This window comes from Micromonospora sp. PTRAS2 (genome assembly GCF_054052245.1).
This window is the reverse complement of sequence record NZ_JBSWBU010000003.1, coordinates 56,473-112,416: the sequence shown is the minus strand read 5'-3', so window position 1 is coordinate 112,416 and position 55,944 is coordinate 56,473. Positions and strand designations below refer to the sequence as shown.

50 protein-coding genes (2 of these 50 cut by a window edge) are annotated in these 55,944 nt (G+C 75.1%); 27 read left to right on the top strand and 23 right to left on the bottom strand.

The annotated features are described in order from the left end of the window. From ACVMYR_RS11270 to ACVMYR_RS11240, 7 genes are all read right to left on the bottom strand, one after another. Positions 1-647, bottom strand: partial view of an acetate kinase gene (locus tag ACVMYR_RS11270; RefSeq protein ID WP_457121791.1) — the 5' portion only. Its footprint begins 481 nt before the window's first position; the window shows 647 of its 1,128 coding nt (coding positions 1-647); its start codon is at positions 645-647; its stop codon lies off the left edge, out of view. Beyond that, the gene (pta, locus tag ACVMYR_RS11265) at positions 644-2,713 is read right to left on the bottom strand and encodes a phosphate acetyltransferase (RefSeq protein ID WP_457121790.1); all 2,070 of its coding nucleotides are present in this window, start codon (positions 2,711-2,713) and stop codon (positions 644-646) included. The genes ACVMYR_RS11270 and pta overlap by 4 nt, the downstream gene beginning before the upstream one ends. Before the next feature lie 82 nt (positions 2,714-2,795). After that, positions 2,796-2,975, bottom strand: a complete 180-nt coding sequence (locus ACVMYR_RS11260) for a DUF6104 family protein (RefSeq protein WP_007072780.1) — start codon at positions 2,973-2,975, stop codon at positions 2,796-2,798. A gap of 116 nt (positions 2,976-3,091) precedes the next feature. Beyond that, on the bottom strand, positions 3,092-6,853 hold the full coding sequence (locus ACVMYR_RS11255) for a multifunctional oxoglutarate decarboxylase/oxoglutarate dehydrogenase thiamine pyrophosphate-binding subunit/dihydrolipoyllysine-residue succinyltransferase subunit (protein ID WP_457121789.1): 3,762 nt from the start codon (positions 6,851-6,853) through the stop codon (positions 3,092-3,094). 267 nt (positions 6,854-7,120) lie between these two features. Further along, positions 7,121-7,945, bottom strand: coding sequence for an ABC transporter permease (locus ACVMYR_RS11250; protein WP_077938478.1), 825 nt, complete (start codon positions 7,943-7,945; stop codon positions 7,121-7,123). Beyond that, entirely contained in the window at positions 7,942-8,883 is a 942-nt protein-coding gene (locus ACVMYR_RS11245) for an ABC transporter ATP-binding protein (protein ID WP_043965934.1), read from the bottom strand. Before ACVMYR_RS11245 ends, ACVMYR_RS11250 begins: the two co-directional genes overlap by 4 nt. 199 nt (positions 8,884-9,082) lie before the next feature. Next, a complete protein-coding gene (locus ACVMYR_RS11240) occupies positions 9,083-9,739 on the bottom strand; it encodes a hypothetical protein (protein ID WP_457121788.1) in 657 nt (218 codons plus the stop codon). Between the two features lie 237 nt (positions 9,740-9,976). Between ACVMYR_RS11240 and ACVMYR_RS11235 the strand changes: the two genes are divergently transcribed. The 8 genes from ACVMYR_RS11235 (at position 9,977) to ACVMYR_RS11200 (ending at position 18,737) form a co-directional block, all read left to right on the top strand. Next, positions 9,977-10,798: a GNAT family N-acetyltransferase gene (locus tag ACVMYR_RS11235; protein WP_457121787.1), complete on the top strand. Its 822-nt coding sequence runs from the start codon at positions 9,977-9,979 to the stop codon at positions 10,796-10,798. Continuing rightward, positions 10,795-11,808, top strand: coding sequence for a lysophospholipid acyltransferase family protein (locus ACVMYR_RS11230; RefSeq protein ID WP_457121786.1), 1,014 nt, complete (start codon positions 10,795-10,797; stop codon positions 11,806-11,808). The genes ACVMYR_RS11235 and ACVMYR_RS11230 overlap by 4 nt, the downstream gene beginning before the upstream one ends. 113 nt (positions 11,809-11,921) lie before the next feature. Further along, the gene (locus ACVMYR_RS11225) at positions 11,922-12,752 is read left to right on the top strand and encodes a DUF4097 family beta strand repeat-containing protein (RefSeq protein WP_457121785.1); all 831 of its coding nucleotides are present in this window, start codon (positions 11,922-11,924) and stop codon (positions 12,750-12,752) included. After that, positions 12,749-13,372, top strand: coding sequence for a PadR family transcriptional regulator (locus tag ACVMYR_RS11220; protein WP_077938482.1), 624 nt, complete (start codon positions 12,749-12,751; stop codon positions 13,370-13,372). The genes ACVMYR_RS11225 and ACVMYR_RS11220 overlap by 4 nt, the downstream gene beginning before the upstream one ends. 85 nt (positions 13,373-13,457) lie before the next feature. Next, the gene (locus ACVMYR_RS11215; protein WP_043966583.1) at positions 13,458-14,159 is read left to right on the top strand and encodes a response regulator transcription factor; all 702 of its coding nucleotides are present in this window, start codon (positions 13,458-13,460) and stop codon (positions 14,157-14,159) included. Beyond that, positions 14,156-15,718: a sensor histidine kinase gene (locus ACVMYR_RS11210; RefSeq protein WP_077938483.1), complete on the top strand. Its 1,563-nt coding sequence runs from the start codon at positions 14,156-14,158 to the stop codon at positions 15,716-15,718. Before ACVMYR_RS11215 ends, ACVMYR_RS11210 begins: the two co-directional genes overlap by 4 nt. Before the next feature lie 62 nt (positions 15,719-15,780). Then, entirely contained in the window at positions 15,781-17,370 is a 1,590-nt protein-coding gene (locus ACVMYR_RS11205; RefSeq protein WP_457121784.1) for a trypsin-like peptidase domain-containing protein, read from the top strand. A gap of 308 nt (positions 17,371-17,678) precedes the next feature. Beyond that, a complete protein-coding gene (locus tag ACVMYR_RS11200; RefSeq protein WP_457122041.1) occupies positions 17,679-18,737 on the top strand; it encodes a glycosyltransferase family 4 protein in 1,059 nt (352 codons plus the stop codon). 24 nt (positions 18,738-18,761) lie between these two features. Here the strand turns inward: ACVMYR_RS11200 and ACVMYR_RS11195 are convergent, their stop codons facing one another. Then, entirely contained in the window at positions 18,762-20,312 is a 1,551-nt protein-coding gene (locus ACVMYR_RS11195; RefSeq protein WP_457121783.1) for a serine/threonine-protein kinase, read from the bottom strand. A 153-nt stretch (positions 20,313-20,465) separates the two neighbouring features. On the opposite strand from ACVMYR_RS11195, the gene ACVMYR_RS11190 reads away from it, so the two are divergent. From ACVMYR_RS11190 to ACVMYR_RS11170, 5 genes are all read left to right on the top strand, one after another. Next, on the top strand, positions 20,466-21,299 hold the full coding sequence (locus ACVMYR_RS11190) for a patatin-like phospholipase family protein (RefSeq protein WP_077938487.1): 834 nt from the start codon (positions 20,466-20,468) through the stop codon (positions 21,297-21,299). After that, entirely contained in the window at positions 21,299-22,324 is a 1,026-nt protein-coding gene (locus tag ACVMYR_RS11185) for a 1-acyl-sn-glycerol-3-phosphate acyltransferase (protein ID WP_077938488.1), read from the top strand. The genes ACVMYR_RS11190 and ACVMYR_RS11185 overlap by 1 nt, the downstream gene beginning before the upstream one ends. A 9-nt stretch (positions 22,325-22,333) precedes the next feature. Beyond that, on the top strand, positions 22,334-22,654 hold the full coding sequence (gene cutA, locus ACVMYR_RS11180) for a divalent-cation tolerance protein CutA (protein ID WP_074472721.1): 321 nt from the start codon (positions 22,334-22,336) through the stop codon (positions 22,652-22,654). 47 nt (positions 22,655-22,701) lie between these two features. Next, complete coding sequence (locus ACVMYR_RS11175) at positions 22,702-26,451, top strand: SCO7613 C-terminal domain-containing membrane protein (protein ID WP_457121782.1); 3,750 nt, start codon at positions 22,702-22,704, stop codon at positions 26,449-26,451. 186 nt (positions 26,452-26,637) lie between these two features. Continuing rightward, positions 26,638-27,684 (top strand): fatty acid desaturase family protein, encoded by a 1,047-nt coding sequence (locus ACVMYR_RS11170; protein WP_077938490.1) that lies wholly within the window; start codon positions 26,638-26,640, stop codon positions 27,682-27,684. 65 nt (positions 27,685-27,749) lie between these two features. Here ACVMYR_RS11170 and ACVMYR_RS11165 read toward each other — a convergent pair whose 3' ends face one another. Next, positions 27,750-28,535, bottom strand: a complete 786-nt coding sequence (locus tag ACVMYR_RS11165) for a hypothetical protein (RefSeq protein ID WP_457121781.1) — start codon at positions 28,533-28,535, stop codon at positions 27,750-27,752. A 156-nt stretch (positions 28,536-28,691) separates the two neighbouring features. Here ACVMYR_RS11165 and ACVMYR_RS11160 point away from each other — a divergent pair, with 156 nt between their 5' ends. After that, on the top strand, positions 28,692-28,985 hold the full coding sequence (locus ACVMYR_RS11160; protein WP_043965956.1) for a 4a-hydroxytetrahydrobiopterin dehydratase: 294 nt from the start codon (positions 28,692-28,694) through the stop codon (positions 28,983-28,985). Further along, positions 28,982-30,133 (top strand): FHA domain-containing protein, encoded by a 1,152-nt coding sequence (locus ACVMYR_RS11155; protein ID WP_043965959.1) that lies wholly within the window; start codon positions 28,982-28,984, stop codon positions 30,131-30,133. Before ACVMYR_RS11160 ends, ACVMYR_RS11155 begins: the two co-directional genes overlap by 4 nt. A gap of 56 nt (positions 30,134-30,189) precedes the next feature. Here ACVMYR_RS11155 and rocD read toward each other — a convergent pair whose 3' ends face one another. The 3 genes from rocD to ACVMYR_RS11140 form a co-directional block, all read right to left on the bottom strand. Beyond that, positions 30,190-31,404, bottom strand: a complete 1,215-nt coding sequence (rocD, locus tag ACVMYR_RS11150) for an ornithine--oxo-acid transaminase (RefSeq protein WP_457122040.1) — start codon at positions 31,402-31,404, stop codon at positions 30,190-30,192. Further along, positions 31,404-32,219, bottom strand: a complete 816-nt coding sequence (gene ddaH, locus ACVMYR_RS11145; RefSeq protein ID WP_457121780.1) for a dimethylargininase — start codon at positions 32,217-32,219, stop codon at positions 31,404-31,406. The genes rocD and ddaH overlap by 1 nt, the downstream gene beginning before the upstream one ends. Before the next feature lie 223 nt (positions 32,220-32,442). Next, positions 32,443-33,093: an NAD(P)-dependent oxidoreductase gene (locus tag ACVMYR_RS11140; protein ID WP_396789095.1), complete on the bottom strand. Its 651-nt coding sequence runs from the start codon at positions 33,091-33,093 to the stop codon at positions 32,443-32,445. 97 nt (positions 33,094-33,190) lie between these two features. On the opposite strand from ACVMYR_RS11140, the gene ACVMYR_RS11135 reads away from it, so the two are divergent. Then, positions 33,191-33,559 (top strand): winged helix-turn-helix transcriptional regulator, encoded by a 369-nt coding sequence (locus ACVMYR_RS11135; RefSeq protein WP_457121779.1) that lies wholly within the window; start codon positions 33,191-33,193, stop codon positions 33,557-33,559. Between the two features lie 297 nt (positions 33,560-33,856). Here the strand turns inward: ACVMYR_RS11135 and ACVMYR_RS11130 are convergent, their stop codons facing one another. Next, a complete protein-coding gene (locus ACVMYR_RS11130; protein WP_457121778.1) occupies positions 33,857-34,720 on the bottom strand; it encodes a thrombospondin in 864 nt (287 codons plus the stop codon). A gap of 347 nt (positions 34,721-35,067) precedes the next feature. Between ACVMYR_RS11130 and ACVMYR_RS11125 the strand changes: the two genes are divergently transcribed. Beyond that, positions 35,068-35,223 carry a GntR family transcriptional regulator gene (locus tag ACVMYR_RS11125; protein WP_457121777.1) on the top strand — a complete coding sequence of 52 codons (156 nt, stop codon included), beginning with the start codon at positions 35,068-35,070 and terminating at the stop codon, positions 35,221-35,223. A 26-nt stretch (positions 35,224-35,249) separates the two neighbouring features. Beyond that, positions 35,250-36,104 carry an Fpg/Nei family DNA glycosylase gene (locus ACVMYR_RS11120; protein ID WP_077938496.1) on the top strand — a complete coding sequence of 285 codons (855 nt, stop codon included), beginning with the start codon at positions 35,250-35,252 and terminating at the stop codon, positions 36,102-36,104. 11 nt (positions 36,105-36,115) lie between these two features. On the opposite strand, the gene ACVMYR_RS11115 is transcribed toward ACVMYR_RS11120, so the two are convergent. The 4 genes from ACVMYR_RS11115 to ACVMYR_RS11100 all read right to left on the bottom strand — a co-directional run bounded on the left by ACVMYR_RS11115 (position 36,116) and on the right by ACVMYR_RS11100 (position 41,178). Next, on the bottom strand, positions 36,116-37,021 hold the full coding sequence (locus ACVMYR_RS11115) for an aminoglycoside phosphotransferase family protein (protein WP_457121776.1): 906 nt from the start codon (positions 37,019-37,021) through the stop codon (positions 36,116-36,118). A 41-nt stretch (positions 37,022-37,062) separates the two neighbouring features. Next, positions 37,063-38,484, bottom strand: coding sequence for a WGR domain-containing protein (locus tag ACVMYR_RS11110; protein WP_457121775.1), 1,422 nt, complete (start codon positions 38,482-38,484; stop codon positions 37,063-37,065). Positions 38,485-38,562: 78 nt separating this feature from the next. Next, the gene (locus ACVMYR_RS11105; protein WP_077938501.1) at positions 38,563-39,936 is read right to left on the bottom strand and encodes an FAD-dependent oxidoreductase; all 1,374 of its coding nucleotides are present in this window, start codon (positions 39,934-39,936) and stop codon (positions 38,563-38,565) included. A 93-nt stretch (positions 39,937-40,029) separates the two neighbouring features. Beyond that, the gene (locus ACVMYR_RS11100; RefSeq protein WP_431894112.1) at positions 40,030-41,178 is read right to left on the bottom strand and encodes a carboxylate-amine ligase; all 1,149 of its coding nucleotides are present in this window, start codon (positions 41,176-41,178) and stop codon (positions 40,030-40,032) included. Positions 41,179-41,370: 192 nt separating this feature from the next. Between ACVMYR_RS11100 and ACVMYR_RS11095 the strand changes: the two genes are divergently transcribed. From ACVMYR_RS11095 to ACVMYR_RS11080, 4 genes are all read left to right on the top strand, one after another. Then, a complete protein-coding gene (locus ACVMYR_RS11095) occupies positions 41,371-41,670 on the top strand; it encodes a DUF6412 domain-containing protein (RefSeq protein WP_431894110.1) in 300 nt (99 codons plus the stop codon). A 209-nt stretch (positions 41,671-41,879) separates the two neighbouring features. Further along, positions 41,880-42,794 (top strand): YidC/Oxa1 family membrane protein insertase, encoded by a 915-nt coding sequence (locus ACVMYR_RS11090; protein ID WP_457121774.1) that lies wholly within the window; start codon positions 41,880-41,882, stop codon positions 42,792-42,794. Positions 42,795-42,856: 62 nt separating this feature from the next. Continuing rightward, on the top strand, positions 42,857-44,275 hold the full coding sequence (locus ACVMYR_RS11085) for a chitinase (RefSeq protein ID WP_457121773.1): 1,419 nt from the start codon (positions 42,857-42,859) through the stop codon (positions 44,273-44,275). A 41-nt stretch (positions 44,276-44,316) separates the two neighbouring features. Continuing rightward, positions 44,317-45,885, top strand: a complete 1,569-nt coding sequence (locus ACVMYR_RS11080; RefSeq protein WP_457121772.1) for a cellulose binding domain-containing protein — start codon at positions 44,317-44,319, stop codon at positions 45,883-45,885. A gap of 46 nt (positions 45,886-45,931) precedes the next feature. Here ACVMYR_RS11080 and ACVMYR_RS11075 read toward each other — a convergent pair whose 3' ends face one another. Further along, the gene (locus tag ACVMYR_RS11075; protein ID WP_457121771.1) at positions 45,932-46,603 is read right to left on the bottom strand and encodes a DedA family protein; all 672 of its coding nucleotides are present in this window, start codon (positions 46,601-46,603) and stop codon (positions 45,932-45,934) included. Between the two features lie 118 nt (positions 46,604-46,721). Next, positions 46,722-47,327 carry a DUF1349 domain-containing protein gene (locus ACVMYR_RS11070; protein ID WP_077938505.1) on the bottom strand — a complete coding sequence of 202 codons (606 nt, stop codon included), beginning with the start codon at positions 47,325-47,327 and terminating at the stop codon, positions 46,722-46,724. A 78-nt stretch (positions 47,328-47,405) separates the two neighbouring features. Between ACVMYR_RS11070 and ACVMYR_RS11065 the strand changes: the two genes are divergently transcribed. Then, the gene (locus ACVMYR_RS11065; RefSeq protein ID WP_457121770.1) at positions 47,406-49,058 is read left to right on the top strand and encodes an alpha-amylase family protein; all 1,653 of its coding nucleotides are present in this window, start codon (positions 47,406-47,408) and stop codon (positions 49,056-49,058) included. Positions 49,059-49,114: 56 nt separating this feature from the next. Next, entirely contained in the window at positions 49,115-49,873 is a 759-nt protein-coding gene (fabG, locus tag ACVMYR_RS11060) for a 3-oxoacyl-ACP reductase FabG (RefSeq protein ID WP_457121769.1), read from the top strand. 79 nt (positions 49,874-49,952) lie between these two features. Here fabG and ACVMYR_RS11055 read toward each other — a convergent pair whose 3' ends face one another. Continuing rightward, positions 49,953-50,363, bottom strand: coding sequence for a hypothetical protein (locus ACVMYR_RS11055; RefSeq protein WP_431894101.1), 411 nt, complete (start codon positions 50,361-50,363; stop codon positions 49,953-49,955). Beyond that, entirely contained in the window at positions 50,356-50,748 is a 393-nt protein-coding gene (locus ACVMYR_RS11050) for a hypothetical protein (protein ID WP_043965988.1), read from the bottom strand. Before ACVMYR_RS11050 ends, ACVMYR_RS11055 begins: the two co-directional genes overlap by 8 nt. 228 nt (positions 50,749-50,976) lie before the next feature. Here ACVMYR_RS11050 and ACVMYR_RS11045 point away from each other — a divergent pair, with 228 nt between their 5' ends. Then, positions 50,977-51,882, top strand: coding sequence for a Gfo/Idh/MocA family protein (locus ACVMYR_RS11045; RefSeq protein WP_457122039.1), 906 nt, complete (start codon positions 50,977-50,979; stop codon positions 51,880-51,882). Positions 51,883-52,272: 390 nt separating this feature from the next. Then, entirely contained in the window at positions 52,273-53,064 is a 792-nt protein-coding gene (gene erm / locus ACVMYR_RS11040) for an ErmE/ErmH/ErmO/ErmR family 23S rRNA (adenine(2058)-N(6))-methyltransferase (RefSeq protein ID WP_077938509.1), read from the top strand. Positions 53,065-53,067: 3 nt separating this feature from the next. Here erm and ACVMYR_RS11035 read toward each other — a convergent pair whose 3' ends face one another. Then, positions 53,068-54,324, bottom strand: a complete 1,257-nt coding sequence (locus ACVMYR_RS11035) for an erythromycin esterase family protein (protein ID WP_457121768.1) — start codon at positions 54,322-54,324, stop codon at positions 53,068-53,070. Positions 54,325-54,427: 103 nt separating this feature from the next. Between ACVMYR_RS11035 and ACVMYR_RS11030 the strand changes: the two genes are divergently transcribed. Further along, complete coding sequence (locus ACVMYR_RS11030; RefSeq protein WP_077938511.1) at positions 54,428-54,619, top strand: DUF2795 domain-containing protein; 192 nt, start codon at positions 54,428-54,430, stop codon at positions 54,617-54,619. A gap of 73 nt (positions 54,620-54,692) precedes the next feature. Here the strand turns inward: ACVMYR_RS11030 and ACVMYR_RS11025 are convergent, their stop codons facing one another. Further along, a protein-coding gene (locus ACVMYR_RS11025) for an MMPL family transporter (protein WP_457121767.1) crosses the window boundary here: on the bottom strand, positions 54,693-55,944 show its 3' portion. The gene runs 971 nt beyond the window's last position; 1,252 of the gene's 2,223 nt are visible here — the last part of the coding sequence; its start codon lies off the right edge, out of view — the gene reads right to left on this strand; its stop codon occupies positions 54,693-54,695.

The following is a 55,944-nucleotide window of genomic DNA, read 5'->3' as shown; positions in this document are numbered from 1 at the left end:
CCCATCACGAGGCCCTCCAGCGGGGACATCCCCATCGAGGTGGCCACGCTGCGCCCGCCCTGCACCGCGCAGGCGCTCGCCCCGTTGCCCAGGTGCAGGGTGATCGTGTTCAGCTCGTCGTACGGCCGGCCCAGCAGCTCGGCGGTGCGCCGGGAGACGTACGCGTGGGAGGTGCCGTGGAAGCCGTACCGGCGGATGTCGTGCCGCCGGGCGGTGTCCCGGTCGATCGCGTAGGTGGCGGCGGCCTCGGGCAGGGTGTGGTGGAACGCGGTGTCGAAGACGGCGACCTGCGGCACCCCGGGCAGCGCCTCGCGGGCGACCCGGATGCCGGCCAGGTTGGCGGGGTTGTGCAGCGGGGCGAGCGGCACGAGTTCCTCGATCGCCGCGAACACGGCGTCGTCGATGAGCACCGGCTCGGTGAAGCGCCGCCCGCCGTGCACCACCCGGTGCCCCACGGCGGTCAGCCCGGCGAGCCCGTCCGGGCCGAGGCGGTCGAGGATCTCCCGGACGGCCGTCTCGTGGTCGGCCGGCCCGCCGCCGGGCTCGCCGACCCGCTCGACGGTGCCCTTCGCCAGGACCTCGTCGCCGGCGTAGAGCCGGTATTTCACCGACGACGAGCCGCAGTTGAGGACGAGCACCCGACTCATGACGACTCCCCGGCGGCGGCCTGGATGGCGGTGATGGCGACGGTGTTGACGATGTCGGGGACGGTCGCGCCCCGGGACAGGTCGTTGACGGGGCGGCGCAGGCCCTGCATGACCGGGCCGACGGCCACCGCACCGGCGGAGCGCTGCACCGCCTTGTACGTGTTGTTGCCCGTGTTGAGGTCGGGGAAGATGAACACGGTGGCCCGCCCGGCGACGGCGCTGTCGGGCAGCTTGGTGGCCGCGACGTGCGGGTCGATCGCGGCGTCGTACTGGATGGGGCCCTCGACCAGCAGCTCCGGCCGCCGCTCGCGCACGAGCCGGGTGGCGGCGGCGACCTTCTCCACGTCGGCCCCGGCCCCGGAGTCCCCGGTGGAGTAGGACAGCATTGCCACCCGGGGTTCGATGCCGAACCGGGCGGCGGTGTCGGCCGAGGAGATGGCGATGTCGGCGAGCTGGGCGGCGTCCGGGTCGGGGTTGACGGCGCAGTCGCCGTAGACGAGCACCCGGTCGGCGAGCAGCATGAAGAACACGCTGGAGGCCACCGACACCCCCGGCACCGTGCGGATGATCTCGAACGCGGGGCGGATGGTCGCGGCGGTGGTGTGGGTGGCCCCGGAGACCATCCCGTCGGCGTGCCCGGTGTGCACCATCATCGTGCCGAAGTAGTTGGGCTGCGCCACGATGTCGTGGGCCAGCTCGGCGGTCATGCCCCGGTGGGCGCGCAGCTTCGCGTACGCCTCGGCGAACTCGTCGCGCCAGGGGCTGGTCGCCGGGTCGACGACGGCCGCCCCGGAGATGTCGACGCCCAGCTCCCGGGTGCGCCGGGCGATGTCGTCGGGGCGGCCGAGCAGGGTCAGGTCGGCCACGCCCCGGCGCAGCAGGATCTCCGCCGCGCGCAGGATCCGCTCCTCCGCGCCCTCGGGCAGCACGAGGCGGCGGCGGTTGGAACGGGCGCGGTCGATCAGGTCGTACTCGAACATCAGCGGGGTGACCCGCGCGGAGCGGCTGACCCGCAGCCGGCGGGCGAGGTCGACGGTGTCGACGCAGTCCTCGAACGCGCCGAGCGCGGCCTCGACCTTGCGCGGGTGGGCCATGCTGGGCCGGCCCTCGATCCGGCTGGACGCGGCGACCGTGTCGTAGCTGTCGCTGCGCACCGAGAGCACCGCGAGCCCGGTGTTGAGCCCCTCGACCAGGCGCATCGCCCTCGGGTCGGGCCGCTCGCCGAGGGTGAGCACCAGCCCGGCCACGGAGACCTGGCCGGCGACGTGCGCGGCGCTGGCCGCCACCAGCAGGTCCGCCCGGTCGGCCGGGGTGATCACCAGCGCGCCCTCGGTGAGGTGGTCCAGCAGCGTCGGCACGTGCGCCGCGCCGACGACGTAGTCGAGCACGTCGCGGCCGAGCGCGGCGTCGTCGCCGGCCAGCAGGGTCGCGCCGAGCGCCGCCGCCACCTCGGCCACCGTCGGCGCCGACACGGCCGGCACCTCCGGGATCGCGTACGCGGGGACGGGCAGCTCGGGCAGCGTCATCGGCCCCGGCACCCGGTTGGCGATCACCGCCAGCACCGTCGCGCCGAGGTCCACCAGATCGTGGTACGCCCCGCGCGCCGCCGCCGCGATCGCCTCCGGCTGCTGCCCGAAGCCGTCGACGACGGGCACCACGACGCTGCCGAACTCGGTGGCCAGCCGGGCGTTGAACGCCAGCTCGCGGGGGCCCGCGCCGTCGCCGCCGTCAGCGAAGTCGCTGCCCACCACGACCACCGCGGGGCAGCGCCGTTCGACGTCGCGGTACCGCTCGACGATCCGGGAGATCAGCTCCTCCCGGCGGCCGTCGGCGACCAGCGCGCCCGCCTCGGCGTAGCTGCAGCCGTGCAGCTCGCCGACCGGGATCTCGATGCGGTAGCGCTCGCCGAGCAGGGCGAGGATCTGGTCGGGCCCCCGCCCGGGGACCAGCGGCCGGAATGCGCCGATCCGTTCGACCTGCCGGGAGAGCAGCTCGGCGAGGCCGAGCGCGATGGTCGACTTGCCCCCGCCGGAACCGACGCTGGTCAGATACACGCTCCGGGCCACGCCCCCACGCTACAAGATCGCGCCCAGGGCCGCCCGGGTCCTTGGACCCGGGCCGGCGGGGGCTGGCCGCCCGTCGCCGAGGTCAGTCGTCGTCGGGGTCGTCCAACCGGGCCAGCCAGGTGGCGAAGCGCTCGATCGGCGTCTCGAACTCGGGGTTCAGGTCCACGAAGTCGCGCAGGCGCTCGCCCAGCCACTCCACGCTCACCTGCTCCTCGCCCCGCCGCTCGACCAGTTCCTCGATGCCACGGTCGGTGAAGTACATCGTGCGTCCTCATCGGTTGTGCCGGCCCGGGGCCGGGTCGTGCGGTCAGGGATGCGAGCGGGGCAGCGCCCGTCGTGGTGACGGACGCTGCCCCGGCGCGCGGCGGTGCGGTCAGGTCACGGGCGGGGCAGTGCCGCCTCGATCAGCGCGTTCTGCTCGACCTCGTGCATCTTCGCCGAGCCGACGGCCGGCGCGGCGGCGGCGGGGCGGGAGATGCGGCGCAGCCGGACCTCGCTGAGGTGCTCCAGCAGGTTGAGCGCGACGAAGCTCCACGCGCCCTGGTTGGCCGGCTCCTCCTGCACCCAGGCGAAGTCCTCGGCGTTCGGGTACTGCGCCAGGGCGGCCCGGATCTCCTCGACGGGCAGCGGGTAGAGCTGCTCCATCCGGACGATCGCGGTGTCGGTGACGCCGCGCTCGGCGCGAGCCTGGAACAGGTCGTAGTAGACCTTGCCCGAGCAGAGCAGCACCCGCTTCACCTGCTCGGCGGGCGGGGCGGCGGTGTCGGCCAGCACCGGGGCGAAGGTGCCCGTGGTGAAGTCCTCCACGCCCGACACGCAGAGCTTGTGCCGCAGCAGCGACTTCGGCGTGAACACCACCAGCGGCTTGCGCTTCGGCGACAGGGCCTGGCGGCGCAGCAGGTGGAAGTAGTTCGCCGGGGTGGTCGGGATGGCCACCCGCATGTTGTCCTCGGCGCAGAGCTGGAGGAACCGCTCCGGGCGGCCGGACGTGTGGTCCGGGCCCTGGCCCTCGTGGCCGTGCGGCAGCAGCAGGGTGACGGCGGAGCGCTGGCCCCACTTCACCTCGCCGGAGGAGATGAACTCGTCGATCACCGACTGCGCGCCGTTGACGAAGTCGCCGAACTGGGCCTCCCAGCAGACCAGCGCGTTGACGTTCTCCACCGAGTAGCCGTACTCGAAGCCCATCGCCGCGTACTCCGACAGCAGGGAGTCGTGCACGAAGAACCGGGACCGCTCGCCGTCGGCGGTGAGCGACTTCAGCGGCAGGTAGTCGTCGCCGGTGCGGGCGTCCACCACCGAGGCGTGCCGCTGCACGAACGTGCCCCGGCGGGAGTCCTGCCCGGCGAGCCGGACGGTGACCCCGTCGTGCAGCAGCGCGCCGAACGCGATGATCTCGCCGTACCCCCAGTCGATGTTGCCCTCGACGGACATCTTCGCCCGCCGGTCGAGCAACTGCTGGATCCGCTTGTGCGGGGTGAAGCCCTCCGGCAGGTGGGTGTGCGCCTCGCCGACGGCCTTGACGACCTCGGCCGTGGTGGCGGTCGCCACCTGCGGCTCCGGCTCCTCCTCGCGGCGCGGCCGGGCCGCCTGCTTCGGCGCGGAGGCGGCGTCGCGGGTGGCCTTGAAGACCCGCTCCAGCTGCGCCTGGTAGTCGCGCAGCAGCTCCTCCGCGTCCTCCACGGTGATGTCGCCCCGGCCGATCAGCTCCTCGGTGTAGAGCTTGCGGACCGACCGCTTCGAGTCGATGATCTTGTACATCTGCGGGTTGGACATCGACGGGTCGTCGCCCTCGTTGTGCCCGCGCCGGCGGTAGCAGACCATGTCGATCACGACGTCCTTGTTGAACGCCTGCCGGTACTCGAACGCGAGCCGGGCGACCCGGACCACGGCCTCGGGGTCGTCGCCGTTGACGTGCAGGATCGGGGCCTCGATCATCCGGGCCACGTCGGTGCTGTAGAGGCTGGACCGGGAGTGCTCGGGGGCGGTGGTGAAGCCCACCTGGTTGTTGACCACCACGTGCACCGTGCCGCCGGTGCGGTAGCCGCGCAGCTGCGACAGGTTGAGCGTCTCGGCGACCACGCCCTGGCCGGCGAAGGCGGCGTCACCGTGCACCGCCAGCGGCAGCACCGTGTAGCCCTCCAGCTTGAGGTCGATCCGGTCCTGCTTGGCCCGGACGATGCCCTCCAGCACCGGGTCGACGGCCTCCAGGTGCGACGGGTTGGCCACCACCGACACCTTGACGGCGTGCTCGCCGTCGGGGGTGGTGAACTTGCCGTTCTGGCCGAGGTGGTATTTCACGTCGCCCGAGCCCTGCGTCGAGCGCGGGTCGAGGTGCCCCTCGAACTCCGAGAAGATCTTCTCGTACGGCTTGCCGACGATGTTGGCCAGCACGTTGAGCCGGCCCCGGTGGGCCATGCCGATGACGACCTCGTCGAGCCCCGCCTCGGCGGAGGACTCCAGCACCTCGCCGAGCAGCGGGATCAGCGACTCGCCGCCCTCCAGCGAGAAGCGCTTCTGGCCCACGTACTTCGTCTGGAGGAAGGTCTCGAACGCCTCGGCGGCGTTGAGCCGGTTGAGCACGTGCTTCTGCTCGTCGGAGCTGGGCTTCTCGTACTTGCGCTCGATCCGTTCCTGGATCCAGCGCCGCTCCTCCGGGTCCTGGATGTGCATGTACTCCACGCCGACCCGGCGGCAGTAGGAGTCGCGCAGCACGCCGAGGATGTCGCGCAGCTTCATCCGCTGCTTGCCGGCGAAGCCGTTGACCGGGAAGACGCGGTCCAGGTCCCACAGGGTCAGCCCGTGCTGGAGGACGTCCAGGTCCGGGTGCTTGCGGATCTTGAACTCCAGCGGGTCGGTGTCGGCCATCAGGTGGCCGCGCACCCGGTACGCGTGGATCAGCTCGTGCACCCGCGCGGTCTTGTTGATCTGGCCCTCGGAGTTGACGGCCACGTCCTGCATCCAGCGCACCGGCTCGTACGGGATGCGCAGCGAGGTGAAGATCTGGTCGTAGAAGCCGTGCTCGCCGAGCAGCAGCTCGTGCATGACCTTGAGGAACTCGCCGGACTGCGCGCCCTGGATGATCCGGTGGTCGTACGTGCTGGTCAGCGTGATGATCTTGCTGACGGCCAGCTCGGCGAGGGTGGCCTCGCTCATCCCCTGGTAGGGCGCCGGGTACTCCATCGCGCCGACGCCGATGATGGCGCTCTGCCCCGTCATCAGGCGCGGGATCGAGTGCACCGTGCCGATGCCGCCCGGGTTGGTCAGCGAGATCGTGGTGCCCGAGTAGTCCTCCATGGTCAGCTCGTTGCGGCGGGCGCGCCGGACCACGTCCTCGTACGCCTGCCAGAACTGCCGGAAGTCCATCGTCTCGCAGCCCTTGATGGACGGCACCACCAGGTTGCGGCTGCCGTCGGGCTTGGCCAGGTCGATCGCGATGCCCAGGTTGACGTGCTCGGGGCGGACCATCGCCGGCTTGCCGTCGACCTCGGCGAAGGAGTTGTTCATCTCCGGGTGCTCGACGAGCGCCCGGACCATCGCGTACCCGATCAGGTGGGTGAAGCTGACCTTGCCGCCGCGCCCCCGGGCGAGGTGGTTGTTGATCACGATGCGGTTGTCCACCAGCAGCTTGGCCGGGACGGCGCGCACGCTCGTCGCGGTCGGCACGCTCAGCGAGGCGTCCATGTTCTGGACGATCTTCGCGGCGACGCCGCGCAGCGGGGTGGTCTGCGGGCCGGACACCGTCGGCTTCGCCGCCGCCTTCGCGGCCGGCTCGGCCTTCGCGGCCTTGGCGGGCGCCGGCTTCGTGGCGGGCTTCGCCGCCGGCTGCGCACCGGACGCGGACGCCTTCGGCGCGGGGGCCTTCGCGGCGGCCGGCTCGGCCTGCGTCGCCGGCTGGGCGACGGTGGCGGCCTCCTGCTGCCCGGCCGGCTCCGGCGCGGCCTTGGCGGCCTTGGCCGCCTGGCCGTCCGGGCGCGCCGTGGCGGCGCCCGGCGCGGGGCGGTAGTCGGCGAAGAAGTCGTGCCAGGCCGAATCGACGCTGCTCGGGTCGGCGAGGTAGCGCTGGTACATCTCCTCGACGAGCCACTCGTTAGGGCCGAAACCCGCCAGTGGGTTCTCCTGCGAAGTCTGCTGGGTCGACACGGCCGGTAATCGCCTCTTTCACGCGGGTTTGTGTGTCACGCGGTGTCCTCCGACGCCCCGATTGCGAGGGGCGGACGGGGGACGGCTCCCAGGCTACGCCGTACGAATACGCTAGGCATTTCCGGCTCGGGCGCGTGGTCGGTTTCACAGAAGATGACACAAGTTCGGTCAGCGCCGCGTGTCCCGTTGACTCCGGCCCGGAACCGTGCCGGCCCCGGGCGCGATCCGTGATCACGCTCCGGGGCCGGTCGCCGACTCCGCGAGGGGTCAGGAGATGTCCCGCCGCCGCATGGTGAGGGTGCCGATCACGCCGGTCACCACGGCGTACCCGATCAGCACCGCCGCACCTGCCCAGCGCGGCGGGTTGCCCGGGATCTGGGTGCCGCTGACCATCAACGACGAGGCCAGCGAGGGCACCAGCACCTGGAGGTTGTTGATCCACTCGCCCCAGCGGGCGGCCAGGATGCTGATCGCGATGGCCGCGCCGATCGAGCCGCCCAGGTAGAGCAGGATGCCGGTGACCGTCGCGCCGATCTGGCTGCGGATCAGCACGCCGATGCCGACGCCCAGCACCGACCAGAGCAGGTACGCCAGCGCGTTGAGCGCCGTCGCCGTCCAGACCGCGCCGTTGCCGAGCTGGGATCCGAGGTCGACGCTGTTGAGCACCAGCACGCCGAGCACCAGGTTGAGCCCGGTGGTGACCAGCCAGAACAGCATCGCCAGCACGGCCGCCGCCACCAGCTTCGCGGTCATCACCGCCGTGCGGTGCGGCACGGTGAGGAACGTGGTGGTCACCGTCTGGTGGAAGAACTCGCTGGTCACCACGATGATGCCGAGCAGCATCACGATGAGCAGCCCGAAGAACTGCCCGTTGGTGTAGATGTTGGCCGCGAGGCTGTCCACGGACTGCGCGGCCGTCACCTGGTCGGCCTGCTCGGCCGGCACGTCGCCGAAGTTGCCGCTGGCCAGCGCGTCGGTCTGCAGCCAGTTGATCAGCGCGGTGAGGGCCCACAGCGGCAGCGAGATGAGGCCGAAGATCCACCACGTGTTGGTGGTGCGGATCTTGAGCAGCTCGGATCGGACGAGGTTCATCGGATGCCCGCCTTTCCGGCCGTCAGCTCCAGGAAGACCCGTTCCAGGTCGGGCCGCTCCGGGGTCAGTTCGTGCAGCTCCACACCGGCGGCCAGCGCGGCCTTGCCGATGGCCGGGGCGTCCGCCCCGGTGACCAGCAGCACGCCGTGCTCGCCGGTCTCCACCGTCGCCGACTGCGCGCGCAGCGCCGCGACCAGCTCGTCGGCCTGCGGGGTGCGCACCCGCACCCGGCCGCCGCCCTGCGCCATCGAGCCGAGCACCTGCTCGACCGGCCCCTGCCGGACCAGCTTGCCGGCCGCGATGATCACGACGTCGTCGGCGAGCAGCTGCATCTCCGACAGCAGGTGGCTGGAGACCAGCACCGTGCGGCCCTCGTGGGCCAGCCCCTTGAGGAAGCCGCGCATCCACCGGATGCCCTCGGGGTCGAGCCCGTTCGCCGGCTCGTCGAGGATCAGCACCCGGGGGTCGCCGAGCATCGCGGCGGCGATGCCGAGGCGCTGCTTCATGCCCAGCGAGTAGCCCTTGAACTTGCGCTTCGCCGCCGGGGTGAGCCCGACCAGGGCGAGCGCCTCGTCGGCGCGCGACTTCGGCAGGCCGGCCGCCGCGCAGATCACCCGCAGGTGGTTGATCCCGGTGCGGCCCTTGTGCGCGCTGGACGCCTCCAGCACCGCGCCGACGTGGCGCAGCGGGTCGGTCAGGTCCGCGTACCGCTGGCCGCCGATGGTCGCCGTGCCTCCCGTCGGGGTGACCAGGTTCAGCAGCATGCGCAGCGTGGTGGTCTTACCGGCGCCGTTCGGGCCGAGGAAGCCGGTGACCCGCCCCGGTTCGACCGTGAACGACAGATTGTCGACCGCCCGGACGTTCTTGTACTGCTTCGTCAGGCCGGACACCACGATCTGACCGCTGCCGGTTGTGGGGCTTCGCTGCCCGTCAGACATCTTTCTCCTCCCGTGCACGGCGCGCGGAGCGCGCCGAGGTGTGCGGCGCTGTTGCGGACGCGCCGTGGCACAGCCTGGCAAGGCCGCGCAACCAGGTCAATCAGGCGCGACACCTACCTCCGCCTCCACCTCAGGCAGGAGCCGGTCCTCCCCAGGAACGAGATCGTCCCGCCCGGGGTCCCGCCCCTCGACCCGCCGGTCACGCCTCCGACAGGGCGATCCAGGCGGCCAGGGCCCGGCCCAGCAGCCGGCCGTCCGGGGCGTACAGGCTGGTCCGGACCACCACCTTGCGCCCCCACACGCCGTCGGCCACGCCCGTCACCACGCACTCGTCGCCCGGCGCCGGCAGCCCGTCCAGCACGGCGGTCATCCGGCCCAGCACGTACGGCCGGCCCGGGCCGATCACCGCCCAGCCGCCGGGGCAGTCCAGCGCCGCCCATACCGTAGCCGCGCCCACCTCGGCCGGTGCGGTGAACGGGGCGGCGGTCCGCCCGTCGGGCAGACGACCGGGGAAGATCCGCAGCCCGTCGGCCCGGCCGGGCCCGCAGACGAAGCAGCCGGGGAACGGGTGGTCCACCAGACCCGGGTACGCCGCCGAGGCGGCCCGTGCCGTGTCGAGGTCCACCGGGGGCACCGCTTCCGGCGCCTCGTCGACGCCGCGCACCTGGGCGATCAGCCGGCCGTCCGGGTCGTGCACCTCGCCGCCGCCGAGGGCCAGCGGGGTCTCCAGCGGCGGCGGCTGCCGCAACGTCACCTCGACGGCGCCGCCGAGCCCGGACGCGGCGGCGAAGACGCCGGCGCACCAGCCGCCGTTGCCCGACCCGGGCGGTCCGTTGTATCTCGCGGGGATGATCACGCGCACCTCCTCCGCGCAGCCTCGCACGCCCGGTTTGATGCAAGGAAGGGCCCCTTGTTAACGCCTGAGGTATAGAGGGGTCCCCTTCTCACCCCGCCGGGTGGCGGCCCGGCGAGCGACGCGCGCGGGTGCGCGGGGCGGGCCGCCGACCCGGCTGGGGCAGTCCGCCCGGTGGCGTTCACCGGATCGACACCGGTCGTCCCCGCTCGCGGCATCCGGGGCACCTACACAGAGCTCATGGCTGTTCTGCCCGTCGCTGGCGTTCCCCTGACGACCAGCGGATACACCGTGTCGATCGCCGACGACCCCCGCCAGGTCGCGGCCGCGCAGCGCCTGCGCCACGAGGTGTTCGCCACCGAGCTCGGGGCCACCCTGCGCCCCGGCCCGGTCGGCCTGGACGCCGACGACCTCGACCCCTACTGCGACCACCTGATCGTCCGCGAGGAGCGCACCGGCGCGGTGGTCGGGACGTACCGGCTGCTGCCGCCCGGGCGGACCCCGCGCCGGTACGCGGAGGCCGAGTTCGACCTCGCCCCGCTCGATCCGCTGCGGGACGTCCTGGTGGAGGCCGGCCGGTCCTGCGTCCACCCGGAGCACCGCTCCGGCGCGGTGATCAACCTGATGTGGACCGGCATCACCCGCTACCTGCACCTGCGCGGGTCGCGCTGGCTGGGCGGCTGCGCCTCCGTTCCGGTCGACGACGGCGGGCTGCTCGCCGCCGGCGTCTGGGAGCATGTCCGGGCCCGGCACCTGGCCCCGCCGCCGCTGCGGGTCCGGCCGCTGCGCCCCTGGCTGGCCGAGCCGCGAGCCGCCGACCAGCGGGCCGCCGCTCCGCAGGCCACCGCTCCGCACGCCGCCGCCCCCGGCGATCCGCGCGCGGCCGGGCGGGTCGCGCTGCCGCCGCTGCTGCGCGGGTACCTGCGCCTGGGCGCCTGGGTGGCCGGCGAGCCGGCGTACGACCCGGACTTCCGGGTCGCCGACTTCTACGTGATCTTCTCGCTGGACCGGATGAGCCCCCGCTACCTGCGGCACTTCCTCGGGGACGGGGGCGAGCGGTGACCGCCCGCCACGACCTCTGGCGACCGGTCTCCGGCTGCGACGCGGGCTGCCTGCCCGGCCCGGGGGAGACCGCCGCCGTCCCGGTCGCCCGCCGGCTCGGGCGGCTGGCCGCCGTGCTCCTGATGCTGGCGGCCGGCGCGTTGCTGGCCGGGCTGCTGCCGGTGCTGCCGGCCCGGGAGCGGCGGGCCGCGCTGCGTGGCTGGGCCCGGGGCGCGACCCGGGCGTTCGGCGTGCGGCTGGTGGCCCGGGGCCGGCTGCCCCGGCGGCCGTCGCTCGTGGTGGCCAACCACGCCTCGTGGCTGGACGTGCTCGCGCTGCTGGCCGTGGCGCCGGCCCGGGTCCTGGCCAAGCGCGAGGTGCGCCGCTGGCCGCTGGTCGGGCCGCTGGCCGTCGCGGGGGGCACCCTCTTCGTGGACCGGGCGCGCCCCCGGGCGCTGCCCGCCGCCGTGCGCCGGGTCGCCGCCGTGCTGCGCGCCGGTCACCCGGTCGCGGTCTTTCCCGAGGGTACGACGTGGTGCGGCGCGGCCCTGGACTGCCGACCGGGCGGCGGGTTCCGTCCTGCCGTGTTCCAGGCGGCGGTCGACGCGGGCGCGCCGGTCGTCCCGGTCCGGATCGGCTACCACCTCGCCGCCGCTCCCGCGCCCGGCCTTTCCTCCGCTCGGGCCGGCGGGCCGACGACCGTCGGCGCCTTCCTCGGCGCGGAGAGCCTCGGGCGGTCGGTCTGGCGGGTCCTCGGGGCCCGGGGGCTCACGGTGACGGTCACGGCCACCGCCGCGCTGCACCCGGGGCGGGACGCGGACCGGCGGCGGCTCGCCCGGGCCGCCGAGTCGGCGGTCCACCTCGTGCCGCCCCGGGCCGCCGCTCCGGCCGTCCCGCCCCGGGCCGCCGCTCCGGCCGTCCCGCCCCGGGCCGCCGCTCCGGCCGTCCCGCCCCGGGCCGCCGTCCCGAGGCTGCCGCTCGCGCCCGTGTCGCCCCGGGCCGCCGCCCCGGAGGTCGGCCTGGCGGCCTGACGTCCCTCCGACACGCGACAGTCTTGTTCAGTCGCGATGTATCGCGTTAGCCTTCCCCCGGAAGGAGCGCGCCGCCGGGGCGCGCCTGCCGGCGGGAGGATGCGGGAGGATGCATGCCCAGGTGGACCGTCGACCGCCCGCAGCGGCTCACCCTCGACGAGCCGGTCACCGCCCTGCACGTCCGGCTGGTGACCGGGCGGCTCAACGTCGTCGCCGCGGACGGCCCGGCCCGGGTGGACGTCACCCGGGTCAGCAGCCGACCCGTGATCGTCGAGCAGCGCGACGGGGTGCTGACCGTCCGGCACGAACGCCACCCGAGGACGCCCGGGCTGCGCTGGTGGCTCGGCCGGCTCGGTCGCCGCTTCCGGGCCGACGTCTCGATCGCCGTACCCGCCGACGTGCTGGCCGACCTCCGGCTGGTCGACGGCCCGCTGGTCGCCTCCGGCCTGCGCCGGGAGACGCGCGCCGACGTCACGTCGGGCCAGATCACCCTGATGGGCGTGCGGGGACGCACCGCCGCGAAGATCGTCTCCGGACCGGTGGAGGCCCTGGGGGTGGCCGGGGACCTGAGCCTGGAGACCGTCTCCGGGGAGGTGGTCCTCGCCGACAGCACCGCCGGCACGGTGCGCGCGCACACCGTCTCCGGCGAGATCACCTGTGACCTGGACAATCTGCGCGGCGGCGAGATCCAGCTGAGCACGATCTCCGGCGCGATCACCGTCCGGGTCCGCGAGGACAGCGACCTCGCCGTCCGCCTGCACACCACCGCCGGCCGGATCACCAGCGGGTTTCCCCAGGTGCGCGGCGGGGGTGGCCTCGGCGGCGTACGGGACAGCGCGGGGGTCCTCGGCACCGGCGCGGGTAGGCTCTGGGCGTCCGCGACCTCCGGCAGCATCGCGCTGCTCGCCCGTCCGGTCGACGACGACGCCGAGGAGCTGCCGTGACCGCCGTGTTCAGCCACGGGCGGCTCCGGCTCTACCTGCTCAAGCTCCTCGACGACGGCCCCAAGCACGGCTACGAGCTGATCCGTCTGCTGGAGGACCGCTTCCTCGGCCTGTACGCGCCGAGCGCCGGCACGATCTACCCCCGGCTCCAGCGGCTGGAGGCCGAGGGACGGGTGACCCACACCGCCGCCGGTGGCCGCAAGGTCTACGAGATCACCGAGGCGGGCCGGGCCGAGCTGCGCCAGCGGGCCGGCGAGCTGGCCACCCTGGAGTCCGACATCAGCTCCTCGGTGGCGGACCTGTCCGCCCTGGCCGGCGAGATCCGTTCCGAGGTACGCGGCTCGGTGCGCGACCTCAAGCGGGAGCTGCGCGAGGCGACCCGGCGGACGCGGCAGTCCCGGCGTACCCCGTGGGAGGCCGCGCCGCCCCCGGGCCCGGCGCGGTCCGCCGCCCCCACCGGCTCCTCGCCGCTGCTGGCCGAGCTGGACGACCGGTTGGCCACGTTCACCGTCGAGGTCGACGCGTTGACGCGGGCCGGTCGGCTCGACGACGTCCAGCTCCGCGCGGCGATCCGGGTCCTCGACGGCGCCCTGGACGGGCTGCGCCGGCTGCTCCGCTAGGCGGGCGACGAGCCGCTCCGAGTTCTCAGGGAGTTTCCAGCAACCGCCCAGCGCCGACGCAGCGAGGTCACGGATGATGGTCGGCATGGCCGCTACCCAGACCGAGGCGCGACTGCTCGTCGTCGAGGACGATCCCAACATCCTCGAACTGCTCTCCGCGAGCCTCCGCTTCGCCGGCTTCGACGTGGCCACCGCGACCAGCGGGAGCGCCGCGCTGCACGCCGCGAAGGACCACCGCCCCGACCTGGTGGTCCTCGACGTGATGCTCCCCGACCTCGACGGCTTCGAGGTCATCCGGATGCTCCGCGAGGGCGGCACCCGCACCCCGGTGGTCTTCCTGACGGCCCGGGACGCGACCGACGACAAGATCCGCGGGTTGACCCTGGGCGGCGACGACTACGTCACCAAGCCGTTCAGCCTGGAGGAGCTCACGGCCCGCATCCGCGCCGTGCTGCGCCGCACGGCCAGCGGCGACCAGACGCCGTCCCGCCTCACCTTCGCCGACCTGGAGCTGGACGAGGAGACCCACGAGGTGCACCGGGCCGGGCAGCGCGTGCAGCTCTCGCCCACCGAGTTCAAGCTGCTGCGCTACCTGATGCTCAACGCCAACCGGGTGCTGTCCAAGGCGCAGATCCTCGACCACGTCTGGAACTACGACTTCCGGGGCGACGACAACATCGTCGAGTCCTACATCTCCTACCTGCGGCGCAAGGTCGACAACACCCAGCCCCGGCTGATCCACACCCTGCGCGGAGTGGGATACGTGCTGCGCAAGCCGGCGGCGTGAACGCCGTCGCGCTGGCGAAGGGGCGGCTGCGGAGCGTACCGCTGCGGGTGAAGCTGGTGGCGGCGGTGCTGACGCTGGTCGCCGCGGCCCTGCTGGTGATCAGCTCCCTGACCACCTATTTCCTGCGCAACTACCTGGTCGCCCAGGTCGACGTCGAGCTGCGGGCCTCGGTCAACAACCTCGAGACGTACGTGAAGACCTCGCCCAACGGCAGTCCCGTCGTGCCCACCGACTACCTGCTGGTCGCCATGGACGTGAACACCGGCCGGGTCCGTGGCTACGAGTACGACGAGTTCCGGTTCCGGGTCGACGACCTGCCGGCCTGGCCGAACACGGCGGAGGGCTTCGCGGCCCTGGCCGACAAGGGCCCCCGGACGGTGCCGGCCCGGGACAGCGCGATGCGCTGGCGGATCCTCTACACCGAGCTGCCGACCGGGCAGATGGTGGCCATCGCGCAGAACCTCACCGACGTCGACCTGGCGGTCAAGCGGCTGGTCTGGATAGACCTCCTGGTCGGCGGGGCGGTGCTGATCCTCCTGGCGTCGATCGGCGCGGCGATCGTGCGGACCAGCCTCAAGCCGCTGGTGGAGATCGAGCGCACCGCCGCCGCCATCGCCGGCGGCGACCTGACCCGGCGGGTGCCCGACCCGGAGGACGGCGAGCCCTGCCCGACCTCGGAGCTGGGGCGGCTGTCCCGGGCGCTGAACACGATGCTGGCCCAGATCGAGGCCGCCTTCACCGCCCGCGCCGCCTCCGAGATCGCCGCCCGGTCGGCCGAGGCCGGCGCGCGGGACGCGGCCGCCGCCGCGCAGGCGTCCGAGGCGCGGGCCCGCCGCTCGGAGGAGCGGATGCGGCAGTTCGTCGCGGACGCCTCGCACGAGCTGCGTACCCCGCTGACCACCATCCGGGGCTTCGCCGAGCTGTACCGGCAGGGCGCGGCGCGGGCCCCGGAGGAGACCGCCGGCCTGCTGCGCCGCATCGAGGACGAGGCCGCCCGGATGGGGCTGCTGGTGGAGGACCTGCTGCTGCTCGCCCGGCTGGACCGGGAGCGGCCCCTCGCGCTCGGCCCGGTGGAGCTGCCGCTGCTGGCCGGCGACGCCGTGCAGGCCGCCCGGGTGGTGGCCCCGGACCGGCGCATCGAGCTGGAGATCGAGCCGGGCTCCGGGCCGCTTGTGGTGCTCGGCGACGACGCCCGGCTGCGGCAGGTGATCGGCAACCTGATGACGAACGCGCTCACCCACACCCCGCCGGACGCCTCGGTGACCCTGCGGCTGCGTACCGAGGCGGGGAACCTGGCGGTGATGGAGGTGGCCGACACCGGCCCCGGGCTCTCCCCGGAGCAGGCCGAGCGGGTGTTCGAGCGGTTCTACCGGGCCGACGCCGCCCGCACCCGGCGGGCCGGCGGGATGACCAGCACCGGGCTGGGGCTGGCCATCGTGGCGGCGCTGGTCGCCGCGCACCACGGCACCGTCGAGGTCGGCGAGACACCGGGCGGGGGAGCGACCTTCCGGGTCCGGGTGCCCCTGCTTCCCGACAGCGGGGACGACCCGGGCGAGTGACTTTCAGGGAACTTCCAGGCGGGTTCCAGGCTGGTCGCAGTGGCATGGGAGAAGGTGGATACATGACCGAGTACGAGACCGACCCGCAGCGGCGACCGGCGCCCTCCGACGCCGAGCCGTCGCACCCCACCGCCGAGCTGTCCCGCGTCGAGACCGGGCAGTCCGACTCCCCGGCCGTCGAGCCCGCCGCTCCGGCCGCGCCGACCGCCCACCCCACCTACCCCGGCCCCGCCGCGCCGGCCGCCGGGCAGCACACCCCCGCCGCCCCCGTCTCCGGGCCCGTCGCCCCTGCCCCCGTCTCGGGGCCCGTCGCCCCGGGTTCCGGCCCGCAGCCGTACGCCGGCCCGGCCACCCCGTCCGCGCCGCCGTACCCGGTGTCGGGGCAGCCGCAGCCGGCCGGGCCGTACCCGAACAGCCCCTGGCAGCCCCAGCACGCCGGGCAGCATTCCGCCGGGCAGCACTCCGGCTGGGCCGCGGGGGGCCAGCACGGTCCGGCGGCCCCCGGGTACGCCCCGCACGCCGGTGGTCCCGCGTACCCGGGCGGCCCGGTGCCGCCGCAGCACCCCGGCCAGCCGGTGCCGGCGTGGGCGCAGGCCCCGAAGCCGAGCCGCGTGGCCAAGCTGGCCGGCGCCGGGGTGGCGGTGTTCGCGCTGATGCTCGGCTCCGGCGTGGCCGGCGGCGCGCTCGCGCTCGCCATCGACGGCAACTCGGGCGGGATCACCCGCACCTACTCGGCCGCGCCGGTGCTCAACAGCGCCGACCTGCCGAAGATCGCCGCGTCCGTGCAGGACAGCGTGGTCTCGATCAGCACCGGCAGCGGCGAGGGCTCCGGGGTCATCCTCTCCGAGGACGGCTACGTGCTGACCAACAACCACGTGGTCGCCTCCGCCTCGGGCAAGACCGTCAAGGTGGTCTTCGCCGACGGCAAGTCCGCCGACGCCGAGATCGTCGGCACCGACCCGAAGACCGACCTGGCCGTGGTGAAGGCCAGCGGGGTCAGCGGGCTGAAGGCCGCCACGTTCGGCGACAGCGACGCGATGCAGGTCGGCGACCAGGTGCTCGCCCTGGGCAGCCCGCTCGGCCTGCAGGGCTCGGTCACCTCGGGCATCATCAGCGCCCGGGACCGCACCATCCAGGCCGGCGACAGCCAGCAGCAGCAGGACCCGCGCCAGGGGGTCAGCTCGATCGCCGGGCTGCTCCAGACCGACGCCCCGATCAACCCGGGCAACTCCGGCGGCGCGCTGGTCAACACCCGGGGCGAGGTGATCGGCATCAACACCGCCATCGCCACCTCCGGGCAGAGCACCGGCAACATCGGCGTCGGCTTCGCCATCCCGAGCAACAAGGCCAAGGACGTGGCCGGCAAGCTCCAGCGCGGCGAGAAGGTCAGCCACCCCTCGCTCGGGGTGAGCGTGAGCCCGGCCGAGAACGGCGGCGCGGTGGTCGCGTCCGTCACCCCCGGCAGCGCCGCCGAGAAGGCCGGCATCCAGCGGGGCGACGTGATCACCAAGTTCGGGGACACCGTGATCAACGACTCCGACGACCTGGTGGGCGCGGTCCAGGCCCGCAAGGTCGGCGACCGGGTCGAGGTGCAGTACCAGCGAAACGGATCGGCGGCGACGGGAACCGTGACGCTCACCGAAACGTCGTAACGACAGCAGACCTACCTCCTCCCGAAGGGCGGTGGGTGGCGGAGCCAAGGGGGTTGGCTTCGTCACCCGCCGCCCTTCCCCCTTCCCGGCCCCCGGAGCCGTCGCGGGCGCATGCCGTTCACCCGGACCGGGTGAGCCGCGCTCACCCCCCGGCCGTCCGGCCCCGCCGGTGCCGGGCCCGTTCCGTTTGGCCCGACCGGGGCCGGGAAAGCGCCGCAGATCACGCGCACTGGGACCACCGGGGAGGACTCGTGGCCGTGAACCACCTGCCGCTCGACCGCTCGGAGGAACGGCCGCTGCGGATCGCCATGGTGGTCCCGCCGTGGCTGACCGTGCCGCCGCCCGGCTACGGCGGCCTGGAACAGGTCGTCGCCGGCCTGGTGGACGCGCTGGTCGACCGGGGGCACGCGGTGACCGTCTTCGGGGCGGGCCGGCGGCACGGCACCCGGGCCGACTACGTCGCCACCTGCGACGACCTCCAGTACGACCGGCTCGGCGAGTCGCTGCCCGAGCTGGCCCACCTGGCGCACGTCGGCCACCTCGTCTCCCCGGCCGACTTCGACGTCGTGCACGACCACACCACGATCGGTCCGCTGGTCGCCGGCCGCCGGGCGGTGCCCACGGTGGCCACCGTGCACGGCAACCCGGTCGGCGAGTACGGCACCGTGCTCAGCGACACCGACCGGGGGGTCGGCCTGGTCGCCATCTCGCATACCCAGCGGCGGCTGAACCCGGGGCTGCCGTGGGTCGGCACCGTGCACAACGCGCTCGACGTCGCCGACGTGCCGCACAAGACCGCGCCGGGGCGTGGCCCGGTGCTCTGGCTGGCCCGGTTCAGCCCCGACAAGGGCCCGGACGTGGCGATCGGGGCCTGCCGGGCGGCGGGCCTGCCGCTGGTCCTCGCCGGCAAGTGCAACGAGCCCGCCGAGCGTCGCTACTACGAGCAGGTGGTGGAGCCGATGCTCGACGACGACGTGACCGTGGTGCTCAACGCCGACCGGGAGGCCGCGCTGCGGATGCTCGTCGACGCCCGCTGCCTGATCATGCCGATCCAGTGGGAGGAGCCGTTCGGGATGGTCATCCTGGAGGCGATGGCGACGGGCACGCCGGTGGTGGCGCTGCGCCGGGGGGCCGTGCCGGAGCTGGTCCGCCCCGGCATCACCGGGCTGGTCTGCGACCGCCCCGACGACCTTTCCGATGCGCTGCGGGAGGCCGACCGGCTGGACCCGGCCGACTGCGTGGCGCACGTCGCGGAGAACTTCTCCACGGCCCGGATGGCGCAGGGCTACGAGGCGGTCTACCGCGACTTCCTGCACGGGCTCGCGCCGGCGACGCCGAGCCGGCCGATTCCCGTGCCGGCCCGCTGACCCCCCGCCTGGGCGGGGGGCCGGTCACAGCCGGGCCGCCCCGAGCCGCTGGAAGGCGGTGTCGAGCTGGCGGGCGTACGCGGGGGTGATGCTGCCCTCGCGCTGCCGTTCGGCGACCTTGTCGCGGGCCCGCTGCACCGCGGCGGCCAGGTCGCCCGCGCTGTTGGCCTCGATGGCGTGGCCGAGCAGGTTGCGGATGTCGGTGCCGACGTCGACCCGGATCCCGCCGTCGGCCACTCCCGTGTCGATGAGCTGCCGGATCTCGGTGGCCATCTCGGTCACGCTGCCGCCGGACGGGGCGGGCGGCGTGGTCGTCGCCGCGGCCGAGGGGGTGGGCCGGGGCCGGGCGGGCGGCCGGGTCGTGGTCGGCGGCGCGCTCGGCGACCGGGTCGGCGCCGCTCCCAACGACTCCCCGGCCGGCGACTCGGTCGGCAGGGCGCGGGGCGGCGGGTCGGGCTGCTCGTCGAGCCTGGGCCACAGCAGCACCCCCGCGGCCGCCACCGCGGCCCCCGCCGCCACCACGGGCACCGCCCAGCGGCGGCGGGACCGGCCCGGCGACCCGGCGGGCTGCGGGGGCGTCGCGGGGCCGGGCGTGTCCCCGGGCGGCGGGGCCGGGGCCGCGCCGGGCGCGCCCCCCGGCGGGGGAGGCGGTGCCGGGGCGGGCGGACCGGCCGGGACCGGCGGGGCGACGATCGACGGCAGGGTCATCGTCGGGGCGAGCATGGTGGCGGCCTGCGGGTCGGCCGGCAGGAGCTGGTCGCGCAGCGCGAGGGCCACCTGGTGCGCGGTGGGGCGGTCCCGTGGCTGCCGGGACAGGCAGCGCAGGCAGATCCGGACCACCTCGGACGGCAGGCCCGGCACCTCCAGCGGCGGGGGTTCGTCGCCGCTCTCCAGCGCCGCGCCCAGCTGCTCCCAGGTGTCCGCCGGGTAGGGCACCTGCCCGGTCAGGGTCTCGTAGAGCAGCACACCGAGCGAGTAGATGTCGGTGGCCGGCTGCGCCGGGGCCCCGTCCAGCCGCTCCGGCGCGACGTACGCGGGCGTGCCGAAGGTGCCGCCGTCCTCGTCCTCGTCCGGGGCGCCGACGTGGGTGGCGATGCCGAAGTCGAGGACCTTCGCGCCGACCGGGGTCATCATCACGTTGGCCGGGGTGATGTCCCGGTGCACGATGCCGAGCCGGTGCGCGGCGGCGAGCGCCTCCGCCACCTGGGCGCCGATCTCCACCGCCTCCGGCCAGGGCAGCGGGCCCTCGGTCAGCCGGTATTCCAGCTCCTCCCCGGCGAGCAGCTCCATCACCACGAACGAGGTGATGCTGCCGTCCGGGGCGAGCGTCTCGCCGTAGTCGTGCACCGCCGTCACGTGCGGGTGGACGAGCTGCGCGGCGGAGCGGGCCTCCTCGCGGACCATGTCGCGGAACCGGGCGTCCGCCGCGAGCGAGGGGGCGAGCACCTTCAGGGCGACCGTACGGTCGAGAACCTCGTCGCGGGCCCGCCAGATGACCGACATGCCACCTGCGCCGATCTGGTCGATGAGTCGGTACCTGCGGGCCAGCAGCCTGCCGGCGTGCAGTGTTGCCATGACGGATCGCACCTGCCTGAGGTCGGGGCGGTATCAGGTTGCGCGAATGTGTCCGGCATGTCAACGCCCGTCCGGTCTCACCCGACCGACGCCTGGACGGCCGCGCCCGGGCACCGGACGGCCGGCGTGACCACGCGTGCCAGGATGAACGGCATGGTCAGCGGTCCGGTGGCGTTCGTGCTCGGCGGCGGGGGAGTCCTCGGCGCGGTCGAGGTGGGCATGCTGCGCGCCCTGTTCCGCGCCGACGTCCGCCCCGACCTGGTGCTCGGCACCTCGATCGGCGCGGTCAACGGCGCGCTCGTCGCGGCCGACCCGACCGAGGCGGTCACCGACCGGCTGGTCCGGCTCTGGGCGTCCCCCGAGGCCAGCGAGGTGTACGGCGACTCCGTCGCCCGGCAGCTGCGCCGCTTCGCCGCCCGCACCCACCTGCACTCGCCTCGGCCGCTGCGCCGGCTGCTGGAGGCCGAGCTGGGTGAGGAGACCACCTTCGCCGACCTGCAGGTGCCGTTCCGCTGCTGCGCGGCGCACATCGAGCGGGCCGCCGAGCACTGGTTCGACGCCGGCCCGTTGGTGCCGGCGGTGCTCGCCTCCGCCTCGGTGCCGGGGCTGCTGCCGCCGACCGAGATCGACGGGCAGCACTTCATCGACGGCGGGATCGTCAACTCCATCCCGATCGGCGCGGCGGTCGAGGCCGGGGCGCGGGAGATCTTCGTACTCCAGGTGGGCCGCATCGAGCGGGAGCTGACGCCGCCCCGACGGCCCTGGGAGATCGCCCAGGTCGCGTTCGAGATCGCCCGCCGGCACCGGTTCTCCCGGGAGATGGCGGCGCTGCCCGACGGGGTGCGGGTGCACGTGCTGCCTACCGGGGGGCCGGGCCCGCGCGAGGACAGCCCGTGGGCCTACCGGGACATGGCCGCGGTGGGGCGGCGGATCAGCCGGGCGTACACGGCCTCCCGCCGCTACCTGGCGACCCACCTGGACCGCTGATGCCGCTGCCGCCCCGATGGGTCCGCCGGTTGCTGCTGGCGCCCGGTGTGGTGCTGCTCGCCGTGGCCGTGGTGACCACGCTGCCGGTCTGGGCGTTCGCCGCCCTGGCGCTGTCCCCGCTGGTCCCTGGCCGGCTGCGACCGCTGCGCCTGCTCTGGATCGGCTGCGTCTACCTGGTCTGGGACGCGGCGGCGCTGCTGGCCCTGTTCGTGCTCTGGCTGGCCTCCGGCTTCGGGGTGTGGAAGCGGACGCCACCGTTCCAGCGGGCCCACTACGTGCTCGCCGGCCACTTCCTCCAGGTGTTCTTCTGGCAGGCCCGGTGGACGCTGCGGCTGCGCATCGACGTGGTCGGCACCGACCCCGACACGGCGCTGCCCGGCCGCCCGGAGCTGGTGCTCTGCCGGCACGCCGGGCCGGGCGACTCGTTCATCCTGATCCACGCGCTGGTCAACTGGTTCCACCGGGAGCCCCGGATCGTGCTCAAGGACAGCCTCCAGTGGGACCCGGCGATCGACGTGCTGCTCAACCGCCTGCCCAACCGGTTCCTCGCCCCGGCGGCCGACCGGCGGGGGTCGGTGAGCGAGCAGATCGGCCACCTGGCGACCGGCCTGGACGACGACGACGCCTTCGTGATCTTCCCCGAGGGGGGCAACTTCACCCCGCGCCGCCGGCTGCGCGCCATCGCCCGGCTGCGGTCGCGCGGCCTGGAGCGGATGGCGCTGCGGGCGGAACGGATGCGGCACGTGCTCGCCCCGCAGCCGGGCGGGCTGCTCGCCGCGCTGGACGCCGCCCCCGACGCCGGGGTGATCTTCGTGGCGCACACCGGTCTCGACCGGATGCTCACCGTCGCCGACGTGTGGCGGGAACTGCCGATGGACAAGCGGATCATCATGCGGTTCTGGTCGGTGCCCCCGGAGGAGATCCCCGCCGGCAAGCAGGAGCGCATCGACTGGCTGTTCGACTGGTGGTCACGCATCGACGAATGGATCGCGGCGCACCACGACGGGGGCGTCGACGGCGCGTAGGGTGCGCTGGTGGAGCAGATCAGCGTGGTGACGACCGTGGTGGACAGCCGCTCGGTCGCGGACGTGCTCGCGGCGGCCGCGGTCGCCGGTCGGCTGGCCGCCTGCGCGCAGGTGGGCGGCCAGGTGGACAGCACCTACTGGTGGCGGTCCGCGGTGGAGACGACCACCGAGTGGTCGGTGCTGTTCAAGACCGCCCCGGACCGGGTTCCGGCGCTGGTCGACCACATCCGCCTCAGCCATCCGTACGAAGTTCCGGAGGTGCTGGTGACCCGGGTGGACAGCGGCAACCCCGACTACACGGCCTGGGTGCACGAGCAGACCCGGCCCTGAGTACGCGCACTCTGGGTGGGGCTTGACCAGGGCACCATGATGGCCGGGTGGACACGAGTGGCTACCCCTGCCCGGCGTGTGGCGCCCCGGCCGACCTGAGCGTCGGCTGCCGGCGCTGCGGGCGGGCCCCCGACCCGACCGCGGCCGAGGTGATCCGGCTCGACCGGGAGATCGTCGTGCTCTCCGGGCGGGCGGAGCAGGCCCGGCGGGCGTACGTCGAACTGGTCGAGGCGGTGCGGTCGGCGCAGGTCCGCCGGGCGGACCTGGCGGCCCGGGTCCGGGCGGCGATCCCGGTCGGTGCCCCGCGCCCGGCCGGGCCGGTTCCCGCCCCGCCGCCCCTCGTCGCACCGGCTCCCGTGCCGGCGGCCGGGCAGCAGGTGCGGCCGTCCGGCCCGGCGCTGCCGGTGCCCGGCCAGCAGGCGCAGCCGCCGGGTCCGGCCGTGCGGCTGCCCGGCCCGGTGCTGCCCGCGCCGGTCGGGGCGGTGCCGTCCGCGCCGTTCGGGGCGGTGCCGGCGCAGGTCGGCGGGGCGGAGACCTCCACCCGCACCGTGCAGGGGCTGCTCTTCGTGCTCGGCGGCCTGCTGCTCGGCACGGCGGCGGTGGTCTTCACGGCGGTCGCCTGGGCCACGGTGGGCGTAGCCGGCCGGGCGCTGATCCTGCTCGCGTTCACCGCGCTCGCCCTGGCCGTCCCGCCGGTCGCGGCGCGGCGCGGGCTGCGCGGCACGGCGGAGACGTTCGCCGCCGTGGGGCTGCTGCTGGTGGTGCTCGACGGGTACGCCGCCTGGTCGGTGGACCTGTTCGGGGTGGCCGGCTGGCCCGGTGCCCGCTACGCCGCGCTGGTCGGGGGGGTCAGCGCGGCGCTGGCGGCGGGCTACGGCCGGCTGACCCGGCTGACGGTGCCGTGGTTCGCGGCGTTGTTCACCGTGCAGCCGGTGCTGCCGCTGCTGGCCGGCCCGGCCCACCCGTCGGCCGCCGGTTGGACGGTGGTGTTCGTCGGCGTCGCGGCGCTGAACCTCGTCGTGGTCGCCGCCCTGCGCGACCGGGGACCGGCCCCGACGCCGGCCCCGGCCCCGCCGGGGTCGGCGGTCCAGCCGGCAGCGGCGCCGGCGTCAGCGCCGGTCGGGGAGGCGCCGGTCGGGGGAGCGCCGGTCGGGGCGGGGGCCGCCGGGGGGTCGGCCCCCGCCGCCGGCCGGGTGCTGGCCTGGCTCGGCTACGGCGGCGCGCTCCTCGTCGCGGCCGGCTGCGCGCTGGTGCCGCTCGCCGTGGGCCGGGCCGCCGGGTCGCCGCTGCTGGCCGGCGGGCCCCTGCTCCTGGTCAGCCTGGCCCTGCTCGGCGCGGCGCTGGTCGCCGGCGGCCGGTTGTTCCGCGCCGCCGCGGCGGGGGCGCTGGTCCCGGTGCTCGGCCTCGCGCTGCTGCGCCCGGTGGCGGAGCTGCGCTCCGGACTGCTGACGCTGGCCACGGCGCTCGTCGCGCTGGCGCTGGCCGGGGCGGTCCGGGCGCTGCCCCGTCGGGTCGGCACCGGGCCCAGGGCCGGTGCCCTGGTGGTCGCCGCCGGGGCGGCGCAGGTCGGCGCGCTGCTCGCCGTGCTGCTCGGCGCGGTCGCGGTGGGTCGGGTGCTGCCGCCCTGGTCGGGTGTCGGCCCGGGTCCGCACCTGCCCTGGGGGTGGCAGGTTCCGGTGGCCGTGGCCCTGGCGGCGGTCGCCCTGGCGGCGCTGCTGCCCCGGGTGGCCTGGCCGGTGATCGGGGTGGTCGCGGTCGCGTTCGCCACCCTCGGGGTGTCGGGCGTCGGGCCGCTGCCGTGGCCGGCGGTGCCGGCCGCCGGCCTGGTCGTCGGCGCGGGGCTGCTGCTGTTCGCCGTCACCCGGGCCCGGCCCTGGTGGGGCGTGCTGGCGGCGGCGGTCGCCGGTGCGGCGCTGGTCGGGCATGCGCTCCTGGTCGGCCTGGCCTACCCGGCCGGGGAGGCGGCGCTGCTCGGCGCGGTCGTCCCGCTCGGGCTGGCCGTCGCCGCCCTGGGCCGGCGGGCCGGCGGCGTCCGGCGGGGCGTCGCGGGGGCCGCCCTGGCCGCCGCGCTGTTGGCGGTGCCGGCGGCGGTCACCGTCGCGCTCTTCGCCGCCGGGGTGCCGCCCTGGTGGCAGGCGCGGGCCGCCCTCGCCGCCGTCGGGCTGCCGCTGGTCGCGCTGGTCGCCGTCCGCCGCCGGTGGCCCGAGCTGACCGGGTACGCCTCCGTCGCCTTCGCCGCCGGGTCCGCGCTGGTGGCGCTGGCCCCCCTGGTCGTACGGGTCGACGAGCCGGTGGCGCTCTACGCCGCGGTGGTGGTCCTGCTGACCGTGCTCGCCGGGCCGGGCACCCGGCCGACGGGAGCGCCGCTGGTCAGCGGCCTCGGCCTGCTCGCGGTGGCGCTGTTCGCCACCGCCGGGGTGCTCGCGCGGGTGCTCGTCGCCCCGTACGGGGAGGTGGCCGCGCCGTGGTCCGGCGCGCCCACCGGCGGCCCGGTCCCGGGGGCCACCCCGGCCGGCGTGGCCCTGCTCGTGCTGACCCTGGCCGCCGCGCTGGCGGGCCGTACGCCCGGCCCGGGGCGTTCCGCGACTCCGGTCGGCGGGGACGGGTTCCCGCCCGGGGCGGGGCTGCCCACGTCGTCCGGCGGGCAGCGGCCCCGGGCGGCGGGGTGGGCCGACGCGGCGCTGTCCGCGCTGCCGTTCGCCGCGGCGGCGCTGCCGGTGCTGCTCGCCGCCGCCGGCACGCCGTGGCCGGTGGTGCCGGCGGTGCTGCTGGCGACCGGGGTGGCCGCCCTGCTGGCCGCCGCCCTGGCCCGGCCCCGGCCGCTGCTCGTCGCGGTCACCGTGCCGGTGGGGCTGGTGGCCACCGTGACCGGGCTGGGCGGGCTGCTCGCCACCCGGGCCGGCACCCTCGCCGGCCTCGGGGCGCTGGTGGTGGCCGGCGTGGTGGCCGCCGTCGCGGGCCGGACGGGCGCGGCCCGGCTGGCCGCCGCCCTGACGGCGGTCGGGGCGGCGACCGGGTTCGCGGTCACCGCCGCGCTGGCGGCGAGCCTGCCGCTGCGTACGGCCTCCTTCGCCGTGCTGGCGGTGGCGGTGCTGGCCCTGGCCGCCGCCGCCCTCCCGTCCGGCGTCGACCCGATCCGGGGCCGGGTGCTCGACGTGGCCGCCCAGGCCGTGGCCCTGCTGGCGGTGCTGCTGGCCGCCGGGTCACCCCGGTACGCCGCCGCGGTCTGCGTGCTCTGGGGGGCCGCCGTGGGGCTGCGGCTGCTGCGCCGGGGCGAGCCGGCCGGGTGGCGCTGGGCGTTCGCGGGCGTCGCCGGGGGCAGCGAGCTGCTCGGCGCGTGGCTGCTGCTGATCGCGGGCGGGGTGGTGCTGCTGGAGGCGTACACCCTGCCGGCGGCGGGCCTGGCCCTGGCCGCGGGCGCGGTGGCCCTGCGCACCCGGCCGGGCCTGAACAGCTGGCTCGCGCTCGGGCCGGGGCTGGTCGCCGCGCTGCTGCCCAGCGGGGTGTCGGTGCTGTTCGCGCCCGATCCGCAGCCCTGGCGGCGGCTGCTGCTCGGGGCCGGCGCGCTGGCCGTGGTGCTGGCCGGCGCGGCCCGCCGCTGGCAGGCCCCGGTGCTGCTGGGCGGGGTCACCCTCGTCCTGCTCGCGCTGCACGAGCTGGCCCGCGGCTGGGACCTGCTGCCCCGGTGGATCTTCCTCGCGGTCGGCGGGCTGGCGCTGATCGGCCTGGCCGCGACGTACGAGCGACGCCGCCGCGACCTGGCCCGGTTCCGGGCGGCGGTGGGGCGGATGAGCTGACGGGCCGACCGGGTGGGGCCGGTGGGGCGGACGGGTCTGCCCGTGCCGGCCCCGCCCGGGGTAGGGAGCCCCCTACCCCGGATGCGGGTGCTCGCCGGGTTACCCAGGGCTACTGTTGCCGCGAGACTCGGTACAGGGCCCGCCGTCCGGCGTGGCCCGGGTGCCGACGTGCGGGGAGCTCACATCATGCTTGCAGCGACAGCGGACCCGCCGGCCCGGCGGGGCAGCGACTACGCCCGACTGTCCCGACTGGTCAGCGGGGCGGGCCTGCTCGACCGCCGGCCCGCCGGGTACGCCGTCCGGATCGCCCTGACCCTGGCGGCCTTCGTCGCCGGCTGGGTGGCGGTGCCGCTGGTCGGCGACTCCTGGTGGCAACTGCTGGTGGCGGCCGGCCTGGCCGTGGCCACCACCCAGGTGGCGTTCCTCGGGCACGACGCCGGCCACCGGCAGATGTTCCGCCGCCGGGGCCCGAGCGAGGCGGCCGGGCTGCTCGCCGGCAACCTGGCGGTCGGGCTCAGCTACGGCTGGTGGGTCGACAAGCACAACCGGCACCACGCCAACCCCAACCACCACGACGAGGACCCGGACGTCGGTGCCGGGGCGCTGGTCTGGTCGTACGAGCAGGCCGCCGCGACCCGGGGCATCGGCCGGCGGCTGGCCCGGCGGCAGGCGTGGCTGTTCTTCCCGATGCTGCTGCTGGAGGGGCTGGCCCTGCACGTGGCGAGCGTGCGGGCGCTGCTCGGGCGCGCCCCCGACGGCCGGTACGCCACCCCGGTGCGGCACCGGGCCGTCGAGGGGCTGCTGCTCGCGCTGCACGCGGCCGGCTACCTCGGCCTGCTGTTCGCGGTGCTGCCGCCGGGGAAGGCGCTGGCGTTCGTCGCCGTGCACCAGGGGCTGTGGGGGCTCTACATGGGGTGCGCGTTCGCCCCGAACCACAAGGGCATGCCGATGCCGAGGGCCGGCGAGGAGCTGGACTTCCTGCGCAAGCAGGTGCTCACCTCGCGCAACGTGCGGGGCGGCTGGTTCGTCGACGTCGCGCTGGGCGGGCTCAACTACCAGATCGAGCACCACCTCTTCCCCAACATGCCCCGGGGCAACCTGCGCCGGGCCCGGCCGATCGTGCGGGCGTACTGCGCCGAGCACGGGGTGCCGTACGTCGAGACCGGGCTGGTCGAGTCGTACCGGCAGGCGCTGGCCCACCTGCACGAGGTGGGCCGCCCGCTGCGGGGCTGAGCGGGACGCGGGCCGGGGCCGGGCCGGGACAGCACGGCCGCCCCGGCCCGGTGGGCAGGCGTCGGTCAGGTGCCGGCCCCGGTCAGCCCCGTCGGCGCCTCGACGACCTGGCTGGCCGGTGGCCGGGACACGGACACGGGCGTGCCCCAGTCGGAGTAGACGACGCTCATCGGTCCGAGCGTCGGGCTGACCACCGTGGTGTCGACCCCGAGCTTCTTCAACCGGCCCTGCTCGTCCACGGTGGCGGTGAACGGCACGGCCTTGGCCTTGTCGCTCAGGTCCGCCAGGGTCTTGCTGTCGGCCATGTTCTTCGAGTAGTCGAGGGTGCCCACGAAGGTGCCCGGACCGATGCGCCGCACCTCGACCACGGCGTCGAGCATCTTCCTGACGCCCACCGGGTCGTCGGCGGGCATCAGCCCGAGCTGCCCGCCCGAGCCGAGGCTGCGGGTGTCCAGGTGCAGCCACTTCCCGGACCCGCCGGTCGCGGCGCCGAGCTGGCCGCCCATCTTGACGTACGCGTCCCGGCCGATCATCAGGACGCGGGTCTCGCCGGCCGTGCCCAGCTCCATCGTCATGTCCATGGCCGGCACCTTCGGGTCGGACAGCCCGGTCCCGCTCAACCCCGTCGAGCTGACGTGGATCCGCATGCTCTCCTCGTTGAGCCTGAGCACGGCGGCCCGCAGCTCGTCGGCCGGGTCCGCGGTGGTCGCGCCCGCCGGGGCCGCGCTCGCGGCGCCGCCGTTGGCAGCCGGGGCGTCGGTCGTGGCCGGGCTGCCGCAACCGGTCACCGCGAGACCGAGGACGGCGACGTACGCGACCCCCGTGGTCGCCAGCCGTCGGAGTTTCGTCAACACGCGCTCCTCGCCAGGTTGAGGTGGGCCGGCCGGGCGTCACCGCCGCCGCCGGCCCGAGTCGGCGCTCAGCCTAGCGGCCGGCACCGACCGGCGGGCGTCGATGCCGGCGCACGTCGGACCGGCCCGTCGGTCCCCTGGCGGTAGGGTCTGGCCATGGCAGACGTGCTCACCGCCGAGGCGGTGCGAGACGGGCTGGGCGGCCTGGCCGGCTGGACGGGTGATCCCACCGGGATCAGCCGCACCGCCGAGCTGGGCAGCTTCCCGGCGGCCGTCGCGGTGGTCGACCGGGTCGCCGAGGTGGCCGAGGAGCTCGACCACCACCCCGACATCGACATCCGGTGGCGGACCCTCACCTTCCGCTGCGTCACCCACTCGGCCGGCGGGGTCACCCACCGGGACCTGGAGCTGGCGCGGCGCATCGACGACATTCTCCGGAGTGCCCGATGAGATTCGAGATCAGCAAGGTGCTCGACGCCATCGAGGGGCGGGTCTGCACCGACCCGTCGCTGGCGCGGGCCGTCCTCGACCTGGCCGAGGTGATCCGCTACCAGGACCTCGACGGCGGCCGGCCGGCGAACCTGCTCCGGCTCGGCATGGTGATCGACGCGCTCGCCCGCGACCTGGAGGAGGACAGCGTCCCGGTGTACGCGATCGTGCACCGGGCCCTGCTCTCCGACGCCGACCTCACCTCCAACGAGCGGATGGTGGTGCGCCGCTGGGCCGACGACGGCCTGGTGGAGGTGCTCGACCACCCGGGCGACCGGATGCTGGAGGTCGCCGACCTGCTGGGGCTGCCGGTGCTCAGCCGGGCCCGCTTCGACGGCCTGCGCGGCCGGTTCCCGTGGACCGTCGAGCAGCCCGGCCGGGTGCTCGCCCCGGTGCCCGGCGCGGGCGGGCCGGTGTTCATCGCCCACGTCGGCGGCGGCAACGTGCCGGTCGCCGGCACCCGCTCGGCGACGGGGGAGAAGCTGCTCGCCCGACAGTGGCGCTGCCCCGAGCCGGGCTGCGCGCTGTTCGGCGGCGGCGGGGGTGGCGGCGCGTTCGCCGACCTGGCCCGGGTCGAGCGGGCCCCGGCCGGGCAGCCGCCGCCCTCCCTGCGCGGCGGCGTGCCGACCTGCCCCCGGCACGGCGCGCGGCTCGGCGACGCCGGGCCCCGGCCGCGCACGGAGGTGCTGGCCGTACGCATCGGCGGGCTGATCCGCCGCCGGTTCGTGCTCACCGAGGAGCAGCCGGTGCTGGTCGGGCGCGCGCCGGAGCAGCAGGGCGGGATCGTGCTCGGCCAGTGGCTCAACGACGAGGCGCGGCGCTGGATCAGCCGTGGCCACGTCCGCTTCGAGCTTCGCGTCGGCGAGGTGATCGTCACCGACGTGAGCACCAACGGGTCGGGGATCCGCCCCGGCGGCTCGATGACGGAGGCGGACCGGATCGCGCTCAAGCCGCAGCAGTCGCGGGTGTTGTCCGCCGGGGACATGGTCGAGCTGTATCCGGGGGTGCAGGTCGGCCGCGCCGACGAGCTGCCCTCGGGTGCGCCGTTCACCCCGACCTCGGTGATGGCCGAGGCTCCGACGATGGCGATGCGCCTGCCCCGGCCCTGAGCCGGGTGCGCCGGCGGGCGCCGGGCCGTGGCCCGACGCCCGCCGACGTCGTACGGTCAGTCGGCCAGCACGGCGGCGAGCTGGGCGACCGCGTGGTCGATCTCCTCGGCGGTGATGACCAGCGGCGGGGCGAGCCGGATCGTGGAGCCGTGGGTGTCCTTGGCCAGCACGCCACGGGCCATCAGCCGCTCGCACGCCTGCCGGCCGGTCATCAGCGCCGGGTCGATGTCGAGGCCGGCCCAGAGCCCCCGGCCCCGCACGGCGACGAGGCCCCGGCCGACGAGGCCGCGCAGCCCGGCGTGCAGCCGCTCGCCCAGCTCCGCCGACTGGCGCTGGAACTCGCCGGTGGCCAGCAGCCGGACGACCTCGGTGGCCACCGCGCAGGCCAGCGGGTTGCCGCCGAACGTCGAGCCGTGCTGGCCGGGCTGGAGCACCCCGAGCACGTCGGCGTTCGCGGCGACGGCGGAGACGGGCACGATGCCGCCGCCCAGCGCCTTGCCCAGCAGGTACATGTCGGGCACGACGTCGTCGTGGTCGCAGGCGAACGTCGCCCCGGTGCGACCCAGGCCGGACTGGATCTCGTCGGCGAGGAACAGCACGTTGCGCTCGGTGCAGACCCGCCGTACGCCCGGCAGGTAGCCGGCCGGCGGCACCACGACGCCCTGCTCGCCCTGGATCGGCTCCAGCAGCACGGCCACGGTGTTGTCGTCGATCGCCGCCTCCAGCGCCGCCAGGTCGCCGTAGGGGACCACGGTGAAGCCCGGCGTGTACGGCCCGAAGTCGGCGCGCGCGTCCTCATCCGTGGAGAAGCTCACGATGGTGGTCGTACGCCCGTGGAAGTTGCCCTCGGCCACCACGATGTTCGCCTGCCCGGCCGGGACGCCCTTGACCCGGTAGCCCCACTTGCGGGCCACCTTGATCCCGGTCTCGACGGCCTCCGCGCCGGTGTTCATCGGCAGGACCATGTCCTTGCCGCACAGCTCGGCCAGCTCCCGGCAGAAGTCGGCGAACTGGTCGTGGATGAACGCCCGGCTGGTGAGGGTCAGCCGGTCGAGCTGCGCGTGCGCGGCGGCGATCAGCCGGGGGTGCCGGTGACCGAAGTTGAGCGCCGAGTATCCGGCGAGGCAGTCCAGGTAGCGCCGCCCGTCGACGTCGGTGAGCCAGGCGCCCTCGGCGGAGCTGACCACCACCGGCAGCGGGTGGTAGTTGTGCGCGGTGTGGCGCTCGGCGTCCCGGACCGCCCCCGGCGTCCGCAGCATGTCTTCCACGATCACTTGCTCGCCTTTCCCTGACGGAGTCGCAACGTGCAGCACTTCGGTCCGCCGCCGGCCTTGCGCAGCTCGGACAGGTCCACCCCGATGGTCTCGTAGCCCCGGTCGCGCAGTTGCGCGGCCAGGCCGGTGGCCTGCTCGGGCAGCACCACGTGCCGGCCGTCGCTGACGGCGTTGAGGCCGAGCACCTCGGCGTCGGCGGCGGTGGCGTGGACGGCGTCGGGGAAGAGGCGGCGCAGCGCGGCCCGGCTGCCGGGCGAGAACGCCTCCGGCAGGTACGCCACGGTGCGCTCGTCGAGCACGGTGAGCGCGGTGTCCAGGTGGTAGAAGCGGGGGTCGACCAGCTGGAGGGTGATCACCGGATAGCCGAAGACCTCCTGGAGCTGGGCGTGCGCGGCGTGCGCCGTGCGGAACCCGGTGCCGGCGAGCAGCACGTCCCCGGCGAGCAGGATGTCGCCCTCGCCCTCGTTGACGTGCTTCGGGTCGTGCAGCTCGAAGCCCGCGGCGGCGAACCAGGCCCGGTACGCGGGGGCCTCGTCGGCGCGCTGCGGGTCGCGGAACTGCACGGACATCGCCTTGCCGTCGATCACGGTGCCGCCGTTGGCGGCGAAGACCATGTCGGGCAGGCCGGGGACGGGCACGATCTCCTCGACGGTGTGGCCCAGCTCGCGGTAGACCTGCCGGAGCCGCTCCCACTGCCGCACGGCCAGCCCGGCGTCGACGGGGGCGGTCGGGTCCATCCAGGGGTTGATCGCGTAGTCGACGGCGAAGTACGTCGGCCGGCACATCAGAAAGCGCTGGCTGGTGGCGTCCATCGTCACTGTCCTGCTCCCATGGGTCGGGCGCGCCCGGCCACCTTCGGCCCACGGGCTGGCGCCGTTGCCCAACGGTATGCGGGCACAGCGACGACATCCACCGCCGGAAGTTGCGTCGCCCGACGATTCGTTGCGTCTCGCACCCCGGGGACGGCGATGTGTTGCGCTGTCGCCGCCCCCGCGCTTGTCCGGCCGTCTCCTCCGCCGCTGGCGACTGCCGCCGTCACACGGTGGGCGTCGTGCCCTCTACGCCCAGGTGCACCCGGTGGTGGCGGGGAGCGTCGATCTCGTCGAGCAGGGCGAGGGCCAGATCCGGGTAGGTGATCCGGCTGCCGGCGTCCCCCGAGGCGAACCGGTAGCCCCCGGCGGGCTGGCCGGTGTGGTCGAAGTCCCCGGCCGGGCTGAGCACCAGCCAGTCCGGCGCGCCCTCGGCCCGGCGCAGCGCCTCGTTGCCGGCACCGTGCCCCAGGCAGAACGCCCGGTACTCCTGAGGGTAGCCGGGGGTGTCCAGCAGCAGGGCCCCGGTCTCGGTGGGCAGGACGGCGGCCAGCCCCACGACCACCAGCCGGCCCACCCCGGCCCGCCCCAGCCCGGCCGCGAGCGCGCGGGCGGCGGCCGGGAAGAACACGTCGGCCGGTACGCCCAGGTCGGCGGCGGCGTGCACGGCCGCGTCGTGTCCGGCCGCCAGTTCGGCGACCCGCCCCGCGTCGGTGACGTCACCGGCGGCGACCCGGACGCCCCGCCCGGCCGCCAGGGCGGGGTGGCGGGCCGGGTCCCGCACGACGGCGGTCACCTCGTGACCACGCGCCCGCGCCTCGGCCACCACGGCCCGGCCGGCCCGGCCACCGGCCCCGAAGACGACGATCCCACTCATCGACGTACCCCCTCGCTCCGGTCGCCCCGCCGGCGACCTCGCAGCGACGCTAGCCGGGGGGCCGGTTACCACCCGGATACCGATTACGGTGAGTGTCATGGCGACGCCACTGGACCCGGAGATGTTCGACCCGCTCTGCCCGTCGGACCTGTCGCCGTTCCGGTTCGGCGACAAGTGGGGCGGCATGGTGATCCGCTGCCTGGAGGGCGGCCCCCGACGCTTCTCCGAGCTGCGGGTGCCCCTGCGCGGGGTCAGCGCCAAGGCCCTCACCGCCTCGCTGCGCCGGCTGGAGGCCAGCGGCCTTTTGCGCCGCTCGGAGCAGCCCGGCCCGCCGCGTCGGGTCGAGTACGCCCTCACCGCGCTCGGCCGCAGCATGCTCGGCCCGATCGAGGCCGTCTGCGCGTGGAACCGCGAGCACTGGGACGAGCTTCTCGACGCCCGGGAGGGCGTCGCCCGCCGGGACTGAGGCGGGGACCCGGGGGCGGGGCCCACCCCGGGGGTGCCACCCGGGCATGCTCGCCGGACATGCTTCGGGGGCGGCGAATCGCCGCCCCCGAAAAGGTGTGCCCGGCCGGTGAACCACCGGAGTGGTCGGGCTGCCGGCGAGTCGCCGGGTCGCACAGTCCCGGTGCACCACCGGGTCCCACAGTCCCGGCGCACCGCCGGGGTCGAGCATCCCCGGTGCACCACCGGGTCGATCAGGGCCGGCGCACCGCCGGGTCGAACTGTGCCGGCGTACCGCCGGCGGGGTCCAATGTGCCCGTCAGAGGCGATCGACAAACTGTGAGTCGAGCCACTCGCGCAGCCGCTGCACCCAGTCGCCGTCCGTGGTGGGCCAGACGAACTGCCCGGTCATCGCCAGCACCCCGAGCACCACGGCGGCCACGCCGAAGGCCATGCCCAGCAGCGCGTCCGTCTTGCCCGCGATGTGCCGGCGGCGGGTGGCGAGCAGGCCGAACACCGACAGCACCGCGCCCAGCGCGCCGACCGCGATGCCGTACCCGGCGAGGGTGCCGGTCAGCACGGCGGCCAGCCCGGCGACGCCGACGACCAGGCCGAGGGTGGCGAGCAGGCTGGCCCTCGGCTTCGGCCCGGCCACCACCGGCACCGGCTCCCGCCGGGTCTCGGCGTCGGCGTCGACCCGGTCGGCCGGCAGGGGCCGTTCGGTGGTGCGGTCCCGGTCGGCCGGCAGCGGCCGTTCGGTGGTGCGGTCCGTCGCCGGTGCGGCCGTGGGAGCCGCCGGCAGGGTCCGGGTGACGCCGCGTTCCCGGTCGGCGGCCCGCTCCGGGTCCGGGGAGTCCACGGTGGGCGCGGCGGTGGCCGGGCGGCGCAGCTCGCCGTCCGGGGTGCGGGCGGTGGCCGCGCGGGCGGTGGCGGCCCGGGCCAGGGCCCCCCGCTCGGCGGCCCGTCGCTCCACGTCGGAGGCCCGCTCGCCGTCGGTGGCGGTCGCGCTGCTGCGGTACGTCGTCTGCTCCCCGCCCCGGTCGGTGACCACCGGCTGCCCGTCGGGGCGGCCGTCGGTGCCGGACGCGACGGTTCCGTCGCGCTCGTCGACCCGGCCGTCGCCGTTGCTGTCGTACGTCGTCGCCGGCTCGTTCCGGCGGGACAACAGCGAAGGAATCTTCACCTCATCACCTCCTGATGAACGCGTGGAGACCTCGGAAGCGCCGGTGGCAGCCACGCGGTAACGCCACCGAGGTACCCAGCCGCCGATCCGGCGACACCCGGTTCACCCGATCGGGGCGCGCCGCCCCCGCCGCGTCCGCCGTAGCGCCGAGATCTTGGTGAGAAATGGCCCCTCTGGGGGCCGAAACTTACCAAGATCTGCTTCGGCTGCGTGTGCGTGTGTCCAGGTGGTCAGCGGCGGCCTGCCGCGCGTCCGACCGGCATGTCAGCACGGCGGTCACCTTGGCCCGGCCTAGGGGCGGCAGCCGGCCGTATCGGCCTGCGCGGGGTTGGTGCAGGGCGCGGGAGTTGCAGCCGCTCACGCCGCTGCCGAGCGAGCTCCGGCTCCAGCAGGAGTACGGCGTGGCACGAGGCACGGTCCGTGCCGCGATCGCCCTGCTGCGCGAGCGCGGGCTGGTCATGACCATGCCGCAGCGCGGGACGTACGTCACCGAGGGCCGCTGAACCCACTGCTGACTATGCTGGCGGCCGTGCCAGAGGGACACACCATCCACCGCCTCGCCGCCCGGCACGCCGAGCTGTTCGCCGGGGCCGAGGTGCGGGCCACCAGCCCGCAGGGCCGCTTCGCCGACGGCGCGGCCCTGCTCTCCGGCACCGTCCTGGAGGGCACCGAGGCGTACGGCAAGCACCTGCTGCACCACCACGCGAACGGGCTGACCCTGCACGTGCACCTCGGCCTGTACGGCAAGTTCGCCGACGGGTCGGGCGAGCCCCCGCCGCCCGTCGGTCAGGTGCGGCTGCGGCTGACCGGCGACGGTTCGCGTACGCGCTCCGGGCCGGAAGCGTCGCACCACGGGCACTGGCTGGACCTGCGCGGCCCGAACGCCTGCGAGCTGCTCACCCCGCCCGAGGTGGCGGCGCTGCGCGACCGCCTCGGCCCCGACCCGCTGCGCGCCGACGCCGACCCGGCCCGCGCGTACGCCCGGATCTCCCGCAGCGCGACCCCGCTCGCGGCGCTGCTGCTCGACCAGTCGGTGGTGGCCGGCACCGGCCTGATCTTCGTCACGGAGGCGTTGTTCCGGGCGGGCCTGTCGCCGCTGCTGCCCGGCCGGGAGCTGACCCCGGCCCGGTGGCGGGAGCTGTGGGCGGACCTGGTGCACCTGATGACCCGGGCCGTCGAGGCGGGCCGGATCGACACCGTGCGGGACGCCCACCTGCCGGAGGCCACCGGCCGCGCGCCCCGGGTGGACCGGCACGGCGGCGAGGTCTACGTCTACCGCCGCCCCGGCCAGCCGTGTCACGTCTGCGGCGACGAGGTGCGCCGGGGCGAGCTGGCGGGCCGCAACCTCTACTGGTGCCCCACCTGCCAGCCCGGTCGGGCCTGACCCGCCGCCGCTCAGGCGAGGTCGAGCAGCCAGCGGACGATCTCGGCGTGCTCGGTGAACACGACGTCATCGGTCATGCTCCAGGCCAGCGTGTGCCCGATCGCCCAGCCCAGCACCCGCTCGCGGTCCAGGCCCAGCTCGCCGGTCAGTTTGTCCAGCCGCCGCCGCAGCGCCGCCGGGGAGTGGCCCAGCTCCTGGCCCCGGACGATCGCCACCACGCCGAACTCGCGCTCCCCGACCAGCGGTTTCGGGTCGATCACCAGCCACGGCTCGCGGGTGGCCCGCAGGATGTTGCCGGCGTGCAGGTCCTGGTTGACCAGCACCTGCTCGCCCTGCGTGTCGACCAGCTCGGCGAGCCGGCCGAGCGCGGCGTCGAGCAGCCGGCGCTCGAACGGCCGGCCGAGCCGCTCCCAGCGCACCGGCAGCCGCTCCGACCAGCCCGCCGCCTCCTCGGCCAGCGGCGTGAACGGCGCGCCGACGGGTCGCCACAGCCGGGGCAGCAGCCCGGCGACGACGTCCAGCGCCTCGTCGAGCGTCACCTGCGGCGCTCCGTCCCGACCGAAGGCGTGCAGCTGCGTGCCCGGGTCGCAGCGCTCCACCAGCAGCGCTCGCCGACCCGGGTCGTGGGCCAGCAGCCGGGCCGCCCCGTCGCCCGCCCAGCACGCCAGGGCCGTGGCCTCGTGCACGCTGTCGGCGTCGGGAAGCTGGAGCTTGAGCACCGCCCGGGTGCCGTCGGGCAGCTCGACCGGCCGCGCCAGGGAGGCGAACGCGTACGGGAAGGGCGGGCCGGTGAGCCGCAGCCCCCACTGCTCGACGCAGTCGGCGAGCCGGCCCGGCAGCGCCGCCAGCCAGGCCCGGCCGAAGGGCGTCCGCCGCAACCAGCTCAGCCGCTCGGGGATCTCCAGCTCCGTCTCCATCGGACCATCCTGCCCCACCGCCGCTGCGCGCCAGGGACCGCTCAGCGCAGCCGGCGGATGTCGCCGTACGCCCGGTAGAAGCCGCCCCGGCCCGCCTCGCGGACCTCGGTGACCAGGTAGCGCGCGCCCGGCTCGCGGATGCCCTTGGGGAACTGCACCGACCAGTCCCGTCGGTAGCCGTCGGAGAGCACGTGGACGCGCAGCCGGCCGCCGTCGTCGACGCACTGCACCACCACGCCGCCCCGGTCGTCGGTGACCACCTCCACGGTGGTCCACGCCGCCGGCTCGGGCTGCCGGGCGGGGGCCTTGACGTCCACCACCTCCGGCACGGTGCCCGCCTCGGCGGCCCGGATCGCCGGCTCGCTGGCGTCGACGCAGGCCAGATAGCCGCTGGTGGTGACCACGTAGAGCCGGTCGTCGTGGAACTGCATCGAGTAGGCCGAGCCGCAGCCGGTGCCGAGCTTCCACAGCCGGTTGCCGGCCGCGTCGAAGCAGTAGATCGACGACTGGTTGTCGCCGGCGAAGACGTACCGGCCGTCCTCGGCGGTGGCGCACGAGAAGACCGGGGCGTCGCAGCGGTAGATCTGCTCGGCCCGCCCGTCCTTGCGCAGCCGCACCACCTCGCGGGTGCCGGTGCCGGCGAACACGGCGTCGCGCTCCTGCCAGCCGAACAGCACCGACCCGGTGCGGGTGTGCCACAGCTCCCGGCCGGTGCGCCAGTCGTAGCCGGTGACCCCCTGCGAGTGGCCGTGGTAGAGCGCGTCGGCGTCGCAGCGCACCATCCACGCCGCCCGGCCGCGCCCCGGCCGCCGCCACAGGAACTCGTCCTCGTGGTCGATCGCGGCGATGCCGCCGTCGGCGTCGGCGACGCCCAGCACCCCGTCGTGGATGTCCAGCCAGTAGATGTCGATGTCGGGGGCGATCGCGTACGCCACCCGGGGCACCTTGCCGGACAGGTCGTAGACGTTGCCGTCGTCGCAGCCCGCGTAGAGCCAGGCGTCGTCGGCGACGATGCACTTCACCCCGTCGGGCAGGCGGACCTGGTCGAGCACCCGGGCGTCGTGGTCGAGGGTGGTGATGACCCCGTGCTCGTTGCCGACCATGCAGTGCCGCCCGTCGACGAAGATGCCGAACGCGGGCGCGCCCGAGGCGTACCGCCACAGCACGGGGGCGGTGCGGGCCGTCGAGCGGGTGCTGACGATCTGCCGCCGCGACACGGGCCGCTTCTGGCGGACGCCGGGCACCGCCGGGGCGTACCCCTTGCGGACCTTCTCGCCGATCTTCTTCGCGGCGGCGGCGCGGGCGCGCGCGTTGTCCGGGTAGGACGTGGTCTTCACCTGGCCCTGGTCGCCGATCCGGCCGTAGCGCAGCGTCAGCGCGGTGTCGTCCACCACCACCTCGTAGAACTTGTGCGCCGCACCGTCCGCTTCGGACAGTTCGAGGTAGGTCGTCTCCTGCGACATGGCGATGCCTTTCGAGGGGGTGGGGCGCCGGACCCGGCACCGCGACTGCGCCCACACGCTAACCGCGCCCCCCGACACTCACCCCTGGTGCAGGGCGTCGACCGCCTTGCGGGCCGCGATCAGCACCGGGTCCCACACCGGCGCGTACGGCGGGGCGTAGCCGAGGTCGAGGGCGGTCATCTCGTCCACCGTCATCTCGTTCCACAGCGCCACGGCCAGCGTGTCGATCCGCTTCGCCGCCTCGGACCAGCCGACGATCTGCGCCCCGAGCAGCCGCCCGCTGGACCGCTCGGCGATCAGCTTCACCGTCATCGTCCGCGCCCCCGGGTAGTAGCCGGCCCGGTTCGTCGACTCGGCCCGCACCGACACGAACTCGAACCCGCTGGCCGCGGCGTCCCGCTCGCGCAGGCCGGTGCGCCCCACCTCCAGCTCGCAGACCTTCGTCACGGCCGTGCCGATGACGCCGGGGAAGGTGGCGTACCCGCCGCCGAGGTTGATCCCCGCGACCCGGCCCTGCTTGTTGGCGTGGGTGCCCAGCGGCACGTGCACGGGCAGCCCGCTGACCCGGTGCAGGGTCTCGACGCAGTCGCCCGCCGCCCACACCCCCGGCACCCCGGGCACCCGCATCCGCCGGTCCACCCGGATCCCCCCGGAGAGGCCGACGGGCAGGCCGGCGGCCTCGGCGAGGGCGGTGTCGGGGCGTACCCCCAGGCCCAGGACCACGACGTCGGCCGGCAGCGGCCCGTCGGCGGTGACCACCGCGGACACCCGCCCGGCCCGGCCGTCGAGCCCGGTCACCTCGACTCCGGTGCGGATGTCGATGCCGATGCCGCGCATCGCGTCGGCGACCAGCGCCGCCATGTCGGGGTCGACGGTCGCCATCGGCTGGTCGGCCTGCTCGACGAGGGTGACCGACAGGCCGCGCTGGATCAGCGCCTCGGCCATCTCCACCCCGATGTAGCCGCCGCCCACCACCACCGCGCGGCGCGGCGCGGGCTCGGCGTCCAGCCACGCGCGCAGCGCCGAGGCGTCGTCGAGGGTCTGCACGCCGAAGACGCCCCGCACCTCGGGGTCGGCCCAGTCGGGCCGCTTCGGCACCGCCCCGGTGGCGTACACCAGCTCGTCGAAGGGCTCGCGGACCTCGCCGCCGCCGTCGAGGTCGCGGGCGACGACCTCCCGGCGGGCCAGGTCGATCGCGGTGACCTCGTGCCGCAGCCGGACGTCGATGTCGAAGTCGGCGCGGAAGGTCGCCGGGTCGCGGGCGATGAGCTGGTCCCGCTCCGGGACCACCCCGCTGATCCAGTACGGGATGCCGCACGCCGAGTACGACGTGAAGTGCCCCCGCTCGAACGCCACGATCTCCAGGTCGGACCGGTCGCGGCGGCGGCGCGCCTGGGAGGCCGCCGCCATGCCGGCGGCGTCCCCGCCGACGACGATCAGCCGTTGCGCCACGACGACCATCCTGTCACGCCGCGCCCCGCCCCGGGCCGGTCCCGGCGGTGCGGGCGTCCGTCCCGGCCCGGTGCGGGAGCCCGGCCGCCACGCTCAGCCACGGGTCTGCCGGGCCACGTCCCGCACCACGTCGACCAGGCTGCCGGTGCGCGCGAAGACGGCCCGCTGCCGCGCCGCCCCGGTGCCGTGCCGGCGCAGCCCGCCCAGCAGGTCGGTCACCTCGGCCAGGTCGCCGTGCCGCTCCAGCGCGGGGGCGAGCCGCTCGACGAGGGCGTCCAGCAGCTCCCACGCGGGGCGCAGCTCGCCATCGGTCAGGTCGACGCCCGCACCCTCCAGGCCGTCGTGGGCGGCCCGCCAGTGCGCGGCCACCAGCAGGTGGTGGTCGGTGCGGATGGGCGGCCGGCCCTCGGCGATGTCGGTCATCGCGGTCGCCACCAGGGCCCGGACCAGGGCGGCGACCAGCACCGCGTCGTCCACCGAGGGGCAGACGTCGCCGATGCGCAGCTCCACCGTCGGATACTTCGCCGACAGCCGGGCATACCAGTAGAGCATCCCCTCGTCGAGCATCACCCCGCTGGCGATGAGCTGCCGGATCAGCCGCTCGTAGTGCTCGTGCGACTCCAGGTACGGCGTCGGCGCCACCGACGGCCAGCGTTCCCACTCCACCGAACGCCAGCTCGCGTAGCCGGTGTCCACCCCGGCGGAGAACGGCGAGTTCGCGGTGGCCGCGTGCAGGATCGGCAGCCAGGGCCGGACATGGTTGAGCACCTGCACCCCGGTCTCCGCGTCCGGCACCCCGACGTGCACGTGCATGCCGTTGTTGCCGGGCCCCGGCACCAGCAGCCGGAACCGCTCGATCATCCGGTCGAAGCGGGGCTTGTCGACCACCGGCGGCACGGGCCCCTCGACGGGGCCCGTGCCGATCGCCAGCACCCGTACGCCGGCCCGCTCGGCGGCGTCGGCCAGCGCCCGGCGCAGCACCCCGAGGGAGTGCCGGATCGACGACAGCTCCAGCCCCGGCGGGCTGCCGATCTCGATCTGGCTGGTCTGGAACTCCCGCTCCACCTGCCCGCGCAGCTCCGCCGGCACCTGCTCCATGACCAGGTCGACGGCCGGCACGGCGGTGCCGGTGTGCGGGTCGACGAGCAGGAACTCCTCCTCCACGCCGACGGTGAGCAGGTCGGTCCCGCCCTGGGCGGCGTCCCGTTCCCGCTCGGCCACTGACCCGCTCATCGCACTCACCGTCCGTTCCGTGCCGGTCGCGGTACCGCGCCGCGACGTCGACGGCGCATTACCCACCGTGTCGGCGCGGGGAAACGCCCACCCGCGTGTCGGGTGTAAGGAAGGGCCCCCTGTTAACGCTTCCGGTAGAGAAGGGAACCCCTCTCACCGGAGATGTTCGCCGGGTGGACGGCACCTCCTACCCTGGCCGGCGTGACGGGGCTGCTGCTGGCGGTGACGGGGGCGTGGGCGTACGCGCTCACCCACCTGACCCTGCTCGCGGACCGCCCCGCCGAGGTGCTCGCCGGGGCGGCCGTCGCCGCCGTCGTGCTGCTCACCGTGCTGCTCGCCGGGCGGCCCTCCGCGGCGGCCGGCCCGCCGAGGCGGGGCGTCGGCCGGGGCGCGGGCCTGCGCGAACGCGCCCGCCGCCGGGGCGTGCCCCGGCAGGTCGACCCGGACGCCGCCGGTCGTCCCCGCCCCCGCGCGCCGGGCCCGGCCCTCTCGGCCGGGTAGCGCCCCCGGACGCGTCCGCCCCCGCCCGCCCGCCGGGTGGACCAGGGCGGCAGCCCGTCGTCCCCTGTCGCCGCCCGGCCGGTTCCGCCGTGGTCCCTCCCGCCGCGCCCCTCTCCGGGGCCGCAGCCGGGACCACGAGACGTCGTCCGTCCCGCCGCGCCCGCCACGGGCCGGCCGGACACCACCGGAAACCGGACCGAGGGGTCACCATGCTCGCCTTCGCACCACTGCACGCCGCCGTCGGCGTCGCCGCCGACACCGTCACCTGGCTCGCCGGCACCCTGCAGCCGCTGACCGGCGGGGCCGCCACGGCCGCCGCCATCGTCCTGTTCACGATCGCCGTCCGCCTGCTGGTCTCACCGCTCACCCTGGCCCAGGTCCGTGGGGAGCGGCGCCGCGCGGCCCTCGCCCCGCAGGTCCGCGACCTGCAACGCCGGTACGCCGACGACCCCGCCCGCCTGCAGAGCGAGCTGTTCGGGTTGTACCGGTCGGCCGGGGCGAGCCCTGTCGCGGGCTGCCTGCCGGCGCTGCTCCAGGCCCCGTTCTTCCTGGTGATGTACCGGCTGTTCAGCACCGGCGAGGGCAGCACGGGCGGCGGGACCGGCGACGCCGGCGCCGGCCTGTTGGCCGAGCGGCTGGCCGGGGTGCCGCTGGGCTGGCACCTCTCCGACGGGCTGGCCGGTGCGGCGGGCCCGCTGTTCGGGGCGCTGCTGGCGGCGCTGGTGGCGCTGGCCTGGTGGTCGTCGCGGCGGGCCCGGCGCGCGGCGGCGGCCGGCACCGCCCCGAGCGGCACCACCCCGAGCGGCACCACCCCGAGCGGCACCACCCCGAGCGGCACCACCCCGAGCGGCACCACCCCGAGCGGCACCACTGTGGCCGGCGGCGGCACCACGGCCGGGGGCACGGGCACGGCCGGCGGCGGTGCCACGGCCGACGGGGCGGTGCCGGCCGTGCTCGGGCGGGTGCTGCCGCTGCTGCCGTACCTGACCGTGGTGGTGGCGCTGGTGGTGCCGCTGGCGGCGGTGCTCTACCTGGTCACCACGACGGCGTGGACGGCCCTCGAACAGGCGGTGCTGCGTCGCCCGCAGGTTTCCGCCGGCCAGCCCCTGGACAGGAACAGTTAACAGTCCTAATAATAAGCGCCAACGTTGACGGATGTGAATGCCGTCCGGGCGTGGAGGGCTGCATGAGGCGTACCCGAGCACTGATTTTGACCCTGGTGACCGCGTGCGCGGCGACCGTCGGGGCGGCCTGGGTGGCCCTGCCGGCGTTCGCCGCCGGGGCCACCGCGACCTTCGTCAAGACCGCCGACTGGGGCACCGGCTGGGAGGGCAAGTACACGATCACCAACGGCGGGGCCAGCACCCTCTCCGGCTGGGCGGTCACCTTCGACCTGCCGGCGGGCACCACCCTCGGCAGCTACTGGGACGCGCTGCTGACCTCCTCCGGCCAGCGGCACACCTTCACCAACCGGTCCTGGAACGGCACCCTCGCCCCGGGGGCGAGCACCTCGTTCGGCTTCCTCGCCACCGGTTCCGGCAGCCCGGCCAACTGCCAGCTCGACGGCGCCCCCTGCGGCGGCGGCCCCACCCCGACCCCGACCGGCCCCACCACCCCGCCGGCCACCACCGCGCCCCCGACGACCCCGCCGGCCACCACCCCGCCGGCCACGACGCCCCCGCCCACGACCGCCCCGCCCACCGGTGACCTGCCGAAGCACCTGCTCACCGGCTACTGGCACAACTTCGACAACCCGGCGGTCGAGCTGCGGCTGCGCGACGTACCCGCCGAGTACGACCTCGTCGCGGTCGCCTTCGCCGAGGCCACCGCCACCCCCGGGGCGGTCACCTTCGCCGTCGACCCCGGCCTGTCCGCCGCCCTCGGTGGCTACTCCGACGCCGAGTTCACCGCCGACGTGCAGGCGCTGCGCTCGCGCGGCAGGAAGGTGATCCTCTCCGTCGGCGGCGAGACCGGCCGGGTCGCCGTGAACGACGCCGCCTCGGCCACCGCGTTCGCCGACAGCACGTACGCGCTGCTGCGCCGGTACGGCTTCGACGGCGTCGACATCGACCTGGAGAACGGGCTCAACCCGACGTACATGGGCCAGGCGCTGCGCGCCCTGCGGGCCAAGGCCGGCCCGTCCCTGATCATCGCCATGGCGCCGCAGACCATCGACATGCAGTCGCCGGCCGCCGGCTACTTCAAGCTGGCCCTCGACATCCGGGACATCCTCACCGTCGTCAACACCCAGTTCTACAACTCGGGGGCGATGCTCGGCTGCGACCAGAACGCCGCCTACCCCCAGGGCAGCGTGAACTTCATCGTCGCGCTCGCCTGCATCCAGCTGGAGGCCGGGCTGCGCCCCGACCAGGTCGCCCTCGGCCTGCCCGCCGGGCCCGGCGCGGCCGGCGGCGGCATCGTCGCGCCGAGCGTCGTCAACGCCGCCCTCGACTGCCTGGCGAGGGGCACCAACTGCGGCAGCTTCCGCCCGCCGCGCACCTACCCGGGCATCCGGGGCGCGATGACCTGGTCGATCAACTGGGACGTCAGCAACGGCAACGGCTTCGCCCGCACCGTCAAGCCGCACCTGTCCACCCTGCCCTGACCTGCTGCCCCACCCCCACCCCCCGGTCCCTGGAGGCCACTGTGAAACTGCGCGCCCCGACACTGCGTACCCCCCGCGCGGCGACGTTCGCCGCCGCGCTCGCCGCCGCCGTCGTCGCGGCCACCCTCGCGGCCCCGCCGGCCGCGTCGGCGGCCACCGCCGCGTTCGTCAAGACCTCAAGCTGGAGCAGCGGGTACGAGGCGAAGTTCACCGTCACCAACAACACCTCGGTCGGCATCGGCTCCTGGAACGTCCAGTTCGACCTGCCCGCCGGCACCACCCTCGGCTCCTTCTGGGACGCCACGATGAGCGCCTCCGACCAGCACGTCACCGCCGTCAACGCGTCCTGGAACGGCACCCTCGCCCCGGGGGCGAGCACCTCGTTCGGCTTCGTCGTCGCCGGCACCGGCGACCCGACCAACTGCACCGTCAACGGCGGCTCCTGCACCGGCGGCGGCACCCCGTCCGGCCCGGCCACCCCGGGCGGGCTGCGGGTCACCGGCACCACCGCATCGTCGGTGTCGCTGGCCTGGAACGCCGTTTCCGGCGTGACCGGCTACCGGGTGTACGAGGGCAGCGCCGTGCGGGCCACCGTCACCGGCACCTCGGCGACGGTCTCCGGGCTGGCCACCTGCTCCGCGCACAGCTACACCGTCGCGGCGTACAACTCCTCGGGTGAGTCGGCGAAGTCGGCCGCCGTGTCCGCCACCACCTCCGGCTGCACGGGCGGGAACGGGTCGATGGCCGCCGCGCCGTACCTCTACCCGGGCTGGGGCGACCCGCCCGCACCGGCGACGGTCATGGGCGCGACCGGCGTCAAGTGGTTCACCATCGCGTTCGTCCTCTCCGGCGGCGGCTGCACCCCGGCGTGGGACGGCACTGGCCCGCTGACCGGCGGCGCGCACGCCGCCACCATCGCCGCGATCCGGGCGGCCGGCGGCGACGTCATCCCGTCCTTCGGCGGCTGGAGCGGCAACAAGCTGGGCCCGAACTGCTCCTCGGCCAGCGCGCTGGCCGGGGCGTACCAGCAGGTCATCAACGCGTACGGGCTCAAGGCCATCGACATCGACATCGAGAACAGCGACGAGTTCGAGAACGAGGCGGTGCAGGACCGCATCCTCGGCGCGCTGAAGATCGTCAAGCAGAACAACCCGGGGATCAAGACGATCGTCACGTTCGGCACCTCGACCACCGGCCCGTCGTACTACGGCACCCGGCTGATCAACCAGGCCGCCGCACTCGGGGCGAACATCGACACGTTCACGATCATGCCGTTCGACTTCGGCGGCGGCGCGAACATGTACCAGAACACCGTCAACGCCGCCGAGGGGCTGAAGACCGCGCTGAAGAACGCGTTCGGCTGGTCCGACGCCACCGCGTACGCGCACATGGGCATCTCCGGCATGAACGGACTGTCCGACCAGCAGGAGTTGACCTCCCCGGCCACCTGGACGCAGATCCGCGACTGGGCGAAGGCCCGCGGCCTGTCCCGGTTCACCTTCTGGTCGGTCAACCGCGACCGGCCGTGCCCCGGCGGGGGAGTGGTCGCCAACTGCTCCGGCATCGCCCAGGACACCTGGGAGTTCACGAACATCACGGCCCGGTACTGAGCCGCCCGGTACTGAGCCGGGACGGCACGCGCGGACCCGCGCGCGGTCAGCGGCCGGCGGTCACCGACTGCCGGTCGCGCCGCGCGCGGCGGCGGCGCACCTTCTTCGCCGCCCAGCTCACGACCATCACCCCGAACACGGCGAAGATCGCGTAGTTGAACCAGCTGCTGTAGCGGTCCACCTCTTCCCAGCGCGACCCGAGCGCGAAGCCGGCACCCACGATCAGCGCGTTCCACACCCCGCTGCCCAGCGTGGTCAGCAGCACGAACTCGCCCAGCGGCATCCGGTTCGCCCCGGCCGGGACCGACACCAGGCTGCGGACCACCGGGACCACCCGGCCGATCAGCACCGCCCACCGGCCGTGCCGTTCGAACCAGCGGTCGGCCTTCTCCAGGTCGTCGCGGTCGACCAGCGGGATGTGGTCCAGCCACCGCTTCAACCGCTCCTCGCCGAGGGCCGCACCGAGCCAGTAGAGCACCAGCGCCCCGAGCAGCGAGCCGACCGTCGCGGCGGCGACGATCAGCACCACGTTGAACTGCCCCTGCGAGGCGAGGTAGCCGGCCATGGCCAGCACGATCTCGCTGGGGATCGGCGGGATGATGCTCTCCAGGGCCACCAGCAGGGCCACCCCGACCGCGCCGAGCGCCCCGATGACGTCGGCCACCCACCCGGTCAGCCCGGTGAACTGCGACGGTTCGACGTCCTGGGCGAGGGCCATGGGTGTCCTTCCGTGGAGCCGCGGGAGCGGACCTGGGTGGGGCCGCCGGGGGGATCGGGAGGTGTTACCCAGTCTGCGGGCGATCACACCCCCCGGTGACCGGGCCCACCCGAGGGGCTCAGTGCAGGGCGGCGTCCGCCGGGCCCCGCCGCCAGCCGGTGAACGTCACGGCCAGTCCGCCCCGCGTCGGCGAGCAGCAGAACGGCCCGGCCGTCGCCTCGGCGTCCGGCGCGAGCGGGGCCACCCGGACCAGTCGCCACGGCTCGTCGCCCGCGCGGGCCCGCACGGTCAGCGCGTCGCCGGCCCGGCTCACCCGCACGCTCACCGCCCGTCCCGACCACTGGGGCACCGGGGCCACCGACCAGTCGGAGACCTCCCGGGTGACCACCGCGCCGACCTGTAACTCGCCGTCGCTGACCTCGACCCCGGCCTTGACCCAGTTGCGCTCGTCCACCCGGACCAGCACGCCCGCCTGGTCGAACTGCTCGGTGAAGTCGAGCCGGAAGTCGACCTCCACGGCGCTGCCGGACGGCAGCGGGGCGAGCAGGGCCGGGCCGTCGTCGTGCACGAAGCCGTAGCTGGTGTGCCGCCAGAAGTCGCTGCCCGCGCCCGGCTCGACGACCAGCCCGCCGTCGGGCGTCGGCTCGGCCCGCACCGGCCGGTGCAGCCACTCGCCCTGCGCCCAGTCGACGTCGCGCAACCCCGTACCCGATCCGCTGCTCATGCCGGAAACGCTACCGTCCGCCCGACGCGGGCGGCGTTCGCGTTTGCCGGCGGGCCGAATCGGAGAAGGTACGCCGGCATGGGTGACAGGTGGTATTCCGAGGCCGTCGTCTACTGCCTCGACATCGACACGTACGCGGACTCCGACGGCGACGGGGTCGGCGACATCCGGGGCCTCATCGGCCGGCTGGACTACCTGGCCCGGCTCGGGGTCACCTGCCTGTGGCTGCACCCGATCCACCCGTCGCCCAACCGGGACGACGGCTACGACGTCACCGACTTCTACAACGTGGACCCGCGCTTCGGCACCCTCGGCGACTTCGCCGAGCTGCTGCACCAGGCGCAGAACCGGGGCATCCGCGTCATCATCGACCTGGTGGTCAACCACACCTCCGACCAGCACCCGTGGTTCCAGTCCGCCCGGTCGTCGCCCGACTCGCCCTACCGCGACTGGTTCGTCTGGGCCGACCACGAGCCCGCCGACCGGCACCAGGGCATGGTCTTCCCGGGCGAGCAGAACGAGACGTGGACGTACGACCGGACGGCGAAAGCGTGGTACTACCACCGGTTCTACAAGTACCAACCGGACCTCAACTTCGCGAATCCGAAGGTGCGCGCCGAGGTCAAGAAGATCGTCTCGTTCTGGCTCCAGCTCGGCGTCTCCGGCTTCCGGATGGACGCCGTCCCGTTCATCATCGAGCTGACCGAGCCGGGCAACCCCGACTCCCCGAAGGACTTCGAGTTCCTCACCGAGCTGCGCCAGCACGTCCAGTGGCGGCGCGGCGACGCCGTCCTGCTCGCCGAGGCCAACGTGGAGCCCGACGAGCTGCCCACCTTCTTCGGCGACGGCAGCGGCTCCGGCAACCGGATCCACATGCTGTTCGACTTCATGCTCAACGGCCGGCTCATGCTCGCCCTGGCCCGGCGGGACCCGGAGCCGGTCATCGAGGCGCTGCGCGACACCCCGACGCTGCCCACCGGCGGCCAGTGGGCCACCTTCCTGCGCAACCACGACGAGATCGACCTGTCGCGGCTCACCGCCGCGCAGCGCGACCAGGTGTACGCCGAGTTCGGCCCCGAGGAGCACATGCGCATCTACGACCGGGGCATCCGCCGCCGGCTCGCCCCGATGCTCGGCAACGACCGCCGCCGAGTCGAGCTGGCGTACGCGCTCCAGTTCTCGCTGCGCGGCACGCCGGTGCTGCGCTACGGCGAGGAGATCGGCATGGGCGAGGACCTGTCGCTGCCGGGGCGGGAGGCGATCCGTACCCCGATGCAGTGGTCGTTCAAGCCGAACGCAGGCTTCTCCACGGCGGACCCGGAGAAGCTGGTCCGTCCTGTGATCGACTCGGGCGACTACTCGTACGAGAAGGTCAACGTGACCGCCCAGCGCGGTGACCCGCGCTCGCTGCTGTCGTGGTTCGAGCGGATGATCCGGACGCTGCGCGAGGCCCCGGAGATCGGCTCCGGGTCGACCACCCACATCGACGTTCCGATGCCGGCCGGGGTGCTGGCGCACCGGGCCGACGGTCCGACCGGGACGATGGTCTTCCTGCACAACCTCGGCACCGACGACGTGGAGATCGACCTGGGCATGCTCGCCGCCGAGGCGGACCTGCCGCTGGACGTGCTCACCGACCGCCAGTACGGCGAGGTGGGCAAGCTCGACTCCCTGAAGCTCGCCGGCTACGGCTACCGCTGGATCCGGCTCTGCCGCGGCGACACGTTCTGACCTCCGGCCGGTGGGTTACGCTCCCCGGGTCGGGCGTAGGTTACCGGGAGGTAGGCATGTCGGAGGAGCAGCGGGTCGCCATCGTGACCGGGGCCGCGCGGGGGATCGGGGCGGCCACCGCCCGCCGGCTCGCCGCCGACGGCCTGGCCGTCGCCGTGGTCGACATCGACGAGGCGGCCACCGCCGACACCGTCGACGCGATCGTGGCGGCCGGCGGCCGGGCGATCGGCGTCGGCGCGGACGTCGCCGACCGGCCGCAGGTCACCGCCGCCGTCGAGCGGGTCGCCGCCGAGCTGGGCGCACCCACCGTGCTGGTCAACAACGCCGGCGTGCTCCGCGACAACCTGCTGTTCAAGATGACCGACGCCGACTGGGACACCGTCATGGGCGTGCACCTGCGCGGCGCGTTCCTGTTCAGCCAGGCCGCCCAGCAGCACATGGTCGAGGCGAAGTGGGGCCGGATCGTCAACCTGTCCAGCACGTCCGCGCTGGGCAACCGGGGCCAGGCCAACTACGCGGCGGCGAAGGCGGGCCTGCAGGGCTTCACCAAGACCCTCGCCATCGAGCTGGGCCCGTTCGGGGTGACCGTCAACGCGGTCGCGCCCGGGTTCATCGTCACCGACATGACCGCCGCCACCGCCGTCCGGATGAAGGTGGACTTCGAGGCGCTCCAGAAGCACGCCGAGTCGGAGATCCCGGTGCGCCGCGTCGGCCGCCCGGAGGACGTGGCGCACACCATCTCGTTCCTGGTCAGCGAGGGCGCGTCCTTCGTCTCCGGCCAGGTCGTCTACGTGGCCGGCGGCCCGAAGGACTGAGGTGCAAGGAAGGGCCCCTTGTTAACGCTTTCTGCATAGAAGGGCACCCTTCTCACCCCGCCGGCGGGGTGGGGGCGCGTCAGCGGGTGCGGGTGCGCCAGAGCCAGAGCAGGCCGAGCACCGGCAGCACCAGCGGGACATAGCCGTACCCGCTGCCGAACCCGGACCAGACCGTCTCGTCGGGGAACAGCTCCGGGTCGGCGAGGCTGAGCAGGCCCACGCCGACCACCCCGACCAGCTCCACCGAGCAGCAGGCCAGCGCGACCCGTCGGCCCGCGTGCCCGGCGCGGGCCAGCCCCACGGCGGCCACGATGTAGACCAGCGCGGCCAGCGCCGACAGCAGGTACGCCACCGGGGCCTCGGCGAACCGCGTGGCGATCTGCAGGCCCGCCCGGGAGGTCGCGGCGATGGCGAACAGCAGGTACACGGCGATCAGCAGCCGGCCCGGCCCGGTGTTGGTGGCGGGCCGGGCCTCCTCGGTCTCAACCACCGACGACCTCCCAGGTCTGCTGGAGCCGGACCACCACGACCGGCGTGACCACGCAGATCGCGCAGACGATCGCCGAGCCCCACCGGGTCGGCTCCATCCGGGCCAGCACCCAGGCCAGCGGCGGCAGGCAGACCAGCGTCACCAGGTAGCCGAAGAACGCGCCCGGCTCGCCCGGCCGTTCGCCGCCGCCGAGGGCGACCAGCGCCACCACGGCCAGCGCGAGCAGCGCCAGCTCCAGCACGGCCAGGCCGGCGAGCTGCACCCGGTCCGGCGGCCGGTTGCGCACCGCCGCCACCAGCGCCCACCCGGCGAGTACGAGCGACAGCACGATCGTCGCCGTCGCCAGCACCCCGTCCACCGGCGAGCCGGCCGCCGCGCTGGTCATCGACGCCAACGGCGTCGCAGTCTCGGTCACCGGGACAGCCTACTAACCGGCGTAGTACACGCCCCCGGCCCGGTCCGCCCGCAGCTCCGCCCCACGCCCGTCCGCCTCCCGGGCCGGGGTCCGCGTTCCCGTACCCGACGCGTCGGCTGCGCCAAGGCGGGGCGGGCGGCTAGCGTGGATCACGGCTCCGGGCTCGCCGGCGCCGACGACGGACACCGGGGGTGGACCGTGCTGCGGTTCGGCTTGTTCGGCACCGGCCACTGGGCGGCCGAGACGCACGCGGCGGGCATCGGCGCGCACCCCCGCGCAGAGTTGGCCGGCGTCTGGGGCCGCGACCCCGACCGCGCCGCCGAGCTGGCCCGCCGGCACGGGGTGCCCGCGTTCACCGAGGTCGACGCGCTGCTCGACGCCTGCGACGCGGTCGCCGTGGCGCTGCCGCCGGACGTCCAGGCCGACATCGCCGTCCGGGCCGCCACGGCCGGCCGGCACCTGCTGCTGGACAAGCCGCTGGCGCTGACCGTCGCCGACGCCGACCGGGTGGTCGCCGCCGCCGCGCAGTCCGGCGTCGCCTCCGTGGTCTTCTTCACCAGCCGCTTCCAGCCGAACATCGCCGGCTTCATCGCCTCGACCGCCGCCGCGGGCGGCTGGCACACCGCCAGGGCGGTCCGGTTCGCCTCGATCTTCCAGCCCGGCAGCCCGTACGGCGGCTCCCGCTGGCGTCGCGACCGGGGCGCGCTGTGGGACATCGGCCCGCACGCCCTGTCCATCATCCTGCCGGTGCTCGGCCCGGTGACCCGGGTCGCCGCGATGGACGGCCCGCGTGGCCTGGTCCACCTGCTGCTCACCCACTCCGGCGGCGCGACGAGCACGGTTTCGCTGACCCTCGACGCCCCGCCCGAGGCGGTGACGGCCGAGTTCGCCTTCTACGGCGACAGCGGCGTCGAGCCGGTCCCGCCCGGCGACGGCAGCTCGCTGACCGCGTTCGGGGTGGCGATCGACCAGCTTTTGGAGGAGATCGACGCCGGTACCCGGGACCACCGGTGCGACGTGCGGTTCGGCCGCGACGTGGTGGGCGTCCTCGCCGCCGCCGAGACCGCCCGCGCCGAGGGCCGCACCGTCACCGTGCCCGACTGAGACCGCTGCGGCAGCCCGGTGCGTCACAGGACGTCGTAGACATCGCTCCGGTGGCCGAGGTGGGTGTGCCTGGGTGGCCGGCAAATCGGTCGCGTGACCGGGGTCGCCCGGCCTACTCTGCCCGCATGTTCACGCACGCCCTGATCGACGTGGCCGCTTCGCCGGCCGCGTGGGCCCCGCTGCTGGTGGCCCGCCCGCGAGTCCGGCGTCCGGCCCCGGCCGGCCGGGACGCCACCCGCGCCTGATCGCCGCCGGGCGGTTGACGCCGCCCGCGTCCCCCGCGCCGAGGGCCGTCCGAGTCCCCATCCGACCGGACAGGCCCACCCGCCGGCTGCCCGCCGGCCGCCTGTCCGTGCCCGTCGCCGCCGGCGACAGACAGGACGACGACCCATGGCGCCCCGCCGTACCCGTGCCACCGAACGCGACCGGTCCCGTCGCGTACTGTCCCAGAACTTCCTCGCCGACCCGGCCGCCGTCGCGCGGGTCGTCGCGGCGGCCCGCCCCGGCCCCGGCGACCTGCTGCTGGAGGTGGGCGCCGGCCGGGGCCGGCTGACCCGCGCGCTGGCCGCCCGGTGCGGCCGGCTCGTCGCGTACGAGATCGACCCGGTCGCCGCCGCGGACCTGGCCGTGACCTGTGCCGACCTGCCCGGGGTGACCCTGCGCCGGGCCGACTTCCTGGCGGCGGACCCGCCCGCCGAGCCGTTCGCGGTCGTCGGCAACATCCCCTGGTCGCTGACGGCCGCCGTGGTCCGCTGGTGCCTGGCGGCCGACCGGCTGCGCTCGGCGACCCTGCTCACCCAACTGGAGTACGCCCGCAAGCGCACCGGTCACGCCGGCCGGTGGAGCCGGCTGACGGTGCTGACCTGGCCCGGGTACGCGTGGCGGCTCGCCGGCACCGTGCCCCGCGCCGCGTTCCGCCCGGTGCCCCGCGTCGACGCCGGCATCCTGCGCCTCGACCGGCGGGCCGAGCCGCTGCTGCCGCCCGGCGAGTGGCCCGCGTACCGCCGGTTGGTGGAGGTCGGGTTCGGCGGGGTCGGCGGCGGCGTCGCGGCCTCGCTGAGCCGGCACCGCCCCCGCGCCCGGGTCGACGCGGCGCTGCGCGCGGTGCGCCTCGACCGGGACGCCCTGCCCGGCGAGGTCTGGCCGGAGCAGTGGATCACCCTGCACCGGCTGCTCCGCTGAGGGTCACACCCCCGCCGGGTACGTCTCCATCTCGCCGAACGAGGTGAGCGCCGGCAGCGGGCGCACGCCCCGGGTCTCGTCGCACCAGACGAACGCGTCGTAGCGCTCGCCCAGCCGGGTCGGCACGTAGTTGCCCCACGACTCGAAGTTCGGGTCGTACACGACGCCGACCGCGCGGTGGTCGTGCTCCTCGGTGACCCAGCCGGGCTGGTCGGGGCCGCCGAAGACCAGCACCGCCCGCTCCGGCAGCAGCTCGTGCAGCCGCCGCTCGACCGAGCCGGGGCGGGCGGGCGGCACCACCATCTCCTCGGCCGGCGAGCCCCAGCGCGGCGCGGCGACGACCGTGCCCCGGTAGCTGCCGAAGCCGACGAGCACCACGGCGTCCGCGCCGTGCCGTTCGCGGGCGAGCTGGCCGATGTTGACCATCCCGTCGGCGGCCATGTCGGTGGCCCGGGCGTCGCCGACGTGGGTGTTGTGCGCCCACACGATCCCCCGCGAGCTGGGGCCGTGGAAGTCCAGCAGCCGGTCCAGGGTGTCCGCCATGTGGATGTCCCGGACGTTCCACGAGTGCGGACCGCCGCCCATCATCGCCCGGTAGTAGCGCTCCGCGCCGGCCACCACCTCCGCGTTCTGCCAGGCCGAGAAGCGGTCCGGGCCGTCCGCGGTGGCCTGTTCCCGGGTACGCGCCAACAGCCGCACCACCTCCTCCTCGCAGCGGGCCGAGACGAACCGGCTGGCCGCCCCGTACTCCTCGATCCGCCGTCCGTACGGCTCGAAGCACCGGTACGCCTCCTGCGCGGCCTCCAGCGAGGCGGGCTCCTCCTCGCCCAGGTAGTCGAAGATCGCCTGCATGGACTCCCAGAGGCTGTAGACGTCCAGCCCGTGGAAGCCGGCGCGCTGCTGCTGGGGGCGCTCCTGGTTCCAGGCGCGCAGCCAGCGGCAGAAGCGCGCCACCTCGGCGTTGGACCACATCCAGGTCGGCCAGCGGGTGAAGCGCTCCAGCGCGGCCTGCGGGTCGGCGAGCCCGCCGGGGGCGGCGGTGACCGACCGGTGTACGCGCTCGCAGTCCGGCCAGTCCCCCTCGACGGCGACGAAGCGGAAGCCCTGCTCGGCGATGAGCCGCCGGGTCAGCTGCTCGCGGAGGCGGTAGTAGTCGTGGGTGCCGTGCGTCGCCTCGCCGATCATCACGATCCGGGCGCCCCGGATCCGGTCCAGCAGTCCATCGAAGTCGCTCGGCGCGCCGAGCCGCTGTACCAGCATGTCCGCGGCTACCCGGCCCCCGCCGGGACAAACCGCCTGCCGCCCGCGCCCGGCCGGGGGCGCGCGGGGGCATGGAGACGGGCCGAACGGGTAGCCGGCCGGCATGACCGTCAGTGGGGTGGAGTTGCAGGAGTACCTGGCCGGGCTCGACTACCCGGTCTCCCGGGAGGACCTGGTCCGCTGGGGGCAGGAGAACGGGGCCAGCACCGAGGTGTTGCAGATGCTGCACGCGCTGCCGGCGGAGGAGTTCTCCTCCGCGGCGGAGCTGACCGAGGCGCTCACCACGCTCGCGTGAGCGTGCCCGCAGGTGTTTGCAGGGGCCCCCTGTACAACAGAATGCGTTAACAGGGGGCCCCTCCTTGCACAGCTCAGACCTTGGCCGGTTCCTTGTCGGCCAGGTGGGCGCGCAGGCCCTCGCCCTCGACGTCCACGTTGGGCAGGATCTTGTCCAGCCAGCGCGGGATCCACCACGCCGCCGTGTTGAGCAGCGACATCACCGCCGGCACGATGGTCATCCGCACCACGAAGGCGTCGATCGCGACGCCGGCGGCGAGCGCGAAGCCCATCGACTTGATCACCGGATCGTCGAGGAACACGAACCCGCCGAAGACCGAGATCATGATGAGCGCGGCGGCGGTGACGACGCGCGCGCCGTGGCCCATGCCGTTGATCGTGGCCTGGCGCGCGGTGTCGCCGTGCACGTAGTCCTCCCGCATCCGGGAGACCAGGAAGACCTCGTAGTCCATGGCCAGGCCGAACAGGATGCCGATGAGCAGGATCGGCAGGAAGCTGACCAGCGGCCCCGGGGTGTCGAGGCCGACGAGCCCGGCCAGCGTCCCCTCCTGGAACACGGCCACCGTGATGCCGAACGTCGCGGCGACCGTGAGCAGGAAGCCCAGCGCCGCCTTGACCGGCACCAGGACCGACCGGAACACCAGCATGAGCAGCAGGATCGACAGGCCGACGACCAGCAGCAGGTAGACCGGCAGCGCGTCCGAGAGCTTCTCCGACACGTCGATGCCGATCGCGGTCGCGCCGGTCAGCAGCACGTCCGCCCCGTCGACGCCGGCGACCTGGCGGCGGATGTCGTGCACCAGCTCCTCGGTGGCCTCGTCGGTCGGGCCGCTGCGGGGGATCACCCCGAGCAGCGCGGTCCGCCCGGTCGGGTCGGTCTGCGGCGGCGCCACCGCGAGCACCCCGTCCGTGGCCTGGACCAGCTTGGCGACCTGCGGGGCCGCGGCGGCGGTGGCCTGCGGGGAGTCGGACGTGACGACCACCGCGAGGCGGCCGGTGAAGCCGGGGCCGAAGCCCTCCTGGACCAGGTCGTTGTTCACCCGGGCTGGCGAGCCCGCGGCGGCGGTGCTGGCGTCCGGCAGGGCCAGCCGCATGTCGGGGGCGGGCACCGCGAGCAGGCCCAGACCGAGCAGGGCCACCAGGATCACCGGTACGCGCAGCCGGGTGACCAGGTGCGCCCAGCGGAAGCCGAAGCCGGACCGGTCCTCGGCGGTTCCTGAACCGGTCGGCTCCTCGGCCGGTGCCATCCCGTTCGCCGGCGCGGTGCCTGCGGTGCTGCCGGCCCGGCGCAGCCGGCGGGGGAGGACCCGGTGACCGGCGAAGCCG

What these genes read in the sequence shown, in the direction of transcription:
- ACVMYR_RS11195 (WP_457121783.1), bottom strand. Translation starts at nt 20,312, where the DNA reads ATGGCAACACTGCACGCCGGCAGGCTGCTGGCCCGCAGGTACCGACTC.
- ACVMYR_RS11250 (WP_077938478.1), bottom strand. Translation starts at nt 7,945, where the DNA reads ATGAACCTCGTCCGATCCGAGCTGCTCAAGATCCGCACCACCAACACG.
- ACVMYR_RS11235 (WP_457121787.1), top strand. Translation starts at nt 9,977, where the DNA reads ATGGCTGTTCTGCCCGTCGCTGGCGTTCCCCTGACGACCAGCGGATAC.
- ACVMYR_RS11225 (WP_457121785.1), top strand. Translation starts at nt 11,922, where the DNA reads ATGCCCAGGTGGACCGTCGACCGCCCGCAGCGGCTCACCCTCGACGAG.
- ACVMYR_RS11065 (WP_457121770.1), top strand. Translation starts at nt 47,406, where the DNA reads ATGGGTGACAGGTGGTATTCCGAGGCCGTCGTCTACTGCCTCGACATC.
- ACVMYR_RS11075 (WP_457121771.1), bottom strand. Translation starts at nt 46,603, where the DNA reads ATGGCCCTCGCCCAGGACGTCGAACCGTCGCAGTTCACCGGGCTGACC.
- ACVMYR_RS11110 (WP_457121775.1), bottom strand. Translation starts at nt 38,484, where the DNA reads ATGTCGCAGGAGACGACCTACCTCGAACTGTCCGAAGCGGACGGTGCG.
- ACVMYR_RS11140 (WP_396789095.1), bottom strand. Translation starts at nt 33,093, where the DNA reads ATGAGTGGGATCGTCGTCTTCGGGGCCGGTGGCCGGGCCGGCCGGGCC.
- erm (WP_077938509.1), top strand. Translation starts at nt 52,273, where the DNA reads ATGGCGCCCCGCCGTACCCGTGCCACCGAACGCGACCGGTCCCGTCGC.
- ddaH (WP_457121780.1), bottom strand. Translation starts at nt 32,219, where the DNA reads ATGGACGCCACCAGCCAGCGCTTTCTGATGTGCCGGCCGACGTACTTC.
- ACVMYR_RS11155 (WP_043965959.1), top strand. Translation starts at nt 28,982, where the DNA reads ATGAGATTCGAGATCAGCAAGGTGCTCGACGCCATCGAGGGGCGGGTC.
- ACVMYR_RS11205 (WP_457121784.1), top strand. Translation starts at nt 15,781, where the DNA reads ATGACCGAGTACGAGACCGACCCGCAGCGGCGACCGGCGCCCTCCGAC.
- ACVMYR_RS11215 (WP_043966583.1), top strand. Translation starts at nt 13,458, where the DNA reads ATGGCCGCTACCCAGACCGAGGCGCGACTGCTCGTCGTCGAGGACGAT.
- ACVMYR_RS11135 (WP_457121779.1), top strand. Translation starts at nt 33,191, where the DNA reads ATGGCGACGCCACTGGACCCGGAGATGTTCGACCCGCTCTGCCCGTCG.
- ACVMYR_RS11070 (WP_077938505.1), bottom strand. Translation starts at nt 47,327, where the DNA reads ATGAGCAGCGGATCGGGTACGGGGTTGCGCGACGTCGACTGGGCGCAG.
- ACVMYR_RS11200 (WP_457122041.1), top strand. Translation starts at nt 17,679, where the DNA reads ATGGTGGTCCCGCCGTGGCTGACCGTGCCGCCGCCCGGCTACGGCGGC.
- ACVMYR_RS11085 (WP_457121773.1), top strand. Translation starts at nt 42,857, where the DNA reads ATGAGGCGTACCCGAGCACTGATTTTGACCCTGGTGACCGCGTGCGCG.
- ACVMYR_RS11115 (WP_457121776.1), bottom strand. Translation starts at nt 37,021, where the DNA reads ATGGAGACGGAGCTGGAGATCCCCGAGCGGCTGAGCTGGTTGCGGCGG.
- ACVMYR_RS11170 (WP_077938490.1), top strand. Translation starts at nt 26,638, where the DNA reads ATGCTTGCAGCGACAGCGGACCCGCCGGCCCGGCGGGGCAGCGACTAC.
- ACVMYR_RS11030 (WP_077938511.1), top strand. Translation starts at nt 54,428, where the DNA reads ATGACCGTCAGTGGGGTGGAGTTGCAGGAGTACCTGGCCGGGCTCGAC.
- ACVMYR_RS11090 (WP_457121774.1), top strand. Translation starts at nt 41,880, where the DNA reads ATGCTCGCCTTCGCACCACTGCACGCCGCCGTCGGCGTCGCCGCCGAC.
- ACVMYR_RS11245 (WP_043965934.1), bottom strand. Translation starts at nt 8,883, where the DNA reads ATGTCTGACGGGCAGCGAAGCCCCACAACCGGCAGCGGTCAGATCGTG.
- ACVMYR_RS11260 (WP_007072780.1), bottom strand. Translation starts at nt 2,975, where the DNA reads ATGTACTTCACCGACCGTGGCATCGAGGAACTGGTCGAGCGGCGGGGC.
- ACVMYR_RS11160 (WP_043965956.1), top strand. Translation starts at nt 28,692, where the DNA reads ATGGCAGACGTGCTCACCGCCGAGGCGGTGCGAGACGGGCTGGGCGGC.
- ACVMYR_RS11185 (WP_077938488.1), top strand. Translation starts at nt 21,299, where the DNA reads ATGCCGCTGCCGCCCCGATGGGTCCGCCGGTTGCTGCTGGCGCCCGGT.
- ACVMYR_RS11190 (WP_077938487.1), top strand. Translation starts at nt 20,466, where the DNA reads ATGGTCAGCGGTCCGGTGGCGTTCGTGCTCGGCGGCGGGGGAGTCCTC.
- ACVMYR_RS11050 (WP_043965988.1), bottom strand. Translation starts at nt 50,748, where the DNA reads ATGACCAGCGCGGCGGCCGGCTCGCCGGTGGACGGGGTGCTGGCGACG.
- fabG (WP_457121769.1), top strand. Translation starts at nt 49,115, where the DNA reads ATGTCGGAGGAGCAGCGGGTCGCCATCGTGACCGGGGCCGCGCGGGGG.
- ACVMYR_RS11035 (WP_457121768.1), bottom strand. Translation starts at nt 54,324, where the DNA reads ATGCTGGTACAGCGGCTCGGCGCGCCGAGCGACTTCGATGGACTGCTG.